This is a genomic window from Pantoea sp. At-9b (genome assembly GCF_000175935.2).
In the GTDB taxonomy this organism is placed as follows: Bacteria; Pseudomonadota; Gammaproteobacteria; order Enterobacterales; family Enterobacteriaceae; genus Pantoea.
This window is the reverse complement of record NC_014837.1, coordinates 3,391,987-3,449,657: the sequence shown is the minus strand read 5'-3', so window position 1 is coordinate 3,449,657 and position 57,671 is coordinate 3,391,987. Positions and strand designations below refer to the sequence as shown.

The 57,671-nt window shown below is 55.5% G+C and carries 46 protein-coding genes and 2 tRNA genes (2 of these 48 only partly in view); 34 read left to right on the top strand and 14 right to left on the bottom strand.

The annotated features are described in order from the left end of the window. On the top strand, window positions 1-1,568 hold the 3' portion of the coding sequence (gene aas, locus PAT9B_RS15865; RefSeq protein WP_013510290.1) for a bifunctional acyl-ACP--phospholipid O-acyltransferase/long-chain-fatty-acid--ACP ligase. 583 nt of this gene lie to the left of the window's left edge; the window shows 1,568 of its 2,151 coding nt (coding positions 584-2,151); its start codon lies off the left edge, out of view; it ends in the stop codon at window positions 1,566-1,568. Further along, window positions 1,565-2,755, top strand: a complete 1,191-nt coding sequence (lplT, locus tag PAT9B_RS15860; RefSeq protein WP_013510289.1) for a lysophospholipid transporter LplT — start codon at window positions 1,565-1,567, stop codon at window positions 2,753-2,755. The genes aas and lplT overlap by 4 nt, the downstream gene beginning before the upstream one ends. A gap of 80 nt (window positions 2,756-2,835) precedes the next feature. On the opposite strand, the gene PAT9B_RS15855 is transcribed toward lplT, so the two are convergent. From PAT9B_RS15855 to mutH, 4 genes are all read right to left on the bottom strand, one after another. Continuing rightward, a complete protein-coding gene (locus tag PAT9B_RS15855) occupies window positions 2,836-3,876 on the bottom strand; it encodes an NADP(H)-dependent aldo-keto reductase (RefSeq protein ID WP_013510288.1) in 1,041 nt (346 codons plus the stop codon). Window positions 3,877-4,019: 143 nt separating this feature from the next. Continuing rightward, window positions 4,020-4,238, bottom strand: coding sequence for a YgdI/YgdR family lipoprotein (locus PAT9B_RS15850; protein WP_013510287.1), 219 nt, complete (start codon window positions 4,236-4,238; stop codon window positions 4,020-4,022). A gap of 119 nt (window positions 4,239-4,357) precedes the next feature. Beyond that, window positions 4,358-5,068, bottom strand: coding sequence for a TerC family protein (locus tag PAT9B_RS15845; RefSeq protein WP_013510286.1), 711 nt, complete (start codon window positions 5,066-5,068; stop codon window positions 4,358-4,360). A 120-nt stretch (window positions 5,069-5,188) separates the two neighbouring features. Beyond that, the gene (gene mutH, locus PAT9B_RS15840) at window positions 5,189-5,875 is read right to left on the bottom strand and encodes a DNA mismatch repair endonuclease MutH (RefSeq protein WP_013510285.1); all 687 of its coding nucleotides are present in this window, start codon (window positions 5,873-5,875) and stop codon (window positions 5,189-5,191) included. 684 nt (window positions 5,876-6,559) lie between these two features. Between mutH and rppH the strand changes: the two genes are divergently transcribed. The 12 genes from rppH (at window position 6,560) to recD (ending at window position 24,855) form a co-directional block, all read left to right on the top strand. Beyond that, window positions 6,560-7,087, top strand: a complete 528-nt coding sequence (rppH, locus tag PAT9B_RS15835; RefSeq protein WP_013510283.1) for an RNA pyrophosphohydrolase — start codon at window positions 6,560-6,562, stop codon at window positions 7,085-7,087. A 12-nt stretch (window positions 7,088-7,099) separates the two neighbouring features. Continuing rightward, a complete protein-coding gene (gene ptsP / locus PAT9B_RS15830; RefSeq protein ID WP_013510282.1) occupies window positions 7,100-9,346 on the top strand; it encodes a phosphoenolpyruvate--protein phosphotransferase in 2,247 nt (748 codons plus the stop codon). Between the two features lie 113 nt (window positions 9,347-9,459). Beyond that, window positions 9,460-10,341: a prolipoprotein diacylglyceryl transferase gene (gene lgt / locus PAT9B_RS15825; protein ID WP_013510281.1), complete on the top strand. Its 882-nt coding sequence runs from the start codon at window positions 9,460-9,462 to the stop codon at window positions 10,339-10,341. Continuing rightward, window positions 10,338-11,132, top strand: coding sequence for a thymidylate synthase (gene thyA, locus PAT9B_RS15820; RefSeq protein WP_013510280.1), 795 nt, complete (start codon window positions 10,338-10,340; stop codon window positions 11,130-11,132). Before lgt ends, thyA begins: the two co-directional genes overlap by 4 nt. A gap of 198 nt (window positions 11,133-11,330) precedes the next feature. Continuing rightward, window positions 11,331-11,801, top strand: coding sequence for a prepilin-type N-terminal cleavage/methylation domain-containing protein (locus PAT9B_RS15815; protein WP_013510279.1), 471 nt, complete (start codon window positions 11,331-11,333; stop codon window positions 11,799-11,801). Further along, window positions 11,792-12,331 (top strand): prepilin peptidase-dependent protein, encoded by a 540-nt coding sequence (locus PAT9B_RS15810; RefSeq protein WP_013510278.1) that lies wholly within the window; start codon window positions 11,792-11,794, stop codon window positions 12,329-12,331. Before PAT9B_RS15815 ends, PAT9B_RS15810 begins: the two co-directional genes overlap by 10 nt. Further along, entirely contained in the window at window positions 12,328-12,837 is a 510-nt protein-coding gene (locus PAT9B_RS31140; protein ID WP_071883908.1) for a DUF2509 family protein, read from the top strand. Before PAT9B_RS15810 ends, PAT9B_RS31140 begins: the two co-directional genes overlap by 4 nt. Beyond that, complete coding sequence (locus PAT9B_RS31135) at window positions 12,749-13,027, top strand: prepilin-type N-terminal cleavage/methylation domain-containing protein (protein ID WP_223300485.1); 279 nt, start codon at window positions 12,749-12,751, stop codon at window positions 13,025-13,027. The genes PAT9B_RS31140 and PAT9B_RS31135 overlap by 89 nt, the downstream gene beginning before the upstream one ends. 81 nt (window positions 13,028-13,108) lie before the next feature. Next, entirely contained in the window at window positions 13,109-16,489 is a 3,381-nt protein-coding gene (gene recC, locus PAT9B_RS15795) for an exodeoxyribonuclease V subunit gamma (RefSeq protein WP_013510276.1), read from the top strand. Between the two features lie 106 nt (window positions 16,490-16,595). Then, entirely contained in the window at window positions 16,596-19,493 is a 2,898-nt protein-coding gene (gene ptrA / locus PAT9B_RS15790; RefSeq protein WP_013510275.1) for a pitrilysin, read from the top strand. Then, complete coding sequence (gene recB, locus PAT9B_RS15785; protein ID WP_013510274.1) at window positions 19,490-23,029, top strand: exodeoxyribonuclease V subunit beta; 3,540 nt, start codon at window positions 19,490-19,492, stop codon at window positions 23,027-23,029. The genes ptrA and recB overlap by 4 nt, the downstream gene beginning before the upstream one ends. Next, complete coding sequence (gene recD, locus PAT9B_RS15780) at window positions 23,026-24,855, top strand: exodeoxyribonuclease V subunit alpha (protein ID WP_013510273.1); 1,830 nt, start codon at window positions 23,026-23,028, stop codon at window positions 24,853-24,855. The genes recB and recD overlap by 4 nt, the downstream gene beginning before the upstream one ends. A 38-nt stretch (window positions 24,856-24,893) precedes the next feature. Here recD and argA read toward each other — a convergent pair whose 3' ends face one another. After that, window positions 24,894-26,222, bottom strand: a complete 1,329-nt coding sequence (argA, locus tag PAT9B_RS15775) for an amino-acid N-acetyltransferase (protein ID WP_013510272.1) — start codon at window positions 26,220-26,222, stop codon at window positions 24,894-24,896. Between the two features lie 232 nt (window positions 26,223-26,454). On the opposite strand from argA, the gene amiC reads away from it, so the two are divergent. Continuing rightward, a complete protein-coding gene (gene amiC / locus PAT9B_RS15770) occupies window positions 26,455-27,699 on the top strand; it encodes an N-acetylmuramoyl-L-alanine amidase AmiC (protein ID WP_013510271.1) in 1,245 nt (414 codons plus the stop codon). A gap of 74 nt (window positions 27,700-27,773) precedes the next feature. Here amiC and PAT9B_RS15765 read toward each other — a convergent pair. Together PAT9B_RS15765 and PAT9B_RS15760 are read right to left on the bottom strand one after the other, a co-directional pair. Further along, window positions 27,774-27,850 (bottom strand) — tRNA-Met (locus PAT9B_RS15765). Between the two features lie 53 nt (window positions 27,851-27,903). Further along, a tRNA-Met gene (locus tag PAT9B_RS15760) sits at window positions 27,904-27,980 on the bottom strand. Between the two features lie 204 nt (window positions 27,981-28,184). On the opposite strand from PAT9B_RS15760, the gene mltA reads away from it, so the two are divergent. Further along, a complete protein-coding gene (gene mltA, locus PAT9B_RS15755; RefSeq protein ID WP_013510270.1) occupies window positions 28,185-29,333 on the top strand; it encodes a murein transglycosylase A in 1,149 nt (382 codons plus the stop codon). A 45-nt stretch (window positions 29,334-29,378) separates the two neighbouring features. Further along, window positions 29,379-30,182: a tRNA cyclic N6-threonylcarbamoyladenosine(37) synthase TcdA gene (gene tcdA / locus PAT9B_RS15750; RefSeq protein ID WP_013510269.1), complete on the top strand. Its 804-nt coding sequence runs from the start codon at window positions 29,379-29,381 to the stop codon at window positions 30,180-30,182. Here tcdA and csdE read toward each other — a convergent pair. Together csdE and csdA are read right to left on the bottom strand one after the other, a co-directional pair. After that, a complete protein-coding gene (csdE, locus tag PAT9B_RS15745; RefSeq protein WP_013510268.1) occupies window positions 30,179-30,625 on the bottom strand; it encodes a cysteine desulfurase sulfur acceptor subunit CsdE in 447 nt (148 codons plus the stop codon). The genes tcdA and csdE overlap by 4 nt on opposite strands. 4 nt (window positions 30,626-30,629) lie before the next feature. Then, window positions 30,630-31,835, bottom strand: coding sequence for a cysteine desulfurase CsdA (gene csdA / locus PAT9B_RS15740; RefSeq protein ID WP_013510267.1), 1,206 nt, complete (start codon window positions 31,833-31,835; stop codon window positions 30,630-30,632). A 211-nt stretch (window positions 31,836-32,046) separates the two neighbouring features. On the opposite strand from csdA, the gene PAT9B_RS15735 reads away from it, so the two are divergent. The 4 genes from PAT9B_RS15735 (at window position 32,047) to rlmM (ending at window position 35,063) form a co-directional block, all read left to right on the top strand. Next, entirely contained in the window at window positions 32,047-32,271 is a 225-nt protein-coding gene (locus PAT9B_RS15735) for a YgdI/YgdR family lipoprotein (protein ID WP_013510266.1), read from the top strand. 335 nt (window positions 32,272-32,606) lie between these two features. Then, the gene (locus PAT9B_RS15730; RefSeq protein ID WP_013510265.1) at window positions 32,607-33,524 is read left to right on the top strand and encodes a transcriptional regulator GcvA; all 918 of its coding nucleotides are present in this window, start codon (window positions 32,607-32,609) and stop codon (window positions 33,522-33,524) included. A 50-nt stretch (window positions 33,525-33,574) separates the two neighbouring features. After that, on the top strand, window positions 33,575-33,970 hold the full coding sequence (locus PAT9B_RS15725) for a DUF423 domain-containing protein (protein ID WP_013510264.1): 396 nt from the start codon (window positions 33,575-33,577) through the stop codon (window positions 33,968-33,970). Beyond that, window positions 33,963-35,063 (top strand): 23S rRNA (cytidine(2498)-2'-O)-methyltransferase RlmM, encoded by a 1,101-nt coding sequence (gene rlmM, locus PAT9B_RS15720; protein WP_013510263.1) that lies wholly within the window; start codon window positions 33,963-33,965, stop codon window positions 35,061-35,063. Before PAT9B_RS15725 ends, rlmM begins: the two co-directional genes overlap by 8 nt. Before the next feature lie 138 nt (window positions 35,064-35,201). Here the strand turns inward: rlmM and xni are convergent, their stop codons facing one another. The 3 genes from xni to queF all read right to left on the bottom strand — a co-directional run bounded on the left by xni (window position 35,202) and on the right by queF (window position 38,389). Further along, window positions 35,202-35,957, bottom strand: a complete 756-nt coding sequence (gene xni, locus PAT9B_RS15715) for a flap endonuclease Xni (RefSeq protein ID WP_013510262.1) — start codon at window positions 35,955-35,957, stop codon at window positions 35,202-35,204. Between the two features lie 35 nt (window positions 35,958-35,992). After that, the gene (gene ppnN / locus PAT9B_RS15710; RefSeq protein ID WP_041525840.1) at window positions 35,993-37,357 is read right to left on the bottom strand and encodes a nucleotide 5'-monophosphate nucleosidase PpnN; all 1,365 of its coding nucleotides are present in this window, start codon (window positions 37,355-37,357) and stop codon (window positions 35,993-35,995) included. 186 nt (window positions 37,358-37,543) lie between these two features. Then, the gene (gene queF, locus PAT9B_RS15705) at window positions 37,544-38,389 is read right to left on the bottom strand and encodes an NADPH-dependent 7-cyano-7-deazaguanine reductase QueF (RefSeq protein WP_013510260.1); all 846 of its coding nucleotides are present in this window, start codon (window positions 38,387-38,389) and stop codon (window positions 37,544-37,546) included. Between the two features lie 62 nt (window positions 38,390-38,451). Here queF and syd point away from each other — a divergent pair, with 62 nt between their 5' ends. From syd to PAT9B_RS15685, 4 genes are all read left to right on the top strand, one after another. After that, window positions 38,452-39,000: a SecY-interacting protein gene (gene syd / locus PAT9B_RS15700; protein ID WP_041525839.1), complete on the top strand. Its 549-nt coding sequence runs from the start codon at window positions 38,452-38,454 to the stop codon at window positions 38,998-39,000. Between the two features lie 589 nt (window positions 39,001-39,589). Beyond that, on the top strand, window positions 39,590-39,919 hold the full coding sequence (locus PAT9B_RS15695) for a YqcC family protein (RefSeq protein ID WP_013510258.1): 330 nt from the start codon (window positions 39,590-39,592) through the stop codon (window positions 39,917-39,919). Further along, on the top strand, window positions 39,919-40,698 hold the full coding sequence (gene truC, locus PAT9B_RS15690) for a tRNA pseudouridine(65) synthase TruC (protein ID WP_013510257.1): 780 nt from the start codon (window positions 39,919-39,921) through the stop codon (window positions 40,696-40,698). The genes PAT9B_RS15695 and truC overlap by 1 nt, the downstream gene beginning before the upstream one ends. Before the next feature lie 11 nt (window positions 40,699-40,709). Beyond that, entirely contained in the window at window positions 40,710-41,156 is a 447-nt protein-coding gene (locus tag PAT9B_RS15685) for a flavodoxin (protein ID WP_013510256.1), read from the top strand. A 43-nt stretch (window positions 41,157-41,199) separates the two neighbouring features. Here PAT9B_RS15685 and garD read toward each other — a convergent pair whose 3' ends face one another. Continuing rightward, a complete protein-coding gene (gene garD / locus PAT9B_RS15680) occupies window positions 41,200-42,759 on the bottom strand; it encodes a galactarate dehydratase (RefSeq protein WP_013510255.1) in 1,560 nt (519 codons plus the stop codon). A gap of 510 nt (window positions 42,760-43,269) precedes the next feature. On the opposite strand from garD, the gene PAT9B_RS15675 reads away from it, so the two are divergent. From PAT9B_RS15675 to PAT9B_RS15650, 6 genes are all read left to right on the top strand, one after another. Further along, window positions 43,270-44,616, top strand: coding sequence for an MFS transporter (locus PAT9B_RS15675; protein ID WP_013510254.1), 1,347 nt, complete (start codon window positions 43,270-43,272; stop codon window positions 44,614-44,616). Between the two features lie 9 nt (window positions 44,617-44,625). Then, complete coding sequence (locus PAT9B_RS15670; protein WP_013510253.1) at window positions 44,626-45,972, top strand: enolase C-terminal domain-like protein; 1,347 nt, start codon at window positions 44,626-44,628, stop codon at window positions 45,970-45,972. A 10-nt stretch (window positions 45,973-45,982) separates the two neighbouring features. Next, the gene (gene gudD / locus PAT9B_RS15665) at window positions 45,983-47,314 is read left to right on the top strand and encodes a glucarate dehydratase (RefSeq protein ID WP_013510252.1); all 1,332 of its coding nucleotides are present in this window, start codon (window positions 45,983-45,985) and stop codon (window positions 47,312-47,314) included. A gap of 26 nt (window positions 47,315-47,340) precedes the next feature. Beyond that, entirely contained in the window at window positions 47,341-48,111 is a 771-nt protein-coding gene (gene garL / locus PAT9B_RS15660; RefSeq protein WP_013510251.1) for a 2-dehydro-3-deoxyglucarate aldolase, read from the top strand. Between the two features lie 19 nt (window positions 48,112-48,130). Further along, window positions 48,131-49,015 carry a 2-hydroxy-3-oxopropionate reductase gene (gene garR / locus PAT9B_RS15655; RefSeq protein WP_013510250.1) on the top strand — a complete coding sequence of 295 codons (885 nt, stop codon included), beginning with the start codon at window positions 48,131-48,133 and terminating at the stop codon, window positions 49,013-49,015. 86 nt (window positions 49,016-49,101) lie between these two features. Beyond that, complete coding sequence (locus PAT9B_RS15650; protein WP_013510249.1) at window positions 49,102-50,241, top strand: glycerate kinase; 1,140 nt, start codon at window positions 49,102-49,104, stop codon at window positions 50,239-50,241. A gap of 62 nt (window positions 50,242-50,303) precedes the next feature. On the opposite strand, the gene barA is transcribed toward PAT9B_RS15650, so the two are convergent. Next, window positions 50,304-53,030 carry a two-component sensor histidine kinase BarA gene (gene barA, locus PAT9B_RS15645; RefSeq protein WP_013510248.1) on the bottom strand — a complete coding sequence of 909 codons (2,727 nt, stop codon included), beginning with the start codon at window positions 53,028-53,030 and terminating at the stop codon, window positions 50,304-50,306. A 79-nt stretch (window positions 53,031-53,109) separates the two neighbouring features. Here barA and rlmD point away from each other — a divergent pair, with 79 nt between their 5' ends. The 3 genes from rlmD to mazG all read left to right on the top strand — a co-directional run. Further along, a complete protein-coding gene (rlmD, locus tag PAT9B_RS15640) occupies window positions 53,110-54,426 on the top strand; it encodes a 23S rRNA (uracil(1939)-C(5))-methyltransferase RlmD (RefSeq protein ID WP_013510247.1) in 1,317 nt (438 codons plus the stop codon). A gap of 32 nt (window positions 54,427-54,458) precedes the next feature. After that, window positions 54,459-56,690 (top strand): GTP diphosphokinase, encoded by a 2,232-nt coding sequence (relA, locus tag PAT9B_RS15635; RefSeq protein WP_013510246.1) that lies wholly within the window; start codon window positions 54,459-54,461, stop codon window positions 56,688-56,690. A gap of 275 nt (window positions 56,691-56,965) precedes the next feature. After that, on the top strand, window positions 56,966-57,671 hold the 5' portion of the coding sequence (gene mazG / locus PAT9B_RS15630) for a nucleoside triphosphate pyrophosphohydrolase (RefSeq protein WP_013510245.1). Its footprint extends 86 nt past the window's final position; the window shows 706 of its 792 coding nt (coding positions 1-706); it begins with the start codon at window positions 56,966-56,968; its stop codon lies beyond the right edge, outside the window.

Here is a 57,671-nt window from a genome sequence, read left to right as displayed (position 1 = left end):
AAGCGCGTATGGCCGTGCGGCCACGGGAAACGCTGTTTGAGGCATTCCTCCATGCTCGTACCCGCTATGGCCTGTTTAAGCCGTGCATCGAGGACATCAACTTTAAAACCGACAGCTACACCGGACTGCTGAAAAAAGCACTCGGCGTGGGACGTATCCTCGAACGTTACAGCCACCAGGGCGAATATGTCGGTCTGCTGCTGCCGAATGCCACGGTGACGGCGGCAGCCATTCTGGGGGCGTCATTGCGTGGGCGCATCCCGGCCATGCTCAACTACACCGCCGGGGTTAACGGGATGCGCGCAGCGTTGACCGCCTCACAGGTAAAAACGGTGTTCACCTCGCGCCAGTTCCTTGATAAAGGCAATCTGTGGCATCTGCCTGAAGGTTTGACGGATGTGCAGTGGATCTTCCTTGAAGATCTGCGTTCGACCGTCACCACTAAAGATAAATTGTGGATTCTCAGCCATCTGCTGATGCCGCGCCGTGCGCTGGTGGCGCAGAAGCCAGAAGATGCCGCAATGGTGCTGTTTACCTCCGGCTCGGAAGGCAACCCCAAAGGCGTGGTGCACTCGCATAAAAGCTTGCTGGCGAATGTTGAACAGATTCGTACCGTCGCCGATTTCACCCCGCGTGACCGCTTTATGTCAGCGTTGCCGCTGTTTCATGCCTTTGGTTTGACCGTAGGATTATTCACCCCGCTGTTGACCGGTGCCCAGGTATTCCTCTACCCCAGCCCGCTGCATTATCGCGTGGTGCCAGAATTGGTCTATGACCGCAACTGCACCGTGCTGTTTGGCACCTCCACCTTCCTCGGCAACTATGCTCGCTTTGCCAGTCCGTATGATTTTGCCCGCCTGCGTTACGTGGTGGCAGGTGCGGAAAAATTGCAGGAAGGGACGCGTCAGATCTACATGGAGAAATACGGCATCCGTATTCTCGAAGGTTACGGTGTGACCGAATGTGCACCGGTGGTGGCGATTAACGTGCCGATGGCGGCGAAATCACATACCGTTGGCCGTATCCTGCCGGGGATGGACTCGCGCCTGATTTCGGTGCCAGGCATTGAGCAGGGCGGCCGCCTGCAATTGCGTGGGCCGAACGTGATGAACGGCTATCTGCGCGTGGAAAATCCCGGTGTGCTGGAGCTGCCGGTGGCTGATAACGGTGAAGGCGAAATGGAAGCAGGCTGGTATGACACCGGCGATATTGTCAGCTTTGATGAGGGCGGTTTCTGCCAGATTCAGGGGCGTGCCAAACGCTTCGCGAAAATTGCCGGGGAGATGGTCTCGCTGGAAATCGTCGAACAGATTGCGCTGAAAGCTTCACCGGAAAAACAACATGCCGCGTCATTACGACCTGATGGCAACCGTGGTGAAGCGTTGGTGCTGTTCACGACCGACAGCGATCTGGACCGTGAGATGCTCAGGATGGCGGCACGTGAATTGGGTGCGCCGGAACTGGCGTTGCCGCGCGATATCCGCGTACTGAAACCATTGCCGATACTTGGCAGCGGTAAACCTGACTATGTCAGCCTGAAAAAACTGGCCGAAGAGGAACAGGCATGAGCCAGGCAGTAAACCCGGATGCGCCGCTGTTGTCGCGTGGCATGATGGCGGTGATTGTGGCGCAGTTTCTCTCGGCATTTGGCGACAATGCCTTGCTGTTCGCCACGCTGGCCGTGCTGAAAAACCAGTTCTATCCCGACTGGAGCCAGCCAATTCTGCAAATGCTGTTTGTAGCCACTTACATTCTGCTCGCCCCTTTTGTCGGACAGATGGCAGACAGTTTTGCCAAAGGTCGCGTGATGATGTTCGCCAACAGCCTGAAGCTGCTGGGGGCGTTGATTATCTGTTTTGGTTACAACCCATTCCTGGGTTACACCCTGGTGGGGGTCGGTGCGGCGGCTTACTCCCCGGCTAAATATGGCATCCTCGGCGAAATCACCCGGGGGGATAAGTTAGTTAAGGCGAACGGGCTGATGGAAGGATCGACCATCGCGGCGATCCTGTTAGGTTCCGTGGCGGGCGGCATTCTGGCTGACTGGCACTTGCTGGCAGCCTTGGCGGTGTGTGCACTTACTTACGGTCTGGCTGTTGTCGCAAACCTGTTTATCCCACGCCTGCTGGCGGCGCGTCCTGGTCAGAGCTGGCACTTTGGCATGATGTTGCGCAGTTTTACCCAGGCAACCCTGTTGCTATGGCGCAACGGTGAAACCCGTTTCTCATTGATGGGGACCAGCCTGTTTTGGGGCGCAGGAGTGACGCTGCGTTTTCTGCTGGTGCTGTGGGTGCCGGTGGCGCTGGGTATCAGCGATAACAAAACCCCGACCACGCTGAATGCAATGGTAGCGATCGGTATTGTGATCGGTGCTGCTGCGGCCGCGAAGCTGGTGACGCTGCAAACGGTGCGCCGCTGCATGCCTGCCGGGGTATTGATTGGCGTAATGGTGGTGGTGTTTTCCCTGCAACACAGCTTGCTGCATGCCTACCTGATTCTGATGCTGATTGGGGCGCTGGGGGGCTTCTTTGTGGTACCGCTCAATGCGTTGCTACAGGAACGCGGCAAAGCCACTGTGGGAGCGGGCAATGCCATTGCCGTGCAGAACCTCGGTGAAAACACCGCCATGTTGTTGATGCTGGGGTTGTATACCCTGGCGATTAAGCTGGGCGCACCGGCGGTGGCAACCGGCGTCGGTTTCGGGGCGATATTTGCGCTGGCTATTGCCGTACTGTGGTGGAAAGGGCGGCGCTAGCCGCGCGATAAATCGCGCCGCTACGGATGATGGTTTTCTTTGTAGCGGCGCAATTTATTGCGCGATGTTGAGTTTGCGTCTCAAGGCGCCGGGTAAGTAAACTGGCGGTGAATCGCCTCGATACCTTCCAGCACGTCTGCATTCAGTGTCAGATTAAAACTCTCAACATCCGTCTTCAGCTGTTCCAGCGTGGTCGCACCCAGCAGGGTGCTGGCCACAAACGGTTGCTGACGCACATACGCCAGCGCCATCTGCGACGGATCGAGATTGTGCTGCTTCGCCAGCGCGACATACGCCGCTACCGCCTGCTGCGATTGCTCACCGCTGTAGCGGGTAAAACGGCTGAACAGGGTATTACGCGCGCCAGCAGGTTGGGCACCGTTCAGATACTTGCCACTTAACGTGCCAAACGCCAGGCTGGAGTAGGCCAGCAGCTCCACGCCTTCATGCTGGCTGATTTCCGCCAGACCCACTTCGAAGCTGCGGTTCAGCAGGCTGTAAGGGTTCTGAATGGTGACGATGCGCGGCAGCTCATGTTTTTCCGCCAGTTGCAGATAACGCATCACACCCCATGCGGTTTCGTTCGAGACGCCGATATAGCGAATCTTGCCCGCACGAACCTGCTCGGTCAGGGCTTCCAGCGTTTCCAGCAAGGTGACCGGTACGGTCGATTCCGTATATTGATAACCCAGCTTGCCAAAGAAATTGGTCTGGCGCTGCGGCCAGTGCAGCTGGTAGAGATCGAGATAGTCGGTATTCAGTCGCTTCAGGCTGGCTTCCAGCGCTTCACGGATATTTTTACGATCCAGTGCCTGGTTGGGACGAATCGAGGCATCAGCGCCACGTACCGGGCCTGCCACTTTACTGGCGAGGATGATCTTGTCACGGCTGCCGCGCTTTTTCAGCCAGCTGCCAATATATTGTTCAGTTAATCCCTGAGTTTCCGGGCGCGGCGGCACCGGATACATTTCAGCAGTATCAATCAGGTTGATGCCCTGGCTGACCGCATAATCCAGTTGCGCATGAGCATCGGCTTCGCTGTTCTGCTCACCAAACGTCATGGTTCCCAACCCCAGCTGACTCACTTCCAGCGTGCTATGGGGGATACGGTGATAGTGCATTGCCGGCTTCCTTTTTTCATTATGGAATGGAATGTTGTGTCCTGTGGGACTATAGCGCGTGAAACGGCGCGGAAGGAAGAGGGGAAAGTTCGGGAAATCGCCTGCACAGCTGGAAAAATACCGCAGGCGATCAAATTTGGCACTTAACGCTCAATGATGGTGGAGACCTCGTCACCATTGATTTGCATCTCATGGCCTTTTTCGTCGGTGTACTGCACCAGGCCGGTATCTTTATCAATGGCCGGTTTGCCTTCCGTCATAATCATGCGGCCATCTTTGGTCGCCATCACGTAATCACTGCTGCAACCGCTTAAAACCAACGCCGCCAGCACTAACCCCATTACACTTACCAACCCTTTCATTCGCCACTCTCCCTTACACAGCATCAACAGCAAAAGTGTAGTAATAAATGTTTTAGGCGTTGGAGGTAATCGCATGATTCTTAAAATCAGTGGGCGAGCATCACTCGCCCTTGACTTTGTCAGGCCGCGCCTTTCTTGCCGCGCATCAGGTTGAGGCACTCCACCGCCATGGAGAAGAACATGGCAAAATAAATGTAACCTTTTGGTACATGGATGCCAAAACTCTCCAGAATCAGGGTAAAGCCCACCAGAATCAGAAACGCCAGCGCCAGCATTTTTACTGAAGGATGGCGGTCAACAAATTCGCCAATGGTACGTGCGGCAAACATCATCATCAGCACCGCAATCACCACCGCCATCATCATAATGATCAAATGATCCGACAGGCCAACGGCGGTGATCACCGAATCGAGGCTGAAAATAATGTCCAGCAACATAATCTGCACAATGGCACCGAAGAACGAATGTACGTTGGTTTTATGTTCCTCTTCGCCGCCTTCAATCGTTTCATGGATTTCCATGCTTGATTTCCACAGCAAAAACAGGCCGCCGAACAGCAGGATCAAATCACGCGCCGAGAAGGCGTGATCCATCAGGGTGAACAACGGATTGGTCAGACGGGCGACCCAGGCAATGGAGGCCAGTAAGCCAAGGCGCATTAACATGGCCCCCATCAGACCCAGACGGCGAGCGCGATTTTGTTGATGTTTGGGGAGTTTAGCGACCACCAGCGACAGGAAGATAATGTTATCAATGCCCAGAACCACTTCCAGTATGGTTAACGTTCCCAGCGCCAGCCACGCATTGGGATCTGCAATCCAGTCAAACATGTGTAGATTCAATCCTAAACGAATATTAAACGGCGATTATACACGATATCGTTAATGTGCCCGTAGCGGCGCAATTTATCGCGCTGTTCTTCGGCACAACCCGCGCGATAAATCGCGCCGCTACAGCAAAAAATGACGCGCCAACAGTGGCCCGGTGAAGCTTTTCTTGAGATAAAAGCCGCGCGGGAGTGTCATGATTGGCTCGCCGTGCTCACCAATGGCTTCGGTCAACGCTTTGCTGTTGGCCGCCTTCGGACGGATTTGCAGCCAGGCACCGTGACGGGCGGTGATGCGTTCAACCTGGCCGAGCACGATCATATCCATCAGTTCTTCCCAATCCTCGCGCAGTTGTTGTTCTTCCTCGGCATTGGGCTGCCACAGCAGCGGCGAGCCGACACGACGCTCCGCCAGCGGCAAGGCGCGATCGCCCTCAACCGGAATCCACAGCACCCGCGCCAGCTTATGGCGCACGTGGCTGGTTTCCCAGGTGACGCCGCTGTTGCCGGTGAGCGGGGCTACACAGACGAAGGTGGTTTCCAGCGGTTTCCCCTCGGCATCAACCGGAATGGTTTTCAACTCAATGCCGAGATGGGCGAAATCCTGCTCCGCTTTACTGCCCGCGCTGGCACCGAGATGCAGTTCCAGCAGCATGCCCACCCAGCCCTTATCCCGTTTCAGATTGGCAGGCATTGGCAGACCGAGCTGAGCGGCCAGCGCGGCAAAAGTCTGGCCCGCCAGTTGTTGTGCGCGTTGCAGCAATTCCGCTTCGTTTTGCGGTGTTGTCGGGGGAAAAGTCGGGGAACTCATGATGTTGCTCGTATTGGTTAAAAAACATACTGCGTGGCAATGGAAAGGTTGTCCACATTGCACAACCGCTTATCCCGCAGATAATAGCATGATTCAGCGTGCTTTTTTATTTGCCCCCAATCAGCCTGTGTCGCCATACTGGCGGGTTATCCCGGTTTGTTATCGACAATAAACAGGATCTTAAACCCAGTTATCCACAGAAAGATGGGATAACCCCCGCTTTCCTGCACCCCTGTTTCCATTTACAGCCTTGACTTTAGCGATTTGTTGGCTTTTTTTCCCATTTCTGACCAGGTTTAGGGCATTATCTGTGGATAAAAACGACGAAGGTCGATCTTTGACCAGTTCGCTAAAGACGCGTCTGGCAAAGTGAGGGTTTTTGCGTATAAAACTGAGGTTTGATGTTTTAGTTTGCTGAATTTATTGTGTTTTATTATTGTCTGGCCCTATCGAGATAAGACTTTTCCTAAGTGGTTATTCAATTAATTCCCGTGTTCTGCACAAAGCTATCCACAGAAAAGGTGCATAAGATCGCCCGGAAAAGCCCATCGCTGTTTATAACTTGGCTAAACTCTGTGAGTTATCCTGTCATTGTTCCGTCATCTCCCCTGATATCCAGTGGTTTACCGCCTGTAAGGAGTGTGAAACAATCAGACTATTCAAATTTAGCTTTGAGGTAGTCCAGTGATCGATGATGATGGCTACCGCCCGAATGTTGGTATCGTAATCTGTAACAGGCAGGGACAAGTGTTATGGGCCAGGCGCTTTGGACAGCACTCCTGGCAATTTCCTCAGGGAGGCATCAATCCCGGTGAAACCGCAGAACAGGCGATGTATCGCGAACTGTTTGAAGAAGTGGGTTTGCACCGCAAAGATGTTCGAATACTTGCTTCAACCCGTAACTGGTTACGTTACAAATTGCCAAAACGTTTGGTGCGTTGGGACACAAAGCCGGTATGTATCGGCCAGAAACAAAAGTGGTTTCTTCTGCAGTTGATGTGTAGTGACGCGGATATCAATGTGCAACACAGCAGCACGCCAGAGTTCGACGGTTGGCGCTGGGTCAGCTTCTGGTATCCGGTGCGTCAGGTTGTCTCCTTCAAACGTGATGTGTACCGCCGCGTAATGAAGGAATTCGCTGGCGTGGTGATGTCTATGCAGGAGAGTGCGGGGCAGCGTAATGCCGCAGCCCATCGACGTAAAAGAGGATAGGCCACGCCCTTTATGCTCACTCAGTTGCGCGAAATAGTTGAAAAAGTGGCGAGTGCACCGCGTCTGAATGAAGCACTCGACCTTCTGGTAAACGAGATTTGCCTTGCGATGGAGACCGAGGTTTGCTCGGTCTATCTCGCCGATCACGATCGTCGTTGCTACTACCTGATGGCGACGCGCGGGCTGAAAAAACCGCGTGGCCGCACCGTCACGCTGGCGTTTGACGAGGGTATTGTCGGGCTGGTTGGCCGTTTGGCCGAGCCGATTAACCTCGCCGATGCGCAGAGCCATCCCAGCTTCAAATACATCCCTTCTGTTAAAGAGGAGCGCTATCGCTCCTTCCTTGGTGTGCCGATTATCAGCCGCCGCCAGTTGCTGGGTGTGCTGGTGGTACAGCAGCGCGAACATCGTCAGTTTGATGAAAGCGAAGAATCCTTTCTGGTCACGCTGGCAACGCAAATGGCCGCTTTGCTGTCGCAATCGCAGCTGGGGCAGTTGTTTGGTCAGTTTCGTCAGTCACGCGTAAAAGCGATTGCTGCCGCGCCCGGTGTGGCTGTTGCGCCCGGTTGGGTTGATGAAACCCAGCCGCTGCTCGATCAGGTCTCTGCGGCCAGTACCCTGGATATTCAGCGCGAGCGTGATCGTCTGGCGGTCGCCATGAGCGAAGCCGCCAATGAATTTCGCCGTTTCAGTAAACGTTTCACCGCCAGCGTGCAGAAAGAGAGCGCGGCGATCTTCGATCTCTATTCGCACCTGCTCACGGACGCCCGCCTGAAAAAAGATCTTTTTGCCGAGATCGAACGGGGATCGGTGGCGGAGTGGGCGGTGAAAACGGTGATCGAGAAATTTGCCGCGCAATTTGCCAGCTTGCAGGATCAATATCTGCGCGAGCGTGCCGGAGATCTGCGCGTGTTGGGACAGCGCCTGTTGTTCCATCTCGACGACACCCTGGTCGGCACCAACGCCTGGCCAGAGCGTTTTGTGTTGGTGGCCGATGAATTGACCGCAACCACCCTGGCGGAGCTGCCCCATGAGCGGCTGGCGGGCGTGGTGGTGCGTGACGGCGCAGCGAACTCCCATGCGGCCATCCTGACGCGTGCCATGGGCATCCCGACGGTGATGGGGGCGGATATTTTGCCTGCCCAGCTCAACAAACGCCTGTTGATCGTCGATGGTTATCGCGGTGAGTTGTTGATCGATCCTGAACCGGTGCTGGTGCAGGAGTATCAAAGGCTGATCAGCGAAGAGAACGCGCTGAGTAAAATGGCCGAAGATGTGGTGGAGCAGCCTGGCGAGCTGAAAAGCGGCGAACGCGTGCAGGTGATGCTGAATGCGGGTCTCAGCCCGGAGCATGAACAGGCGCTCGACAGCTGGGTTGACGGTATTGGCCTGTACCGCACCGAAATTCCCTTTATGTTGCAAAACGGCTTCCCGTCTGAGGAGGAGCAGGTGGCGCAATATCAGGGCATGTTGCAGCTGTTCCACAACAAACCGGTGACATTACGCACCCTGGATATTGGCGCGGATAAGCAGCTGCCGTATATGCCAATCAGCGAAGAGAACCCCAGCCTCGGCTGGCGCGGTATTCGTTTAACGCTGGACCAGCCAGAGATCTTTTTGGTGCAGGTTCGCGCCATGCTGCGCGCTAATGCTGCCTCCGGCAATCTCAGCATTCTGCTGCCGATGATCAGCCATATCGACGAGATCGAAGAGGCGCGCCGCCTGATCGACCGTGCTGGCCGGGAAGTGGAAGAGATGCTGGGTTACATCATTCCCAAGCCGCGTATTGGGGTGATGGTCGAAGTGCCGTCGATGCTGTTTCTGATCCCGCATTTGGCGGATCGCATCGATTTTGTCTCTGTCGGTACCAACGATCTTACGCAGTATCTGCTGGCGGTGGATCGTAACAATACCCGTGTCGCCAACCTCTATGATCCATTGCATCCGGCGATGCTGCGCGCGTTGCAATTGATTGCCCAGGAAGCCCACAAGGCCAAGCTTGAGCTGTGCCTGTGTGGTGAAATGGCGGGCGATCCGATGTGTGTTGCGCTGTTGGTGGGGCTGGGCTATCACCACCTCAGCATGAACGGAAAAAACATTCCGCGCGTCAAATATCTGTTGCGACACCTCGACAGAGAAGAAGCGCAGAAGCTCAGCGAGCTGGGCGTGGCGGCACACACCGTTTCAGAAGTCCGTCATCAGGTTTCGGCGTTTATGGAACGGCGTGGCTTGGGCGGATTGATTCGCGGTGGTCGTTAAGGTTTACATTTCTGCGGCATATGTATGAAAACTCGCTGTGCTATGATGCGCAGCTTTGATTGTATTGCCCTTGGCCACACCCGTTTTCAGGGCAGAAAATTTCATGGTGAAAGATGACTAACGGCTATATCGCTTTTCCCCAATTTGACCCGGTGATTTTCTCCGTCGGGCCGATTTCGCTCCACTGGTACGGTTTAATGTATCTGGTGGGCTTTGTGTTCGCTATGTGGCTGGCGGTGCGTCGCGCCAACAAGCCAGGCAGCGGCTGGAAAAAAGAGGAAGTGGAGAACCTGCTGTACGCCGGTTTCCTCGGGGTTTTCCTCGGCGGACGTATTGGTTATGTGCTGTTCTATAACCTGCCGCTGTTCCTTGAGAATCCGCTTTATCTGTTTAAAGTTTGGGATGGCGGCATGTCATTCCACGGTGGCCTGATTGGCGTGATCGTGGTGATGCTGATTTTTGCCCGTCGTACCAAACGCACCTTCTTCCAGGTTTCTGATTTTATTGCACCGCTGATCCCATTTGGTCTGGGTGCGGGGCGGCTTGGTAACTTCATCAATGGTGAATTATGGGGCCGTGTGGCACCCGATTTTAAATTCGCCATGCTGTTCCCCGGTTCGCGTAGCGAAGACGTTGCGCTGGCGGTGAACAACCCGCAGTATCAGTCGCTGCTGAACACCTACGGCGTCCTGCCGCGTCATCCCTCGCAGTTGTATGAACTGATGCTGGAAGGTGTGGTGCTGTTTATCATCCTCAATCTGTTTATTCGCAAGCCCCGCCCGATGGGCAGCGTATCGGGCCTGTTCCTGATTGGTTACGGCGCATTCCGTATTATTGTTGAATTCTTCCGTCAGCCGGACGCACAGCTGGGCCTGTTCGACGGCGGCATCAGCATGGGGCAGATTCTCTCGACGCCTATGATTCTGGCTGGCGTGATTATGATGATCTGGGCATATCGTCGTCACCCACAGCAACAACCCCGCGAGGTAAAATGAAACAGTATCTGGATTTAATGCAGCATGTGCTGAATGAAGGCGCAGAAAAGGCCGACCGTACTGGCACCGGCACGCTTTCCATTTTTGGCCACCAGATGCGTTTCAATTTGCAGGACGGTTTTCCGCTGGTCACCACCAAGAAGTGCCACCTGCGCTCGATCATTCATGAGTTGCTGTGGTTCCTGCAAGGTGACACCAATATCGGTTATCTGAAGGATAACAAGGTCACCATCTGGGATGAGTGGGCGGATGAAAACGGCGATCTGGGTCCGGTATACGGTAAGCAGTGGCGCAGTTGGGGCAATGCTAATGGCGAGCAAATCGACCAGATTAGCCGGGTGATAGAGCAGTTAAAACGTGACCCGGATTCACGCCGTATCATTGTGTCGGCATGGAACGTCGGTGAACTGGACCAGATGGCGCTGGCACCTTGCCACGCCTTCTTCCAGTTCTATGTGGCGAACGGTAAGCTCTCTTGCCAGCTGTACCAGCGTTCATGCGATATCTTCCTGGGTCTGCCATTCAACATTGCCAGCTACGCGTTGCTGGTGCATATGGTGGCGCAGCAGTGCGACCTGGAAGTGGGTGATTTTGTCTGGACCGGTGGTGATACCCATCTGTACAGCAACCACCTGGAGCAGGCTCGCCTGCAACTGACCCGTGAACCGCGCCCACTGCCGAAACTGATCATCAAGCGTAAACCTGCCTCGATCTTTGATTACCAGTTCGAAGATTTCGAGATTGAAGGTTACGATCCCCATCCGGCCATCAAAGCGCCGGTAGCGATCTGATACCACGCACTTTGTATCCTGGCGGCGCGATTTATCGCGCCGCTCGCGTTTGAGGGACCGCCGGAACGCCACTTTTTTTCGATCTCTCGCACAAATTTCTGTATCCCACTGTATTCATTCCTCATTTCCTGCGCGACCTTTTCCAAAGTACATTTTTCCGCCTTGAGCCAAACACGCCAGGCACGCACTCTGACCACCATGAACAGAAACGATGAAAACGGCTTCACTTTGCCGGAACTGTTGGTGGTGATGGTGATTGCGGGGGTGCTAAGCCTTGGCATGATGCAGGGATGGCAACGCTGGCAACAGCAGCAACAATTGCGGGAAAGCGTACTGCAACTCCAGGGCTTTCTGTTGCGGCTGCGTGCCTGGGCCAGTTGGCAAAATACCGAGGCCAACTTGTGGTTATTACCCGGTGCTTCGGGTTGTATCGGCAGTGGCCCACGTCCTCTGGAAGGGTGTCAGGCAAGTTCGCGTTGGGTCTATGTCCCACCCCATGCGGATGTGCGGCTGGTCAGTATCACTGGGGAACCCGGGTTTTATGGCCGTCGTGATGTAGCACGGGCTGGCAGTATTGATCTTGAAAGCAGTGCCGGGCGCTGGCGGGTGATTATTTCAGCACGCGCACGCATTCGGGCCTGCCAGCCGGGAGAGAAGGGATGCGAATAGACCAGGCCGGTTTTAGCCTGCTGGAAATGCTGATGGCAATGGCCGTCGGGGCAGTATTGATGTTAAGCACCGGACGGTTTTTACCGCTGTTGTTGGCCGAAAATCTGCGTTTACAACAGCGGGTGCAGTTGCAGCAGGAGCTACAGCAAATCACACAAACGCTGCAAAAAGCGCTACGGCGGGCGGGTTACTGCAACGGGGAATGCAGTGGCCCGGCACTAACGCTGCGGGAGAGCGGCAGTTGCGTGTTGCTGCGCTGGGATGAAAACAGCAATGGCCGCTGGGAAGGTATCGGCCACAGCGACAGCGAACTCTATGGCTACCGGCTGCGTGGCAGTCAGCTGGAAATGCAGCGCGGGGTGGATGACTGCAATGGCAGCGGCTGGGAACGTTTAACCGACCCCGAATTTATGACGGTGGAGCAATTTAGCGTTGAACGCGAAGAGCGACGTTTGCTGGTACAACTGACGGGAAAAACAGGCGAACAATCAATAACGCTGGAAAGTTGGGTGGTGGGAGAAAATCTGTGAAGCATGCGGGTAATAGCACGTTGGGTATGGTGTTGATGGTGTTGCTGATGGGCGGCCTCACGTTACATGCCACGCGTACCCGGCTGGCGCAGGATGTGGTGCTGGTGGCGGATGAACAGAACTACCATCGGGATTTCTGGCAGGCTGCGGGTGCGTTGCAATGGGGTATGGTGCAAAGTTGGCCGGATACACAAGGCTGGCAATGCCTCGATTGGGCGGCTGAGCACTGGCGTAGCTGCCTGCTGCGACTGGAGGGGGATAATGGGTTACTACAGGGAAGTGGAGCGGGACGGGAACTGGCACTGTGGCATTGGGTGTCCACTCAGGGCAGCCAGGTCAAACCAAAACCACAAGGCTGGATTGACTACTGCCCCTTGTCCGACACCGCATTATGTCAGGCGGCAACAGGGATTCAGCCTGGCGGAAACCCTGGTCGCGATGCTGCTGCTGGCAATGAGCATCAGCGCGTTGTTGCACTATCATCGGGTGCTAACGCTGAGTTTTAGCCAGCAATGGCAACAGCGTCAGGCATGGCAGGTGGCTGGGCAGGCGCTGTTGGGGCGCGAGGTGCCCGGCTGGCAGATTCAGCGGCAGCAGCAACTTCAGCCCGGTGGCTGCATGCTGTATCGGGTGAATGTAAGTGGCCCGCAGCAACGGGAAGCCTCACTGGCGCGGCTGGATTGTGTTTCCCCCTGATTGCGTCCTTGCGATAGGCATCACCGACGATACAGGGTAGAGTGACCAGGCTGCACCGTTTTTTATTTATCAGGAGTCTTCATGTTCCGGGTTTACCACTCCAATCAGCTTGACCTGTTAAAAGATCTGGCGGTCACGTTGATTAAACTAGAACCCCTTGCGGACCCTCTCGCGGCCGAACAAGTACTGGTACAAAGCCCCGGTATGGCGCAATGGTTGCAGATGGAACTGGCGCAGAGCTTTGGCATTGCGGCAAACATCGACTTTCCGCTCCCTGCCACCTTTATCTGGAACATGTTTGTGCAGGTGTTGCCGGATATCCCAAAAGAAAGCGCCTTCACCAAAGCCAGTATGAGCTGGAAGCTGATGCATCGCCTGCCAACTTTGCTGGAGCAAGAGGCGTTTCAGCCGCTGCGCCACTACCTGCATGATGATGATGACAAGCGCAAGCTGTATCAGCTCAGTACGCGCGTTGCAGACCTGTTTGACCAATATCTGGTGTATCGCTCGGATTGGCTGAATTGCTGGGAACGCGGCGAGTTGATTGAAGGCTTAGGTGATTCACAGCAGTGGCAGGCGGCATTATGGCGCGACCTGGTCGACTTTACCGCGAGCCTTGGTCAGCCATTGTGGCACCGCGCCAATTTGTATGCGCGCTTTATCCAGACGCTGGAACAGGCCAAAAGTCCGCCACCGGGCCTGCCACAGCGCGTGTTTATCTGCGGGATATCGGCACTGCCGCCCGTCTATTTGCAGGCGCTGGAGGCGTTGGGACGCCACATCGATATTCATCTCCTGTTTACCAATCCCTGCCGTCATTACTGGGGCGATATCCAGGATTACGCCTTTCTGGCTAAACTCCAGAGCCGTCAGCGTCGCCGACTTCATTCAACAGAGCAGCAGCCGCTGTTCCGCGATCCTGCACTGGCACCGGCGCTGTTTAATGCCGCCGGTGAACAACAGTTAACTAACCCACTACTGGCGTCGTGGGGCAAGTTAGGGCGCGATAATCTGTTCCTGCTGAGTCAGATGGAAGCGGCCGCTAACGATATTGATGCTTTTGTGGAAATGCCCACGGATACTTTGCTGCATGCGTTGCAGGCGGATTTACTCAACCTGGAAGATAATGCGGTGCTGGGTGTCAACGCGGGAGAACTGGCGGACAGCCACGGCAAGCGTTTGCTGGACCCGCAGGATCATTCGTTGACCATTCAGGTGTGCCATAGCGCCCAGCGTGAAGTGGAGATCTTACAGGATCATTTGTTGGCATTGATGGAAGCCGATCCCGACCTGAAGCCGCGCGATATCATCGTGATGGTGGCCGATATCGACAGCTACGCGCCGTTTATTCAGGCAGTGTTCGCCAGCGCGCCGGCTTCGCGCTATTTGCCGTTTGCTATCTCAGATCGCCGTGCCAGCCAGGCGCATCCGGCCATTCTGGCGCTGCTGAGCCTGTTGGCGCTGCCGGACAGCCGTTTCGCCTCGGAAGAGGTGCTGGCACTGCTGGAAGTTCCGGCGTTGGCGCAGCGCTTCTCGGTAGACGAAAGCGGATTGCGCCTGCTACGCCGCTGGGTGATGGAGTCCGGGATTCGTTGGGGGCTGGATGATGCCAGCGTGGAAGCGCTGGCTCTCCCGGTCACCGGACAGCACACCTGGCGCTTCGGCCTGCAACGTATGCTGCTCGGTTATGCGCTGGAAAGCCGCAACGGTGACTGGCAAGGCATTCTGCCTTACGACGAATCCACCGGGCTGATTGCCGAACTGGCGGGGTATCTGGCGGAGCTCCTGGCAAAGCTGGAGGCATGGCGCACGCGGTTAGCCCAGGAGCGCACCCTTAATGACTGGCTACCGTTATGTCGTGAATTAATTGACAGCTTTTTCAACGGTGATAGCGAAAGTGAAGCGGCGTTGATGCTGGTGGAAACCCAGTGGAAGCAGATTATCGAGCAGGGTATGCAGGCTGCATATCAACAGGTGATTCCGGTGACGTTGCTGCGTGATGAGCTCCGCTCGCGGCTCGATCAGCAACGAATCAGTCAGCGATTCCTTGCAGGTCCGGTTAATTTCTGTACGCTGATGCCGATGCGTTCGATTCCGTTTAAAGTGGTGTGTTTGCTGGGCATGAATGATGGCGTCTACCCGCGCACCCTGGCACCCCTTGGTTTTGACCTGATGCAGCAACAGATGCGTAAAGGCGATCGCAGTCGCCGTGATGATGACCGCTATCTGTTCCTTGAAGCGATAATTTCCGCGCAGCAACAGTTGTACATCAGCTTTATTGGTCGAGCGATTCAGGACAATACAGAACGCTATCCTTCGGTGCTGGTCACGGAACTGGTGGATTATCTCGGTCAGAGTTTCTGCCTGCCAGGCGACGAAGATAGTGAACCGGATGTCAGCGAGCAGCGTGTGCGTGAGCATTTACAGATTCTGCACAGCCGTATGCCGTTTGCCACCGAAAACTATCTGCCGGGACGTCACGGGCAAAGTTTTGCCGCCGAGTGGTTACCTGCCGCCGCAGGGCAGGGGGAAGCACAACCTGATTTTGTCCAACCCCTGGATGCGCTGCCTATCACCACGTTATCGCTGGAACAGCTGCTGCGTTTTTGGCGTCACCCGGTGCGGGCCTGGTTCCAGCAGCGACTGGGCGTCGCATTCTGGATGGAAGAGAGTGAATTGCCGGACAGCGAACCTTTCGCTCCAGACAGTCTCGAACGCTACCAGATCAACGCACAGTTGTTGAATACCCTGGTCGCCGGAGAGGACCCATCACAGTTGTATGCCCGTCATCGCGCGGCAGGTAACCTGCCTTATGGTGCTTTTGGGGAACTTTTCTGGCAAAGCCAGACCGAAGAGATGCAGGAAGTGGCCGCTGAGGTCAGTGGACAACGTCAGGCGGCGGAAAGCTGGGAAGTGGATCTGCTGCTTGGCGATGTGCAGTTGACCGGCTGGCTTACCCAGGTGCAAGCTGATGGACTGCTGCGCTGGCGTCCCGGCGTGCTCAATATGAATGATGGTTTGCTGTTGTGGCTGGAGCATCTGGTGTATTGCGCGTTGGGGGGCAGTGGCGAAAGCCGGATGTATGGACGTAAACAGAGCCGCTGGCGTTTTAACGCACTGCCTCGTGAACAGGCACTGAGTGTGTTGCAGGAGTATGTGGCCGGGTATCAGGCGGGGTTAGCGCAGCCACTGATGCTGTTGAATAAATCCGGCGGAGCTTGGCTGGATGCGAGTTTTGATGCCAAAACCGGCCAGTTATTGAATGACGAAGCCACACAAAGCAAAGCGCGCAGTCGGCTGTTACAGGCCTGGCAGGGCGGTTTTCAACTGGAAGGCGAGGGCAGTGATCCTTACCTCCAGCGTCTGAGTCGCGTGCTTGATGACGCGGCATTACAGGCAATCACTGATGCGGCACGACGCTGGTATTTACCGGTGCGTCTGGCACATCAGGATGATGAATAGCAATTGGGTGACGATGTGACAGGATGTCGTCCTCACCACTATAAAAAAGTCTTTTTTTGACCGCCAGGTGCACAGCCAGCGGTAAAGGGTAACGTAAGGGGTTTAAATGCGGATTTACGCACGCTGGATAGCGGCGCTGCTGTTGAGCGTCACAGCACTGTTTGCTGTGGCTGATGAGCAAGGCGGCTGGCAGCCAGTCAATGAAACCATTCGTAAAAGCGATCACGATCCACGCGCCTATCAGGCGATTACGCTGACAAACGGTATGACCGTTTTACTGGTCTCCGATCCCGCCGCACCCAAGTCGCTGGCAGCTCTGACCTTACCGATAGGATCGCTCGACGATCCCAATCAACAACTGGGGCTGGCGCACTACCTTGAACATATGGTGCTGATGGGGTCGAAGCTTTATCCGCAGCCGGATAACCTCGCAGAATTCCTGAAAAAACATGGCGGCAGCCATAATGCCAGCACAGCGTCTTATCGCACGGCGTTTTATCTGGAAGTGGAAAATGATGCACTGCAACCGGCGGTGGATCGTTTGGCTGATGCGATTGCCGAGCCGTTACTTGATCCGGTGAACGCCGATCGTGAGCGGCATGCGGTGAATGCGGAACTGACGATGGCACGCTCGCGTGATGGCTTACGCATGGCACAGGTGGGCGCGGAGACCCTCAACCCGGCACATCCCGGTGCACGTTTTTCTGGCGGTAACCTCGACACGCTGAAAGATAAACCGGATAGCAAGTTGCATCAGGCATTGCTTGATTTCTATCACAGCCACTACTCAGCCAACCTGATGAAAGCGGTGATTTACAGCAATAAACCGTTGCCGGAAATGGCGGATATCGCGGCGAAAACCTTTGGCCGCGTCACCAATCATCAGGCTAAAGTCCCGGATATCAATGTACCGGTGGTGACCGATGCACAGAAAGGCATCATCATTCATTACGTGCCTGCCCAGCCGCGCAAGCAGCTGAAAATTGAGTTCCGCATTGCCAATAACAGTGACCGTTTCCGCAGCAAAACGGATACCTTGATCAGCTACCTGCTGGGGAATCGTAGCAAAAACACCCTGAACGACTGGCTGCAACGGCAGGGACTGGCGGACGGTGTCAACGCCGGAGCCGATCCGATGACGGAACGCACCAGCGGTGTGTTCGCCATTACCGTGTCCCTGACCGATAAAGGTCTGGCACAGCGTGACGAAGTGGTGGCGGCGATCTTCAGTTACCTCGACATGCTGCGCAATAAAGGCATCGATAAAGCCTATTTCGATGAAGTTTCCCATGTACTGGCGCTGGATTTCCGTTATCCCTCCATCACCCGTGATATGGATTACATCGAATGGCTGGTCGATACCATGCTGCGCGTGCCTATCGAGCATGCGCTGGATGCGCCATATCTGGCCGATGATTATGATCCCGCTGCGATCAAAGCACGTCTGGCGGAGATGACACCGCAGAATGCGCGTATCTGGTATATCAGCCCGCAGGAACCGCACAACAAAGAAGCCTACTTTGTTAATGCACCTTATCAGGTGGATAAAATCACTGATGCCCAGTTCAGCGACTGGCAGCAGCGTGCGGCAGCCATCCAGCTGTCGTTGCCGACGCTTAACCCGTATATCCCGTCAGATTTCTCCATCATGCCGTCTGATGGCAAAACCTACACGCATCCAGTGGCGCTGACCACCGGCGACAACATGCGTATTTTCTGGATGCCGAGCCAGTTCTACGCCAGCGAACCTAAAGCCGCCATCACCCTGGCGCTGCGCAACAAAGCGGCGATCAGCGATGCGCAGCAACAAGTGTTGTTTGGCCTGAATGACTATCTCTCCAGCCTGGCGTTGGATCAGCTGAACTCGCAGGCATCGGTCGGCGGAATCAGTTTCTCCACCGGGGAAAATGATGGCCTGGAGTTTAACGCCAGCGGCTTCACTCAGCGTTTGCCGGAACTGTTGAAAAAGCTGGTGGAAGGCTATGCCACCTTCACCCCGACGGAGCAACAACTGGAACAGGCCAAATCCTGGTATCTTGATCAGCTGGAGTCCGCCGACAAAGGTAAAGCCTTTGAGTTGGCGATCCAGCCGATGCAGATGCTGTCGCAGCTGCCTTATACCCAGCGAGAAGTCCGTCGCAAGCTGGTGAAAGATATTACCCTGAAGCAAGTGACCGACTACCGTGATGCGCTGATCCATCATGCCACGCCAGAAATGATCGTGGTGGGTAACCTCCCGGCGGATCGGGTTAAACAGCTGGGTGAGGATCTGAAACAGCAGTTGCAGAGCGATGGTCATAGCTACTGGCACAGCAACTATGTGGCGATAGAGAAACCGGTCAAAGCCAATCTGCAAAAAGCGGGTAGCAGCACCGATTCGGCACTGGCCGCGCTCTATGTCCCGCTGGGTTACAGCGAATACCAAAGCATGGCGAACAGCTCGATGCTGAGCCAAATCGTCCAGCCGTGGTTCTACAACCAATTGCGCACGGTTGAACAGCTGGGCTATGCGGTATTTGCTTTCCAGATGCCGGTAGGACGTCAGTGGGGCATCGGTTTCCTGTTGCAGAGCAATAGCAAACAACCTTCGTACCTGCTGCAACGCTTCCAGGCGTTCTACCCACAGGCCGAGCAGCGCCTGCGTAGCATGAAGCCGGAGGAGTTTGCGCAGTATCAACAGGCGATGATCAACGATTTACAGCAACGTCCGCAAACGCTGGATGAGGAAGCTAATCGCTATAATCGCGATTTCAACCGACAGAATTTTGCCTTTGATACCCGTGAAAAGGTGGTCGCTCAGATTCAGCAGCTGACCCCCGTCGGTTTAGCTGATTTCTTCCATCAGGCGGTGCTGGCACAACAGGGTATGGCAATGATTTCGCAAATCGGCGGCAGCCACGATGGTACGGTGAAAGACGATTACGCCCAGCTACCTGACTGGACGACCTGGCAGGAAGTTTCCCAGTTGCAACAGTCGCTGCCGGTTAAGAGTGACGCCCAATGAGTCTGCGCCCGGAATCGCTCAACCCGCTAACGCTGCCGTTACGTGGCGAGCGATTAATTGAGGCATCCGCAGGCACAGGGAAAACCTTTACCATCGGTCTGCTTTACCTGCGCCTGTTGCTCGGGCTGGGGGGCGAACGGGCTTATCCGCGTCCGCTTTCGGTGGAAGAGATCCTGGTGGTGACGTTCACCGAAGCCGCGACTGCTGAATTACGTGGGCGCATTCGCGCCAACATCCATGAATTGCGGCTGGCCTGTATTCGTGGCCACAGCAACAACCCGATGCTGGCGCAGTTGCTGACGGAGATGCCACAACCGGCGGATGCCGCTTCGCTGCTGCTGGCAGCGGAGCGGCAGATGGATGAAGCGGCAATTTTCACCATCCATGGTTTTTGTCAGCGCATGCTCAACCTCAATGCGTTTGAATCGGGCATGTTGTTTGAGCAGCAATTGATTGAAGATGAGCAGCAGCTGCTGAAACAGGCCACCGCTGATTTTTGGCGACGCCACTGTTATCCACTGTCGCTGGATGTGGCGCGCGCCATCGTGGCGGAATGGAGTGGTCCGGAGCAGTTGCTGGCCACTTTGCGCCCCTGGTTACAGGGGGAAACGCCCACTTTACAATCCCCCCCGGCAGCGGATGAAACGCTGGCAGCACGCCATGCGCAGAACCTGGCACGTATAGCGGATATCAAGGCGCGTTGGGCCGCGCTGAGTGACGACATTGTGAGCCTGATCGGTGATTCCGGTGTCGATAAGCGCAGTTACAGCAGTAAAAACCTGCCCCTGTGGGTGAGTAAAGTCTCTCTCTGGGCGCAAAGCGAGACGCGTGATTATCAGGTACCACCTGAACTGGCGCGCTTTGGTCAGCAGGTGCTGGATGAGAAGACCAAAAAAGGTGAGGCACCGCATCATGCGTTGTTTACCGCGATTGATCACTTTCTGGCACAGCCGATAACGTTGCGTGACCTGGTCATCGCCCGGGCGCTGACTGAAGTTCGGGCAGCGGTTCGTAAAGAGAAGCGCCTGCATGCGCTGCTCGGTTTTGATGACTTGCTGAGCCGTCTGGATGAAGCGCTGCAACAACCTGGCGGCGCGCAGCTGGCCGAGGCCATTCGGCAGCGTTTTCCGGTTGCGCTGATTGATGAGTTTCAGGATACCGACCCGTTGCAATACCGCATTTTCAGCACGCTGTACGTTAATCAGCCTGAGCATGCGTTACTGTTGATCGGCGATCCCAAGCAGGCCATTTATGCTTTTCGCGGGGCGGATATTTTTACCTATATTCGCGCCCGTAATGATGTAAGCGCCCACTATACGCTCGACACCAACTGGCGCTCATCGCCACCCATGGTGACCAGCGTCAACCAGCTGTTTTCTCGGCTCGACGCGCCGTTTCTGTTTGCCGATATTCCTTTTCTGGCGGTCAACTTTGCCACCGCCAATCAGGCGCTGACGCTCAATCTTGATCAACAACCGCAGGCGGCTCTGCGTTTCTGGCTACAACCTGGTGACGGGTGTAGCGTGGGAGATTATCAGCAGTTGCTGGCGCAGCAGTGCGCGGCAGATATCAGTCGTTGGCTACAGGCGGGCCAGGAACAGCGCGCGATGCTGGGAAAAGCCCCGGCATTGCGACCGGTTCAGGCCTCCGATATCACCGTGCTGGTACGTAGCCGCAATGAAGCCAATCTGATTCGTGAGGCGTTGAATCAGCTGGCAATTCCGTCAGTGTATCTATCGAACCGCGACAGCGTCTATACCACGCCAGAAGCGCGTGAGCTGCTGTGGTTGCTTCAGGCGATACTGGCACCTGAGCAGGAACGGATGTTGCGTACCGCGCTGGCAACATCATTGTTTGCCTTTGATGCGGCGCAACTGGACATGCTCGACCAGGATGCACGCGGATGGGATCAACTGGTAGACACCTTCGCCCGCTGGCAGCTGCTGTGGCAGCAGCGCGGCGTGCTGCCTATGTTACGTCAGATGATGCTGGAGCGTCAGTTGGCGGAAAATCTGCTGGCATCGGAAAACGGTGAACGTCGCCTGACTGACTTACTGCATCTTGGCGAGCTGTTGCAGGAAGCGGCCAGCCAGCTCGACAGCCCTCATGCCCTGGTGCGCCATTTGGCGCAGCAAATTGCTCGCCCGGACAGCCAGGCGGCCAGCCAGCAACTGCGTCTGGAAAGCGATCGTCATCTGGTGCAGATCGTCACCATCCATAAATCGAAAGGGTTGCAATACCCATTGGTGTGGCTGCCGTTTGCTGCCGGTTTCCGTGAAGCGGATACCGCGCTGTATCACGACCGGGAAAACTTCGGTGCGGTGCTCGATTTGCAAAACGATGAAGCCAGCCTGGCACTGGCGGAGCAGGAGCGTCTGGCGGAAGATTTGCGCCTGCTCTATGTGGCGCTGACGCGTTCGGTTTATCACTGTAGCGTCGGCGTGGCCCCGTTGTTTCGTGGCACGCGTAAGAAAGAGGGAGCCAGCGATCTGCATAAAAGCGCGCTTGGTTATCTTCTGCAACGCGGTGAAGCGGCAACCGCCTCGCAGCTGGCGATGCTGCTGGCGGAGATGAACACGGACGGTACTGAAGTGGTGCTCGCTGGGGAATCTGATGCCATGCGCTGGCAGGCACAGGCCGTCAGTGAAGAAGCGTTAAGCGCACGCGAAGTGACGCGTATGTTGGCCGATCCCTGGCGCGTCACCAGCTATTCCGGCCTACAACAACATGGCAGCAGCCGTTTGCTGGAGGTGATGCCGGGGTTTGATGTGGATGCCTCCGGCGATGCAGCGGGTGAGCCACCCCCTTCCGCGTTGACGCCACACCATTTTCCACGCGGTGCCGCCCCCGGCACGTTTTTGCATGAGTTGTTTGAGTCGCTGGATTTCACCCAGCCGCCGACGGCTGAAGCACTGGAGCAGCATTTGCAACAGAATGGCTATCCGTTGCACTGGCAACCGATGTTGAGTGATTGGATTGCCAGGGTGGTGAGTACGCCACTTGATGCGCAGGGTATTCATCTGGCAGGCGTTCAGGCCCAGGATCGTCTGGTGGAGATGGCGTTTTTTCTGCCGATTGACGGTATGTTGCAGGCCGCAACCCTGGATGCACTGGTAAAAAGCCATGACACGCTATCCGAACAAGCCCCGCCGCTTGATTTCCGCCAGGTACAGGGCATGCTGAAAGGCTTTATCGATTTGGTGTTCCGCTGGCAGGGTAAATATTATTTGCTGGACTATAAATCCAACTGGTTGGGCGACAGTCATGGCGCTTACACGCCGCAGGCGATGGCTCAGGCGATGATCGATCACCGTTACGATTTGCAGTATCAGCTGTATAGCCTGGCGCTGCACCGTTATCTGCGTCACCGGCTGGCAGATTACGATTATGAACAGCATTTTGGTGGCGTGTTTTATCTGTTTTTACGTGGCATGGATGGCAGTTCGCCTGCCAATGGGGTGTTCCATACCCGGCCATCTCACGCATTTATTACCCAACTGGATGGCCTGTTTCGCGGCGAAGGAGCGACAGCATGAGTAGCATGACCGCGCTGCTGACTCAGGCGATGGCGTTGCGTTTGTTGCGCCCTCTGGATATTCAGTTTGCCTGCTTGTTGGCGGATGACCTGCAACCAGCACGCTTGTTGGTGGCGGCTTGTCTCAGTGCGGAAGCCGGTGAGGGCCACGTTTGCCTGCCGTTATCACAGCTGACGCCTGAGGGATTATTTAATGGTCGCCATCCGGAGCTGGCTCAGGCCATTTGGCAGGCCGCGGGTGCTCCCCAGGATTGGCAGGCGTTGTTTCATGACTGGCACGCACTGAGTGATGGCACACAGGCCACCCCCATTATCCTGACGCAACAGCGGCTCTATCTGCATCGGTTATGGCAGAACGAAGGCCAGGTCGCGCACTTTTTCCGCACCGATGTGGCCCCGCAGCAATTCGCGCCAGAACGCGTGCGTCAGGTACTGGACTCGCTGTTTGGCACGCAACCGGAGGACTGGCAGAAGATCGCCGCCGCGGTGGCGTTGACGCAGAAAACTGCGGTGATTTCTGGTGGCCCTGGCACGGGCAAAACCACCACCGTGGCAAAACTGCTGGCCGCGCTGATTCGCCTGAGCACCACTCCTTTGCGTATTCAACTGGCTGCACCGACCGGAAAAGCGGCCGCGCGTCTGACCGAGTCTCTGGGTAAAGCGCTACGGCAGCTTGACGTCAGCAACGAAGAACGGCTGTGCTTCCCGGCAGAAGCCACCACGCTGCACCGTCTGTTGGGGGCGCAGCCGGAAACCCAGCGTTTACGTTATCACGCTGGTAATCCCTTGCATCTGGATGTGTTGGTGGTGGATGAGGCTTCAATGGTTGATCTTGGCATGATGGCGAATTTGATCGCCGCGCTGCCACCGCAGGCTCGGGTGATCTTCCTTGGCGATCGCGATCAACTGGCGTCAGTGGAAGCGGGGGCGGTGCTGGGCGATATCTGCCGCTGTGGGGAAGCCGGTTACAGTCCGGCACGGGCGGCGCTACTGAGCCAACTCACCGGCTGTGTGGTGACGGGCAGGGAGGATGCAAACGCACCGTTGGTACGCGATGCGATCTGCCTGCTGCGTACCAGCTATCGCTTTGACGCCCAATCGGGCATAGGACAGCTGGCAGCCGCAGTCAATCAGGGTGATGCGGTTGCGGTTGAGCGCGTGTTTGGTGCCGGGTTCAGCGATATCTCTCGCCAAACGCTGAGCGATGCCGATGCCTATCAGGCGATGCTGACGCAGGTGGCTGAGGGATATCGACCTTACCTGCATCTGGTTGCCGAATGCGCCGAACCGGCGGCGATTATTCATGCCTTTGGCCGTTACCAACTGTTGTGCGCGTTACGTGAAGGGCCTTTTGGTGTGCAGGGACTGAACCAGCGTATTGAACAGAAACTGATTCAGTTGCAGTTAATTCGCCGACCGACCGGTGGCAGCCGCTGGTATCAGGGACGACCGGTGATGGTGACGCGCAACGATAGCGCTCTGGGGCTGTTTAATGGCGACATTGGCATTACCCTGCTGGATGAAGAAGGGCTACTGAAAGTCTTTTTCCCGTTACCGGATGGCACCATCAAAGCTGTGCAACCCAGCCGCTTGCCCGCGCATGACACAGCCTGGGTGATGACGGTGCATAAATCTCAGGGATCGGAGTTTGATCATACCGCGCTGGTCATGCCGGCGCAGTTTTTGCCGGTGCTGACGCGTGAACTGATTTATACCGCCATCACCCGCGCCCGTCGTCAATTGACGTTGTACAGCGATGACGGGGTATTTCGCCGCGCGGTGCAACTGCGCACGCAGCGTAGAAGTGGCTTGCTGGAGAGGCTGTAGCGGCGCGATTTATCGCGCCACTACGGCAGGTGGAAAAGTTAGCGCAAATCCGCCATCAGTACCTTCGAGCGGCGCTGGTAGTTGTACATTTTTTTCTTACTTTCCGGCAGCGACTCGATATCTACCGGGGTAAAGCCGCGTTCCTGGAACCAATGAATACTGCGAGTGGTCAGGACGAACAACTTTTTCAGCCCCATCTGCCGTGCCTGCAATGCCACGCGTTGCAGCAGCGCTTCGCCGCGTGACGAACTGCGATAGTCCGGGTGAACCGCCACACAGGCCATCTCACCAATCTGCTCGTCCGGGAACGGATAGAGCGCCGCACAGGCAATGGTCAGGTTATCGCGTTCAATAATGGTGAACTTGTCGATCTCCATTTCCAGCTGTTCGCGTGAGCGACGAACCAGAATCCCTTGCTGCTCCAGCGGGCGAATCAGCTCAAGGATGCCGCCGATATCGTTGATGGTGGCACGGCGAATCTGCTCGGCGGACTCCATCACAATCTGCGTACCAATACCGTCACGGGAGAACAGCTCCTGCAACAGCGCACCGTCTTCCTGATAGCTGATCAAATGGCTGCGCCGCACGCCGCTGCGACAGGCTTTGACTGCGCCACGCAGAAAACGCACCGTGCCGGAGAGGAAGTCGCCTTCGCTTTCCATTTCTTCAATACGTGCCTGAGCATCGTTCGGGAACAGCTCGGAAATAATGTCGCCCTCGCGGTTGGTCACGCCCTGCTCGGAGCAGAAACCAATCATTTTTTCCGCTTTCAGTTTGATCGCCAGCTGAGTGGCGACTTCTTCTGAGGTCAGGTTAAAACTCTCACCGGTAACGGATACGGCAACCGGGCCGAGCAAGACAATTGCCCCGTTATCAAGCTGACGATGAATGGCTTCTTCATCAATGCGGCGAATACGTCCGCTGTGGCAGTAATCCACGCCATCATCCACACCCAGAGGTTGCGCGATGATGAAGTTACCGCTGACCACATTGATATGCGCACCCTGCAATGGGGTATTGTTCAGACTCATCGACAAACGCGCAGTGATATCGAGTTGTAAGCGACCCGCAGCCTGTTTTACCAGTTCCAGCGACTGCGCATCGGTGACACGCGTATGTTTGTGATACGTCGGTTCCAGCTGCTGTTGCGCCATGCTGGCATCAATCTGCGGACGTGCACCGTAAACCACCACCAGGCGGATGCCGAGACTATGCAGCAGACCAATATCGTTAACGATGCTGGAGAAGTTATCATGCTCGATGGCCTCACCACCCAGCATAATGACAAAGGTCTTGCCACGGTGGGCATTTATATAGGGAACGGTATGGCGAAAACCCTGAACCAGTTCAGTACTACGTTCCTTCACGGCAAACCCTCTGTGAATGATTATTCGAAATTTTTGTATTTTTATGCTTTATTGCGCCGTAATGCAAGCGGCGAACCTGACGTTACTTTACGAATTTTGTGATGCAACCTGTGCTAACAGCCTGCATTATCTGGCTTTTCCGAAGTGAGAAGGCACCAGGGACTGGATAAAGTTTTCATCTTCTTTTACTCAACTGGCGATATTTTAGACATTACACAGTAGCTGGAGAGGCATGTTTGACGTAAATCCTTTTTTTTCACGCCGACGATTGTTACAAGGGGCAGGCGCTTTATGGTTGCTGAGCGTGACGCGCAGCGGGCTGGCGGCCAGCCAGCATATCGTGGCCGTGCGTATCTGGCCCTCGTCGACCTACTCGCGCGTTACCCTGGAATCTAACGTTCCGCTGCAATACAAACAATTCACTCTCAGCAATCCCGATCGCCTGGTTATCGACATCAACAATCTGCATATCAATCCCGTGCTGAAAGGCGTCGATAAACTGGTACGTGTGGATGATCCCTATATCAAAACCGCACGCGTCGGACAGTTCGATCCCAATACGGTGCGTATCGTGCTGGAACTAAAGCGCAGCGTAGCCCCGCGCAGCTTCACCCTCGATCCGGTAGCGGGCATTAAGCACCGTTTGGTGGTCGATCTCTATCCCAGCCAGCGTCAGCCGGAAGAGGATCCGCTACTGGCGTTACTCCAGGATTACAACCAGGGCGATTTGGATCGCGATCAGCCTGCGCAGGCACCGTTACCCGGAAAAGCCGGGCGCGACCGTCCGATCATCATCATGATCGATCCGGGACATGGCGGTGAAGATCCCGGGGCGCATGGCAAATACAAAACGCGTGAAAAAGATATTGTGCTAAAGATGGGGCGCTATCTGAAAGCGTTGATCGACAAACAACCGAATATGAAAGCCTATATGACGCGCAACGAAGATGTGTTTATTCCGCTGCGCGTGCGGGTGGCAAAAGCGCGTAAGCAACGGGCGGATTTGTTTGTATCCATTCACGCCGATGCCTTTACCAGTCGGGCGGCGCGCGGTTCGTCGGTGTTTGCGCTTTCTACCAGCGGTGCAACCTCCGCTGCGGCACGTTTCCTGGCGCAAACCCAGAATGAATCGGACCTGATTGGCGGCGTCAGCAAGAGTGGTGATCGCTATCTCGATCATACCATGTTCGATATGGTGCAGCGTCAGACCATCCACGACAGCCTGAAATTTGGTAAAGAGGTCTTGTCGCGCATGGGGCACATCAACCATCTGCATAAACGGACGGTGGATCAGGCCGGCTTTGCGGTGTTAAAAGCACCGGATATCCCGTCGATTCTGGTGGAGACGGCGTTTATCAGTAATGTGGAAGAAGAAAGGAAGCTGCGCACGCCGCGTTATCAGCATCAGGTGGCAGAAGCCATCCTGCATGGCATCAAAGCCTATTTTGACAAGGGCGCGGTGCTGGCACATCGCTAAGGGTTGCGGCAGGGATGCCGCTATTTTCCGGACGCCAGAAACAAAAAAACACCCGTTAAGGTGCTTATTTGTATTGGTTGCGGGGGCCGGATTTGAACCGACGACCTTCGGGTTATGAGCCCGACGAGCTACCAGGCTGCTCCACCCCGCGTCCGTCTGTCGCTGTGCGACTTTTCACATTGTCTCTCTTCATTTAAGAAGAGTTGGTTGCGGGGGCCGGATTTGAACCGACGACCTTCGGGTTATGAGCCCGACGAGCTACCAGGCTGCTCCACCCCGCGTCCGTGGATGCGCACTATACTCCGCACGCGCCGCGATGCAACCCCTTTTTGACAGAAAGCACAAAATTTACAGCCAGTTGGTGAATAAAACCACCAATAGGTTATTTATTGTACGCATATCAAGGTTGCACTCGGTGGTGGATTTCATTCTGTCTGCCCCTTTGCTATCGTCGCCATGCAAACTATCGATAAAAAGAGAAGGTCATGAAAGCAAATCGTGTGAAGTATGCACTTACTGGCGCATTTCTCGCGCTGCTGGCAGGTTGTAGCTCCAAACCTACGGATCGTGGCCAGCAATATATTGATGGCAAGCTGGATCAGCCGCTGGGTCTGGTCAATCAACCGAATGCCAAAGGGCGTCCGGTGAATGGCCGGGATTTTGGTGATCAGATTCGCCAGATTCAGTCTGCGTCTTCTGGATTGTATGGCCGCAACACCGGTACCTACAGCGCGATTGAAAGCTGGCTAATGTCGGGCGGTGATACCCGTCAGTTGCGCCAGTTCGGCCTGAATGCTTATCAGATGGAAGGGACTGATAACTACGGCAACGTACAGTTCACCGGTTACTACACGCCGGTGGTTGAAGCACGCTATACCCGCCAGGGTGAGTTCCAGTACCCGATTTACCGTATGCCACCGCGCCGAAGTGGGCAGAAGTTACCGAGCCGCGCTTCTATCTATAGTGGTGGTCTCGACGACCGTTACGTCATTGCTTACAGCAACTCGCTGATCGACAACTTTATGATGGACGTGCAGGGTAGCGGCTATGTGGACTTTGGTGATGGACGTCCATTGCGCTTCTTTGGTTACGGCGGCAAAAACGGCTGGGCCTATCACAGCATTGGTAAAGAGCTGATCGATCGCGGTGAAGTGAAACGCGAAGATATGTCGATGCAGGCGATTCGTCAGTGGGCGCAGGAGCATTCACCGGAAGAAGTGCGTGCGCTGCTGGAAACGAACCAATCTTTCGTGTTCTTCAAACCGGAAGAGTATGTACCGGTGCGAGGGGCCAGCGCAGTGCCGCTGATTGCCAAAGCCTCGGTGGCGTCTGACCGTTCGCTGATCCCTGCCGGGACTGCGCTGCTGGCGGAAGTGCCGCAGCTTAATGAAAAGGGCAAATTTAACGGTAAATACGAAATGCGCCTGATGGTGGCGCTGGATGTTGGCGGGGCGATTAAAGGCCAGCATTTTGACATCTATCAGGGCGTTGGTCCGGATGCTGCTCATCTGGCCGGTTTCTACAATCATTATGGTCGTGTCTGGGTGCTGAAAGCCGCACCGGGAGCCGGGCAACAGTTGTTCAGCAACCCCCAAAGTGGTGATAATGGTTCGTTGTTATTAGGTTCCAATTAATTTTTCTCTGCGGGCTGAGCGGCCCGCACGATCAAAAGGGTTGTTATGATAGTGGTTAGCGACGCCTGGCGGCAACGTTTTGGCGGCACGGCGCGTTTGTATGGGCAGGACGCATTACAGCGTTTTGCCGATGCGCATTTTTGCGTAATTGGTATTGGCGGGGTGGGGTCCTGGGCGGCTGAGGCGCTGGCGCGTACCGGTATCGGCAAAATCACCCTGATCGATATGGACGATGTCTGCATCACCAATACTAACCGGCAGATTCATGCGTTGCAGGGAAAGGTCGGTCAGGCAAAAACTGAGGTGATGGCGGAGCGTATCCGCGCGATTAACCCGGAATGTGAGGTGATCTGCATCGATGATTTCATCACGCCGGAAAACACCGCAGAGTTGCTGCCGGTTGGCTTCGATTATGTGATCGATGCGATCGATAGCGTTCGACCTAAAGCGGCGCTGATTGCCTGGTGTCGACGCAACAAAATTCCCTTGATCACCACCGGTGGTGCGGGTGGGCAGATCGATCCAACGCAGATTCAGGTGAGCGATCTGGCGAAAACCATCCAGGATCCGCTGGCGGCGAAATTACGTGAACGCCTGAAGAACGATTTTGGTGTGAAGAAAAACAGCAAAGGCAAGCTGGGCATCGATTGCGTCTTTTCCACTGAAGCGCTGGTCTATCCGCAGCCCGACGGCAGCGTGTGTGCGTCACGCAGCACCGCCGAAGGCCCGAAGCGTATGGACTGTGCGGCAGGTTTTGGTGCCGCGACCATGGTGACCGCCACCTTTGGTTTTATCGCGGTTGCGCACGCACTGAAGAAATTTCTCGCGCGCGCCGCACGCCAGCATTAAGCGTGTTGGCGCGCCGCACGCTGTACTGCGTCGGCCAGCGCCTGTAAACCGCTGCTGCGCGAGGCACTCAGTTGGGCGCGCAGGCCAAGCGTATCAAACAACGCCAGCGGATCCTGTTGCAGCAGGGTAGCTGGCGTTTTTCCTTCCACCGCAGTTAACAGCACTGCCAGCAAGCCACGCACGATACGTCCTTCACTGTCGCCATAGAAATGCAGCGTGCCGTTGTTTTGCAACTGACTGCTCAGCCAGACGCGATTCTCACACCCGCTCAGTTCGATGTCAGTGGTTTTCATCGCTTCCGGTAACGCAGGTAACTGACGGCTCAGTTGGATCAACTGACGATAACGATCTTCCCACTGATGAAAATGGCTGAATTTCTCTGTCAGGCTGGCCTCGGTGATCAGGTCACCGAACGGGTGTGGGGCGAGAAGGGCTGTGCTCATGGTGTTACTCACTCAGTAAATCGACGGCGCTTTGCATGGCGCGCACCAGCGCGTCCACGTCCTGCAAATTATTATAGGGGGCGAACGAGACACGCAAGGTGCCGCTCACACCCAACGCGGCCATCAGGGGCTGCGCGCAATGTTGGCCAGCGCGTAATGCAATGCCATGCTCTGCCAGCAGCGTCACGATATCGCTATGATGGATACCCGTGATTTCGAATGCCAGCAGACTGCTGCTGCCGCAGCGAAAACTGCGAAAGCCTGGCAGGGCGCTCAGCTGTTCTTCGGCAAGGCTGGCCAGTTGCTGGCTCCACATCTCCATCTTTTCCGCGTTATGTTGGCTGAGCCAGCGCAGGGCGGCGCTTAAGCCAATCACCCCCGCCACATTTGGTGTGCCCGCTTCAAAACGCCACGGCACCGGCTGCGGCGTGAAGCCGTTGAAATCCACCTGCGTCAGCATTTTGCCGCCGCCTTGCCATGGTGACATCTCTTCAAGCAATTCCGCTTTGCCATACAACACACCGATGCCCATCGGTCCGTACAACTTATGGCCGGAGAAGGCATAAAAATCAATGTCTTCAGCCTGTACATCCGGTGCGCAATGCACCACGCCCTGCGCGCCATCGACCATTACTTTGGCACCGACGGCATGTGCCAGCCGAATCGCCTGTGCCAAATCCGGGCAGCCTCCGGTGACATTCGACATCTGACCAATAGCCAGCAGACGTGTGCGTGAATTCAGTAACTGAGGCAATTGCTGGATATCAGGCAGGCGATCCGCACCCAGTGGCCATTTCACCACTTTTGCCCCTTTGGCCTGCGCCAGCATCAGCCAGGGCACCAGATTGGCGTGGTGCTCCGCCTCGCTCACCACGATTTCATCACCGGGTTGCAGGCGCGGCGCCAGCCAGCTGTTGGCTACCAGATTGATGGCTTCGGTGGTGCCGCGCGTCCAGATAATTTGTCGGTCATCAGCGGCATTCAACCAGCGGGCCACCAGGCCGCGCGCCTGTTCATATTGTTCTGTCAGGGCACGTGCGGCGGCGAACTGGCTGCGATGCACCGTCCCGGCACTCAGGGAATAGAACTGTTGTGTGGCCTCAATCACCGCCAGTGGTTTCAGGGCGGTAGCTGCGCTGTCGAGATAGACACCGGCATCAGCCAGCGCAGGAAATTGCTGGCGAAAAGCGGTGGGGGTAAAAATGGTCATATCCGGCCTGTTGTGATGAGTTTTTAGGACCAGACTGAAAGTCGGTCTGTAACCTGGCAAAGCTGGGAAAGCGCGTTATGCTAATTATTGCAAGGTTTAAACCAAAACCCGCATTAGAAATCGACCTTTCCAGTCGATTTCACTTTTTCAGCTGCCTCTGGTCAGCGTCTAGCGGGTGGTTTGATGCAATCAATCTGCAAGGAGATAGAAAATGAAAAAACTCGCCGCAGTGCTGGCCGTGTGTACCATGGCCTTTACCCTGGCTGCCTGTTCCAGCAATTACGTGATGCATACCAATGACGGCCGCACCATTGTTGCTTCTGGCAAACCTAAAGTAGACGATGATACCGGTATGATCAGCTATAAAGATGCCAATGGCAACCAGCAGCAGATTAACCGCTCAGATGTCAAAGAGATGGTTGAGATGGGCCAGTAAACGACAGATAAAAAAAAGCACCGCAATTTGCGGTGCTATGTAAATCACTTTGGACAGACAGGGTAAATCTACAGGAATTAAAAGCTTGATCCGCAATCGTCAGATCAAAATGCAAACACAACATCACGACCACAAGCCAAAAGCTCTCCAAAAGTCTGCGAACTAACGCACATTTCCAGAAATCTTTTCGTTCCGGCTTAGGAAGTGCGGCAACTATAGGTATTTGCTGGAGCTTCCTCAACGGACAATTTATAATGTCTCGGATTAAAAAAACTAATACCGTATGACTTGTTATAAGTTGCAGTATTACTCTGTTGATCCGGATACGGAAAACCATGTCTAAACGCCTTCCCCCGCTGAATGCTTTACGCGTCTTTGATGCTGCGGCACGCCATTTGAGCTTTACCAAAGCCGCCGAGGAGCTGTTTGTTACCCAGGCAGCTGTCAGCCATCAGATTAAATCTCTGGAAGATTTTCTCGGTCTTAAGCTATTTCGCCGGAGGAATCGTTCGCTTTTGCTGACGGAAGAAGGTCAAAGCTACTATCTGGATATCAAGGAAATTTTCTCCGCATTGAATGATGCGACGCGTAAACTACAGGCGCGCAGCGCCAAAGGTGCATTGACGGTCAGCCTGCTGCCGAGCTTCGCCATTCAGTGGTTGGTGCCACGTCTCTCCAGCTTTAATACAGCTTATCCGGGTATCGATGTCCGTATCCAGGCGGTTGACCGCGATGAAGAGAAACTGGCAGATGACGTGGATGTGGCGATTTTCTATGGCCGTGGCAACTGGCCAGGACTGCGGGTGGAAAAACTCTACGCGGAGTATCTGTTGCCAGTCTGCTCGCCGTTGCTGCTGACCGGGGACCATCCGCTGAAGTCACCGGCTGATCTGGCGCACTTCACGCTGCTGCATGATGCCTCGCGTCGTGACTGGCAATCCTATATTCGTCAACTAGGCTTGCAGCACATTAATGTGCAGCAGGGGCCAATTTTCAGCCACAGTGCGATGGTATTGCAGGCGGCGATTCACGGTCAGGGCGTGGCGCTGGCCAATAATGTGATGGCGCAGAGCGAAATCGAAGCCGGTCGTCTGGTCTGTCCTTTTAATGACGTATTGGTCAGTAAAAATGCTTTTTATCTGGTTTGTCATGACAGCCAGGCAGAACTGGGTAAAATAGCCGCCTTTCGACAGTGGATCCTGGCCAAAGCCGCAACCGAACAAGAGAAATTTCGTTTTCGTTACGATCACTAACGCGTTGATTGTTGCACAGTGACGTGCGTATTCACTCTGAGGATTGTTAGATGTCCAGTCGTGCCATGTTTATTTTTGCCGCCATCAGCGGTTTCACGCTGGTGGCTTTTGGTGCTTTTGGTGCCCATGTGCTGAGCAAATCCCTCGGCCCGGCCGAGATGGCGTGGATACATACCGGCCTGGAGTATCAGGCGTATCATACGCTGGCGATTATTGGCCTCGCATCGGCTATGTTGCGTCGAGCCAATATCTGGTTTTACTGGAGTAGCGCCGCACTGGCGTTGGGAACCGTATTGTTCAGCGGCAGCCTCTATTGTCTGGCGCTGTCGCATCTGAAGTTTTGGGTATTTGTTACGCCAGTCGGTGGCCTTGGCTTCCTGATTGGCTGGTTTTTGATGTTGATTGGCGCAATGCGTCTGAAACGAAAGGCAGAACGCCATGAATAAGGTTTTACTCTATTGCCGTCCTGGCTTTGAGAAAGAGTGTGCGGCAGAGATCAGTGCGAAAGCCGCTGAGCGTGAAATTTATGGTTTCCCGCGTGTGAAAGACGACGCTGGCTATGTGTTGTTTGAATGCTACCAACAGGAAGATGCGGAGAAATTGATCAGCCAACTGCCGTTTGCTGAGCTGATTTTTGCCCGTCAGATGGTGGTGGTAGGGGAATTGCTGCGTGACTTGCCACCTGAAGACCGTATTTCACCGATTGTCGGGATGCTGACCGGGGTCGTCGAGAAAGGCGGTGAATTACGTGTCGAAGTGCCCGACACCAACGAAGCCAAAGAACTGACCAAATTTTGCCGCAAGTTTACAGTGCCGCTGCGCGCCAGCCTGCGTGAAAGCAAAATTCTGCTTAACTACGAAAGCCCGAAACGTCCGGTGGTGCATGTGTTCTTTATTGCCCCCGGTACCTGTTATGTTGGCTACTCGCTGCCGCAGAATAACTCACCGTTTTATATGGGCATTCCGCGCCTGAAATTCCCGTCAGATGCGCCAAGCCGTTCCACCCTGAAACTGGAAGAGGCTTTTCATGTCTTTATCCCGGCTGACGAATGGGATGAACGTCTGGGTAGCGGGATGTGGGCAGTGGATCTGGGCGCGTGTCCTGGTGGCTGGACCTATCAGTTGGTGAAACGCAGCATGATGGTCTACGCGGTCGATAACGGGCCAATGGCGCCGAGTTTGATGGATACCGGACAGGTTACGCACTGCCGTGAAGACGGCTTCCGCTTCCGTCCTCCCCGTAACAACATCAGCTGGCTGGTGTGCGACATGGTGGAAAAACCAGTGCGCGTTGCCAGCCTGATGAGTGAATGGCTGGTCAATGGCTGGTGTCGCGAAGCGATCTTCAACCTTAAATTGCCGATGAAAAAGCGCTATGAAGAGGTGACACAAAACCTGGCGATGATTGATGCCACCCTGAAAGAGCAGGGGATTAATGCGCAGATTCAGGCGCGTCAGCTCTACCACGATCGCGAAGAAGTGACGGTGCATGTGCGCCGTATCTGGGCGTCCGTTGGTGGACGTCGCGACGAACGCTAATCCTCCGTCATACTTTGCGCTGCAGGTGCGTTGGCTGCGTGTGCTCACCCCAGTTACTTACTGATGTAAGCTCCTGGGGATTCGCGTACTTGCCGCCTTCCTGCAGCACAAATTATTTTGGCGGATTGCAGCTCAATGCTACGGGTTATACCGCAGCGTATTCAGATTGCCTTGCAGCACCAGATCACGCTTCAGTGTCGAGACCTGGCGACAAATCTCCGCCATGGCACGTTGTGACTGCAATTTCCCTTGCCACTTTGCGGGCACCTGATCCCACTGTTGGTAAATCGCTTCCAGCGAGCCAAATTGCCCAATCAGTTCCCGTGCGCTTTTCGGACCGATGCCCGCCACCCCCGGAATCTTGCTACTGCTGATGCCACACAATCCCCAATAGTCTGCGAGTTGCGCAGGTGTCACCCCGAACTCCTGTTCAATAAAGGGGACGTCCAGCCAGCGTTTCTGGAAGTAATCGCGAATCCGGATCTGTGGTGCCAGTAGCTGACAGTAGCCTTTATCGGTCGAGACAATCGTTGCCTGATGGCCGGCATCCGCCATTTTGATCGCCAGCGTCGCAGCCAGGTCATCGGCTTCGTCCTGATCGGCGATCCAACAACTGACACCGGCAGCCTGAAATGCCTGTTGGATCGCGGGCATTTCCTGTTGTAAATCATCTGGCATCGGTGGGCGACCGGCTTTGTAGTCCGGCAGCAAGGCATGACGCCAGCCTGGCTGGCGTGTGGCGCTGTCAAACACCGCGACCACGTGTGTTGGCCGGGTATGGCCCAACAACTGATGCAGCGCCGCCACGCAGGCATCACGGCATGGCGATCCCTGAACGGCATGTAAACGGCGGATCAGGTTCAGGGCATCAACAATAAGGAGATGAAAAGACATGATGATAGCGGCAGCCCGCAGGCTGCCTTCCTGAGTTATTTGATGATTTCGTAGCAGGGAATATAGGCAGTGCCCGGCAGTTTCATGCGATGCTGGGCGACAAAGCCCTGTAGCAGTTCATCCATGCGGTGCATGATGTCCGGATCGCCATGCAGTTTGTACGGCCCTTTTTCACGGATTTCGCGGATGCCCACTTCTTTCACGTTGCCCGCGACAATGCCCGAGAAGGCACGACGTAAATCCGCTGCCAGTTTTTCTGCGGGTTGATTGGTGTACAGGTTCAGGTTCGCCATGTTTTCGTGAGTGGGCAGGAACGGCAGTTGCAGGTCCGGCACGATACGAATTGACCAGTTGAAGCTGTAGGCATCACCGGTTTCACGACGATACTCTTTCACCTGCGGCATGGCTTTCTTCATCAGACGCGCCACTTCGGCGGCATCATCAATGATGATTTTGTAATGTTTACGCGCGCTTTCGCCCAGCGTACTGACAATAAAATCGTCCAGAACGCGGAAGTAATCGGCGCTTTCTTGCGGCCCGGTCAGAATCAGCGGCAGTACCTGATCCTTGTTCTGTGGGTTCATCAGAATACCCAGCAGATACAACAACTCTTCTGCCGTACCAACACCACCCGGGAAAATCACGATGCCGTGGGCGATACGCACAAAGGCTTCGAGGCGTTTTTCGATATCCGGCATGATGATCAATTCATTGACCAGCGGATTCGGTGGCTCAGCGGCAATGATCGAGGGTTCGGTCAGGCCGATAAAACGGCTGTCGCGGTAGCGTTGCTGCGCATGACCGACTGCTGCACCTTTCATCGGCGCTTCCATCACCCCCGGGCCACAACCGGTACAGATATTGAGTTCCCGCAGGCCAAGTTGCGTACCCACGTTACGACAATACTGATATTCCACGGCGTTAATCGAGTGACCACCCCAGCACACTACGGTATTGGGGTATTCGCCGACGTGCAGCGCACGGGCGTTACGCAGGATGGAAAAGACCAGATTGGTGATATGTGCTGAGTCCTCAGCATCCAGATTCTGAAAGCGTTCAGCAGCAGATAGCTGGCCGTTAACAAACAGAATGTCGCGCAGTACGGCAAACAGGTTCGCCTGCAATGAGCGGATAATCCGGCCATCGACAAAGGCTTCTTCCGGCGGGTTGATCAGTTCAAGTTTAACGCCACGTTCGCGGCGTAACACGTTGATATCAAAACTTTCAAAGCGGGAAAGCAGTTCATGACTACTGTCGGTCTGACTACCAGAATTGAGCACCGCGAGTGAACAGTTGCGAAACAGTTGGTACAGGTCGCTGCTGGCGGTGCGTTTCAGCATATCGACTTCCAACTGGGAGAGCAGATCCATCGAGCCAAGAGGGCTAATATGAGTAATCAAGAGAACTCCTTTACACGCAAGCGCGTGACTGATGACGCTGTGCTTAACTTCCCGGGCACAGTGACGAATATCCCTGGTCGCGCACGGTTGGCCGCCCGCGCCTTTGACAGAGTAGCCTTGTCTGCGGTGAATGCTCAAGTGGAACCGCGCATCCATGCTGCGGCCTGCGAGGCGTCTCGCAATCTGTTACTGACGTACCAGACGGGAAAATCCCGGCGAGAAGGGCACATTGCTACGCCACGGGTTGATATCGAGGCCGCCACGTCGTGTGTAACGGGCATAGACCGTCAAGGCTTCTGGGTGGCAAAAGCGTTGAATATCATTGAAAATGCGTTCAACACACTGTTCATGAAACTCATTGTGCTGACGGAAAGAGACCAGGTAACGCAACAGCGCTTCACGATCGATACGTGGGCCTTTATAACGGATCATCACTGAACCCCAGTCGGGTTGATGAGTGATGAGGCAGTTAGATTTCAGAACATGGCTGACCAGCGTTTCTTCAATAATGTCGTGACCGGCAGCTTGTGCCAGGTGGTCGGCATTAAACGCATAGTCGTGAATTTCAATATCCTGTTCATCGATCAGCTCGCCAGTGAAATGGCCAATCGGCTGGCCTTCGATTTCACTGAGACGGAACAAGGCCACGCTGACTTCACCTGCAGCACAGGCACTGAGATCGCGTTGCAGCGTCTGCCGCACTTCACCCCAGTCGGCGAAAACCGTCTGATTAAAACTGTTAAGATAGAGCTTGAAGCTCTTTGACTCGATAAGATTGCGGCTCGCGGCATTCAGCACCACTTCGCCCACCGCCACCTGCGGCACGCCTTTGCTGTTCAGCCAGGAGAGTTCGTACAGCGTCCAGATATCAGCCCCGTGAAAGGGCAGGTTGTCGGGAAACAGTCCCAGCGGCTCGCGATTAAGGCTGCGCGGCACGGGCTGTAGCAGCGAGCTGTCGTAATGATCGACATACGCCGTGGGTTTACCCAAGGTCAGGCCACTTAATACCTGATCCTGTTGTTCAGTAGACATAACGGTTACCACTAAAATCCATCAAAGTGGCTAAGTGTAACCTATCAGAAGCGAGAAGATGAATGATGCAGCAAACCGTAGATGCTCTGCGCGATTTTACCGCCCGTTATTGTGATGAATGGCAGCAGCGCACCGGACACTTACCCGCCAGCAGTGATCTGCACGGTGTCCCGTCGCCCTGCATTCAGACGACGCTGGATGATCGCGTGTTGTGGCAACCCCAGCCATTTACGTTACCAGCGACGCTGGCAGCCGTTGAGCGTGCGCTGGATCTCGAACTGCAGCCGGATATTACCGCGTTTTACACCACCCAGTTTGCCGGTGATATGACCGCACGATTTCAGCAGCGGGATATCACGTTGTTACAGGTGTGGAGTGAAGATGATTTCACGCGTTTACAGGAGAATTTGATTGGTCATTTGGTCATGAAGCGTCGCCTGAAGCAAAGCCCGACCTTGTTTATCGCCACGACGGATTCCGAGCAGGATGTCATCTCGCTATGTAATCTTACGGGTGAAGTTATTCTTGAGCATCCTGGTAGCAAAAAGCGCGAGATATTGTCCCCAGAAATTAAGATGTTTCTTAATAACTTACAACCGGTTAGCGAGTAGATTGCAGACATTGGCTCGCTTTGTTGTAAGAGATCTCTCACATGATGTGTGAGAGATCGGCAAATTGTACTGAAGAATTCGCGAAGCCTGGCTTGTAAAAATATTGTGAATCATGAGTTTATGGCAACAGTCCGAAAATCATCCGATAACTGACTGATGTAACGGCTTTTAGTACCTTGTATCCGCGATAGTTTCTGCCAGAATAGTTACCACTGGCAGGAAGCCACGGATTAAGCGATGTTCAGGAGAATATCAGCCAGGTGGCTGGAGCGTAACGGAGTTTACGGCACACGGAAGGCTTCAGGATGAAGCAGGACACTCAGGAGTGAGTCAGGGACACCTCCAGGACGGAGAATGAGAGCCACGCGGGATGTGGCGGGCCAGGATGCTAAGGACCAACGTCAGGATGACAAGCGAAGGATAGCACAGGAAAAGTTGTCACGGATGAGCAGGGAGCACAGCGGTGGCGGGATTGCTGCAAACGAACCGGGAGCACTGTAATTACAGTGCTCCCCTTTTTTTATGCGCTTTTTGAGCATCGCCCGACAAGTGATATGCTTGCCGCCCGATTTTTCTCTGGAGGTGGCGCATGTCGTCGCAACAACTTATTTTGCAGCGGCTACAGCAGGTCGAAGCGGTGATGCGCGAACACGACCACTGGCAGACGCAATCCCCCGATGCCGCCGCATTTGCCAGCACCCAACCCTTTTGCCTTGATACGCTGGCACCGCTTGAGTGGCTACAGTGGGTGTTAATCCCACGGTTGCAGGCGCTGATCGCCGCTGATGCCCCGTTGCCACAAAATTTCGCGGTGGCGCATTATTATGAAATGGCGCTTCCTCCCGGCACGCCGGGCCATCCCATGCTGTTGCTGACGTTACGCCAGCTTGATGCCTTATTTTCGGAACCTGCTGCCTGATGCTGGAGATTATTTATCAGGACGAGTGGCTGGTCGCCGTCAATAAACCTGCGGGTTGGCTGGTGCACCGTAGCTGGCTCGACCGCAAAGAAAAAGTGGTGGTGATGCAAACGGTGCGTGATCAGATTGGTCAGCACGTTTTTACCGCCCACCGCCTGGATCGTCCTACCTCGGGCGTGTTGTTGATGGGATTGTCGAGTGAGGTTGGGCGGCTGCTGGCCCAGCAATTCGAACAACATCAAATCCGCAAAACCTACCATGCGGTGCTGCGTGGCTGGCTGATGGAAAGCGGTACGCTCGATTATCCGTTGGTTGAGGAACTCGATAAGATCGCTGATAAGTTCGCCACCGAACCCCGTGGGCCGCAACCGGCAGTCACCGATTTTCAGATGCTGGCGCACACTGAAATGCCGGTAGCGATTGGTCGTTATGCCACTGCGCGTTACAGCCTGGTGGAGATGCAACCGCGTACTGGCCGCAAGCACCAGTTGCGCCGCCATATGGCACATCTGCGCCACCCCATTATTGGTGATACGACTCACGGTGATCTGCGGCAGAACCGTGGCGCGGCGGCAAATTTTGGGCTGGATCGTCTGATGTTGCATGCCAGCGCGCTGAGCCTGAATCATCCGGTTACTGGGGAACCGCTGGTGATCCGTGCCGGTCTGGATACCGTCTGGCAGCAGATGCTGCACCAGTTTGGCTGGCAGCATCAGATCCCTGATGTTCCCAGGGTTGAGTTTGTCGATGAGGCAGTCCAGGATAAGCCAACAGAATAAGGAGCAGCTTGATGGCAAAGATTGGCATTTTTGTAGGTACAGTTTACGGCAATGCGTTGCTGGTAGCGGAAGAGGCGGAACCGGTATTGCAGGCGCAGGGCCATGAAGTCAAGGTGTTTGAAGACCCGTCGCTGGCACAGTGGCAGGATTATCAGCAGGATGTGGTGTTGATTATCACCTCCACCACCGGTCAGGGCGATTTTCCTGATAGCATCGCCGGGCTGTATCACGCGGTGAAAGATCAGCTGGGCTATCAACCTGACTTGCGCTATGGCGTGATTGCGCTGGGCGACAGCAGCTACGATAACTTCTGCGGCGCGGGCAAGACCTTCGATGCGTTGTTGCAGGAGCAGAGCGCCAAACGTGTCGGTGAGCTGTTAACGGTGGATGCGACGGAAGATCCGGAGCCGGAATCGGTCACCACGCCTTGGGTGGAAAACTGGGGCAAGTTGTTGTAATTACGTAGCGGCGCGATAAATCGCGCCGCTACGGATGAGGGAATCAGGTCACAGGCGCCGGATTAAACACCGCCAGCTGATTGCGGATGCCCCAGCGGTCGGACCATGTCTGCTTACGTGCGCTGGCAATATCCAGAATCAGTTCAAACAACCGCCAGCCGACTTGTTCGATACTCTCTTCACCGGTGGCAATGGTGCCCGCATTAATATCCATCAAATCATGCCAGCGTTCAGCCAGTGCGCTGCGCGTCGCCATCTTGATGACCGGAATTGCCGCCAGGCCATAAGGTGTGCCGCGTCCGGTCGTAAAGACCTGCAACGTAATACCGGATGCCATCTGCTGCGTTCCGCAAACAAAATCACTGGCGGGGGTCGCCGCATAGATTAAACCGCGTTTGGTTGGCCGCTGGCCCGCTGACAGCACCTCAACAATCGGGCTACGACCGGATTTGGCAATCGATCCCAGCGCTTTTTCTACCACATTGGCCAGGCCGCCTTTTTTGTTGCCGGGTGAAGGGTTAGCGCTACGATCGGTTTGTCCGAGGCTGAGGTAGTCGTCATACCACGCCATCTCCTCCAGCAGACGTTTGCCGGTTGCTTCATCAACCACACGTGGCGTCAACAGATGGATTGCATCACGCACTTCGGTCACTTCGGAAAACATCACCGTTGCGCCGCAGCGTACCAGCAGATCAGAAGCAAAGCCCACTGCCGGGTTCGCGGTGACGCCAGAAAACGCATCGCTGCCACCACATTGCATGCCGATGACCAACTCAGAAGCCGGGCAGGTTTCGCGCTTACGTTGATTGAGCCGTTTCAGATGGCGTTCGGCGACCTGCAAAATCTCATCCACCATCGCGCCAAAGCCCACCAGGCGTTCATCCTGCAAACGCACAATGTCATTATCGTCCAGTGAGATGGCCTGCACATCGGGGGTACCGGTCAGCAGGCGCTCAGGCTGCAACTTCTCGCAGCCAAGGCTAACCACCATCACTTCGCCGCCAAAATTGGGGTTCAGCGCCAGGTTATGAATGGTGCGAATCGGCACGACCGCAGCAGGTGCATTAATGGCCACACCGCAGCCATAAAGGTGATTGAGAGCCACCACGCCATCAACATTGGGATAACGCGGTAGCAGATCGCGTTCGATAATTTTCACCACGTAATCCACCACACCCGCAACACAATGCACGCTGGTGGTGATGGCGAGGAGATTGCGCGTTCCTACGCTGCCATCGGCATTGCGATAGCCTTCGAAGGTATAACCCGCCAGCGGCGGTAAATCGGGTGGGACATTATTCGCCAGCGGCAGGCTGGCGAGCGGCGGCGCTTCGGGCAGCGCCACCAGTGACTCCTCAATCCAGCTACCCTGGGCAATGGGACGCAGTGCATAGCCGATCACTTCGCCGTAACGCACAATCGCGCCCTGCTCAGGAATATCAGTCAGTGCGACCTTGTGGCCCTGCGGCACATGCTCAGTCAGCTGCAGCCCATCGTCAAAGCGGGTGCCCGCAGGCAGCCCCTGGTTATTCACCACGATGGCGACGTTATCGCTATCGTGAACTTTAATATAAAGCGGTTTCTCGCTTAGAGGTCGGTTCATTGCTCACCTTCCATTCTGCCGCGCTGTACATGGCAACGCGGTGTCATTGATTGCTTCCGTCACGCCATCTTTTTTTGCCAGCCTTAGTATATGCAGGGGTATTACCCAATACATTGTGCAACTGACTGGCTTTTGGCGGTTTTATTACGTCAGTTTGGTACATTTAACCAAACGCAAGTGAAGGGACTCACAAAGCGTCATAAAGCTGTATGTTAATTGACCATTGCTGAGGTGATTTTGATGGTTCCGTGAGCCATGCCGCAGCGTTATGTGCAAACGCCACAAAATACCTATCCAGGCGATGAAATCATCGGGCTTTCTTCCAGTGTTTCGCTCTCCACCTGTTTCTATACTGGCTCTCGTTATCCAACGTTAGGTTATTCGTCACGACGCATCATCGTATTGCCAATAAAAAAATCGCCGTGTTTAACCGAACATCATTCTGATACCCAACGCGATGTGTATGCAGTCAGAGTGAATGTAGCGACCGCTATATTTCAGGAGTGCATCATGAATAGTTTCAGCCAGACAGCGGAAGCGGTGCAAAAGCGCACCAACGCCCGTTACTGGATTGTGGTGATGTTATTTATCGTCACCTCTTTCAACTACGGTGATCGTGCAACGATTTCGATTGCCGGTTCTGCCATGTCCAAGGATATCGGCCTTGATTCGGTCGGTTTAGGATATATTTTCTCAGCATTCTCATGGGCTTATGTTATCGGCCAAATCCCGGGTGGTTGGCTGCTCGACCGCTTCGGTTCTAAACGCGTTTACTTCTGGAGCATCTTCACCTGGTCACTGTTTACCTTCCTGCAAGGCTTCGTCGACCTGTTCAGCGGCTTCGGCATTGTGGCTTCGTTGTTTATGTTGCGCTTCCTCGTGGGGCTGGCTGAAGCCCCGTCTTTCCCGGGCAACAGCCGTATCGTTGCCGCCTGGTTCCCTGCGCAAGAACGCGGCACGGCGGTGGCTATCTTCAACTCCGCACAATACTTCGCCACGGTAATTTTCGCCCCCATCATGGGCTGGCTGACCTCGGAAGTGGGCTGGGCGCATGTGTTCTGGTTTATGGGCGGACTGGGCATCATCATCAGCTTTATCTGGCTGAAGGTGATCCACGATCCTAACGATCACCCTGGCGTCAACAAGGCTGAGCTGGAGTATATGGAGCAGGGCGGCGCGCTGATCAATATGGACAGCAAGAAGTCTGAGCACAAAGTCAGTTGGGGAGAGAAGTTCTATCAAATCAAACAGCTGCTCTCTTCCCGCATGATGCTGGGCATCTATCTCGGTCAGTACTGCATCAACGCCTTAACCTACTTCTTTATCACCTGGTTCCCGGTATATCTGGTGCAGGCGCGCGGCATGTCGATTCTGAAAGCCGGGTTTATTGCTTCAGTGCCTGCGGTGTGTGGCTTCCTGGGCGGTGTATTAGGTGGGGTGATCTCGGATTACCTGATGCGTAAAACCGGCTCTCTGAACATTGCGCGTAAAACCCCGATTGTGGTCGGCATGCTGATGTCCATCAGCATGGTGATGTGTAACTACACCCAAACGGAGTGGGTGGTGGTGTTCTTTATGGCGCTGGCGTTCTTTGGTAAAGGCATCGGGGCGCTGGGCTGGGCCGTGATGGCGGATACCGCGCCGAAAGAGATCAGCGGCCTGAGTGGCGGTCTGTTCAATATGTTCGGCAATTTCTCGGGCATTGTTACCCCCATCGCCATCGGCTACATCATTGCCACCAGCGGTTCCTTTGAAGGTGCGCTGATTTATGTCGGTATCCACGCCTTCGTCGCCGCGTTTAGCTTCCTGGTGATTGCCGGGGATATCAAACGTATCGAATTGAAACATCGGGCATAAGGACAGAGCATGAATACGCAAAGTACCCCGGTTATCACTGATATGCAGGTGATCCCGGTTGCCGGTTACGACAGCATGCTGCTCAACATCGGCGGCGCGCACAGCGCCTGTTTCACCCGCAACATTGTGGTGCTGACCGATAGCGCCGGGCATACCGGTGTGGGTGAAGCGCCGGGTGGTGAGACCATTTATCAGACGTTGGTGGATGCGATTCCCCAGGTGAAAGGCCAGCAGGTGGCGCGCATGAATCGCCTGGTGCAGCAGGTGCACAAAGGCAACCAGTCGGCGGATTTCGATACCTTCGGCAAAGGGGCCTGGACGTTTGAACTGCGTGTCAACGCCGTGGCTGCGCTGGAAGCGGCACTGCTGGATTTGCTCGGCCAGTGCCTGGGTGTACCGGTGGCGGAGCTGCTTGGTCCGGGCCAGCAGCGTGATGAAGTGACCGTGCTCGGTTATCTGTTCTACATCGGCGATCGGCGTAAAACCGATCTGCCCTATCTGAGCGGCGCAGCGGCCAGCCATGACTGGTATCACCTGCGCCATCAGGAAGCATTAACGCCGGATGCGGTGGTCCGTCTGGCGGAGGCGGCCCAGGATAAATACGGCTTCAAAGATTTCAAACTGAAAGGCGGCGTATTACCGGGTGAGCAGGAAATCGCCTCGGCGGTCGCGTTGAAAAAACGTTTTCCGGATGCGCGTATCACCGTCGATCCCAACGGGGCCTGGTTGCTTGATGAAGCCATCAGCCTGTGTAAAGGCATGGGGGAGGTATTGACCTATGCCGAAGACCCCTGTGGGGCTGAGCAAGGCTACTCCGGCCGCGAGGTGATGGCGGAGTTTCGTCGCGCCACCGGCCTGCCGGTAGCCACCAATATGATCGCCACCAACTGGCGTGAGATGAACCATGCGGTGATGTTGAATGCTGTCGATATCCCGCTGGCTGACCCGCATTTCTGGACACTGAGCGGCGCGGTCCGCGTGGCGCAGTTGTGTGATGACTGGGGGCTGACCTGGGGTTGCCACTCCAACAACCATTTCGACATTTCGCTGGCGATGTTCACGCATGTTGGCGCGGCAGTTCCGGGTAAACCAACGGCGATTGATACCCATTGGATCTGGCAGGAGGGCGACCAGCGCCTGACGAAAGAACCGCTGCAAATCCGCAACGGCAAAATCGCCGTGCCGGACAAACCCGGCCTCGGCATTGAGCTGGACTGGGATCGTCTGCAACAAGCTAATGCGCTGTACAAATCTCTGCCAGCCGGCGCGCGTAATGACGCTACGGCGATGCAATATCTGGTTCCCGGTTGGTCGTTCGACCGTAAGCGTCCGGCCTTTGGTCGCAGCAAAGTTTAAGGAGCAGGAAATGAGTCAGACACCGAAAATTACATCCATGCAGGTCATTCCGGTGGCCGGTTATGACAGCATGTTGCTCAACCTGAGTGGCGCGCATGCCCCTTTCTTCACCCGCAACATCGTTATCATCAAAGACAATGCGGGCCATACCGGGGTGGGGGAGATTCCGGGTGGCGAGAAAATTCGTCAGACGCTGGAAGACGCCGCCGCGCTGGTGGTGCAGAAAACCGTTGGCGAGTACAAAAACATTCTTAACCTGGTGCGTAGCACCTTTGCCGACCGCGATGCTGGCGGGCGTGGCAGCCAGACGTTTGACCTGCGCACCACCATCCATGTGGTGACCGGGATTGAAGCGGCGCTGCTTGACCTGCTTGGTCAGCATTTGGGCGTCAATGTGGCGTCGTTACTGGGCGACGGACAGCAACGCGATCGGGTAGAAATGCTCGGCTATCTGTTCTACGTCGGCGATCGCAAGAAAACCTCGCTGCCGTACCAGAACCAGGAAAATGACAAATGCGACTGGTATCGCCTGCGTCATGAAGAGGCGCTGACGCCGGATACGGTGGTCCGTCTGGCGGAAGCCGCGTATGAAAAATACGGCTTTAATGATTTCAAACTGAAAGGTGGTGTGCTGCGCGGCGGTGAAGAGGCTGAAGCGGTCACTGCGCTGGCGCAGCGTTTCCCGCAGGCGCGCATCACCCTTGATCCCAACGGAGCCTGGTCGCTGAATGAAGCCATTCTGCTGGGCAAACAACTGAAAGGCGTGCTGGCCTATGCGGAAGACCCGTGCGGTGCGGAGCAGGGTTATTCCGGGCGTGAAGTGATGGCGGAATTCCGTCGCGCCACCGGGCTGCCGACGGCCACCAATATGATCGCCACCGACTGGCGTCAGATGGGCCACACCCTGTCACTGCAATCGGTCGACATCCCGCTGGCTGATCCTCATTTTTGGACCATGCAAGGCTCGGTACGTGTGGCGCAGATGTGTCACGACTTTGGCCTGACCTGGGGCTCACACTCTAACAACCATTTCGATGTTTCGCTGGCGATGTTCACTCACGTGGCGGCCGCTGCGCCGGGCGCAATTACCGCCATCGATACCCACTGGATCTGGCAGGAAGGCAATCAGCGCCTGACCAAAGAACCGTTCCAGATTAAAGGTGGCATGGTGCAGGTACCGCAGAAGCCGGGCCTCGGTGTCGAGCTGGATATGGATCAGGTGATGCAGGCTAATGCGCTGTATCAGAAACACGGTCTGGGCGCGCGCGATGACGCTCAGGCGATGCAATTCCTTGTGCCCAACTGGACCTTTGATAACAAACGTCCGTGCCTGGTGCGCTAATTTTTTCCGTTACAGGAGTCAAGATAATGAGCAATACAGCCTGGCCGAATGCCTTTCGTCGCCGTTTGCTGGCAGGAGAAACCCTGATTGGTAGCTGGTGTGCATTGGCCAATCCGATCACCACCGAAGTCCTGGGTCTGGCAGGCTTTGACTGGCTGGTGCTGGATGGCGAACACGCGCCGAATGACATCACCACCTTTATTCCACAACTGATGGCGTTGAAGGGCAGTCACAGCGCGCCGGTGGTCCGCCCGCCTTGCAACGAACCGATCATCATCAAGCGTCTGTTGGATATCGGTTTCTATAACTTCCTGATTCCGTTTGTTGAGACGGCGGAAGAAGCGACACGCGCCGTGGCCTCCACGCGCTATCCGGGAGCCGGGATTCGCGGGGTATCCGTTTCGCACCGTAGCAACATGTACGGCACGCTGCCGGATTACAACGCCACCATCAACGACAACATCACGGTGCTGGTACAGATCGAATCCCAGCTGGCGGTGGACAACATTGATGCCATTGCCGCGGTGGAAGGTGTGGACGGTATCTTCGTTGGGCCGGGCGACCTTTCTGCGGCGCTGGGGTATCTCGGTCAGCCCGCGCACCCGGAAGTGTTGAAAGTCATTAAATACATTTTTGAACGCGCTAAAGCGGCGGGCAAACCGAGCGGTATTTTGGCTCCGGTAGAAGCCGACGCACGCCGTTATCTCGAATGGGGAGCCAGTTTTGTTGCTGTCGGCAGCGATCTGGGTGTTTTCCGCCACGCCACACAGGCGCTGTGCGACAAATTTAAGAAGTAATTGACCAAGGGGCAACGTCATGAAAATTGGATTTATCGGCCTGGGCATCATGGGCAAACCGATGAGTAAAAACCTGCTGAAAGCGGGCTATTCGCTGGTGGTACGTGACAACAACCCGGCCAGTGAAGCCGAGCTGGTTGAGCTGGGGGCTTCAGTCGCGAAAAGCGCGAAAGAAGTCGCGCAGCAGGTAGATGTGGTGATCACCATGGTGCCGAATTCACCGCAGGTGAAAGAGGTGTGTCTGGGTGAGAACGGTATCATTGATGGTGCGAAAGCCGGCCTGATTGTGATCGATATGAGTTCTATCGCACCACTGGCCAGCCGTGAAGTCCACGACGCTCTGGCAGTGAAAGGCATCAAAATGCTGGATGCGCCGGTCAGCGGCGGTGAGCCGAAAGCGATTGAAGGGACGCTGTCGGTGATGGTCGGTGGTGATAAAGCGGTGTTTGACCAGTGCTACGACATCATGAAAGCGATGGCGGGTTCGGTGGTACACACCGGTGATATTGGTGCGGGTAACGTGACCAAACTGGCGAATCAGGTGATTGTGGCGCTGAATATTGCCGCAATGTCCGAAGCGCTGTCGCTGGCGACCAAAGCGGGTGTGAATCCGGAACTGGTCTATCAGGCGATTCGTGGTGGTCTGGCTGGCAGCACCGTGCTGGATGCCAAAGCGCCGATGGTGCTGGATCGTAACTTTAAGCCGGGCTTCCGCATCGATCTGCACATCAAAGATCTGGCTAACGCGCTGGATACCTCACACGGTGTGGGCGCACAGCTGCCGCTGACCGCTGCGGTAATGGAGATGATGCAGGCGCTGAAGGCTGATGGTCTGGGCACTGCCGACCACAGCGCACTGGCCTGCTATTATGAAAAATTAGCGAAAGTTGAGATTACCCGGTAGCTCGCACGTCCGGTATCGCAGGATACCGGACGGCCAGGTTGCCTTAGCAGGACGGATTTCCGTCATCAACCGCGCTCGGATTGCCTATGAAAATCGTTATCGCACCGGATTCATATAAAGAGAGTTTATCCGCCCTGGAAGTGGCTTCAGCGATCGAAGCGGGATTCCGCGACATCTTTCCTGAAGCTGACTACGTAAAAATACCGGTTGCCGACGGTGGTGAAGGCACGGTAGAAGCGATGGTGGCGGCAACGCAAGGAAGCATTGTCAGGCTAACGGTCACTGGACCGTTGGGGGAGCCTGTTGATGCGTTTTACGGTTTGTCGGGTGACGCCCGCACCGCGTTTATTGAGATGGCGGCGGCCAGTGGTCTGGAACTGGTGCCAACATCGCGCCGCGATCCACTGATTACCACCTCCTTTGGTACCGGCGAGCTGATCAAGAACGCACTGGATCGTGGGGTGGGACATATCATCATTGGCATTGGCGGCAGCGCGACCAATGATGGTGGCTCGGGCATGATGCAGGCGCTTGGCGCGCGCTTGCTGGACCAACAGGGCAATGAAATCGCCTATGGCGGCGGTGCCTTGCCGCAGTTGGCTCGTATTGAAATTGATGGCCTGGATGCGCGCATTCGCCAGTGTCGTTTCGAAGTGGCGTGCGATGTGACCAATCCGCTCACCGGTAAGCAAGGTGCCTCGGCGGTGTTTGGTCCGCAGAAAGGGGCCACGCCGGAGCTGGTGCAGCAGTTGGATCAGGCACTGGCGCACTATGCCGATATTATTCATCGTGACCTGGATATTGATGTGTTGCATATCGCGGGTGGCGGTGCGGCAGGCGGGATGGGGGCAGCGCTGCATGCGTTTTGCCAGGCAGAATTGCGCCGTGGTATCGAGATTGTTACCGAAGCGCTGGGCCTTGCGGAACAGGTGCGGGATGCTGACCTGGTGATTACCGGTGAAGGACGCATCGACAGCCAGACCATCAACGGCAAAGTGCCGATTGGGGTGGCGCAGGTGGCAAAACAGTTTAACAAGCCGGTGATTGGCATTGCGGGCAGTCTGACGGCCGATGTGGGCGTGGTGCATGAGCACGGGCTGGATGCGGTGTTCAGCGTGTTATTTGGCATCTGCTCGCTGGAAGAAGCGTTGGCGAATGCCGCGCAGAATGTGCGTCTGACGGCACGTAACGTGGCGGCAACGATTAAGGTTGGCAACAGCCTGTAGCGGCGCGATTTATCGCGCCGGTTTTTCCCGTATCGCGTATGGAATTGCGTGATACGGGGGAATTATTGCTGCAACAACGTCCGGGCTTCGCGCGCCACATTTTCCATCTCGTCACTCAGCTCCAGCAACTCAGGCTCCAGCGCGGCAATATCACTCTCCTGGTGCAAACTCTTTTCCAGTTGGCGACATAACTCTTTCAAACGTGGCACACCGCTGTAGCTGGCGCTGCCATGCAGCTTGTGAATAATTTCGCGCAGGCCGGTCACATCGTGATTTGCCATACAACATTCCATGTGCTGCGCCACTTCTGGCAGGAAGTCCAGCAGCATCTGCAACAGGTCGCGGGCGAGATCTTCCTTATGCGCCGCCTGGCGTAATGCCAGCGCCCAATCCAGTGATGGGGCAACAGGCGGTGCCGTCAGGCTGCGGGCGACGTTGCGTGGGGTATACCGCTGCAACAGTTGGCTGAGTTTATCCTCATCAATCGGCTTCGCCAGATAATCGTTCATACCGGCATTGATCAACTGCTCGCGCTCGCCATCTAACGCATGGGCGGTGACCGCCACAATCGGCGTGGCCGCATGCAGCGGCAGGCTGCGAATAATTTCGCTGGCGCGGATACCGTCGATCTCTGGCATCTGAATGTCCATCAGAATCACATCCAGCGGGCGCAGACGTGCCTGGCGAATGGCTTGTTCAGCGTTGTCACACAAAATGATGTGCTCGACCTGTTCTTCCAGCAGCGCGCCGATCAACTTCAGGTTGGCCGGATTGTCATCCACGGCCATCACCGTCAGGGGCTGGCGTGTGCCGCGCGGTAGGGCTTCGCGTTGTCGACTGTGAAAATCGAGCAACATCGGGAGCAGGCGCGTCAGGGAAACCGGTTTGGTCAGACAACCGGCAATGCCACGTGCGCGCAATTCATCGGCATGCAACATCATTTCGCTGGGCAGCGCCAGCAACACGGAATCGGCGCGCGTTAACAGATGCGTGATCATGTCATCGGGTAAGGCCGGGATGATTTTGCCCGCCACTGGCAATCCCATCAGCAGGAGCGGGAAGTGGCTATCGCCCAACTCTTCCAGCGTGGCGGCATGATGCACCTGCAATGGGGTGCCGCTCAGCATCTCCAGCACGGCCTTTGCCACCGCCGGGTGGGGTTCGACATAGGCCAGTTGCGATGAGCGTAAATCCTCCAGTGCGCGCGGCAGCGGCGGTGCATTCGGGTTGAGATCCAACTGGATATGTACCCAAAAGGTCGATCCTTCGCCCTGACGGCTGTGAAAGGCGATTTCACCGCCCATCTCATGGACCAGCTTTTGGGTGATCACCAGACCCAGTCCGGTGCCACCGTGGCGGCGCGAAATGCTGGCATCAGCCTGACGAAATGCCTGGAACAACTGCGTCTGCTGCTGATCGGAGATACCAATGCCGGTGTCGTGCACCTGAATCTCCAGGGCGACGCGAGTGGCGTTGGTGTTACGCAGTTCGACGCGCAGGTCGATATGCCCTTGCTCGGTGAATTTGATGGCATTGCCAATCAGGTTAATCAAAATCTGTTGCAGACGCAGGGGGTCGCCAATCACGTTATCCGGCACCTGTTTTTCCAGGCAGACGGTCATCTCCAGCCCTTTTTCGTGCGCAGAGGGGGCCAGCAACACCAGGGTTTCATCCAGCGTGGCACGCAGCGGGAAGGGGATCGACTCCAGTACCAGTTTGCCGGCTTCCAGTTTGGAGAAATCGAGTACGTCATTGATGATGCTTAACAGGTTGGCGGCGGAGCGCTCAATGGTGCTCATATAATCGCGTTGGTTGGTGCTGAGCCCGGTTTTCAGCATTTGCCGGGTGAAGCCAATTACGCCGTTTAACGGCGTGCGCAGCTCATGTGACATATTGGCCAGAAACTCGGATTTGATGCGCGCGGCTTCCTGGGCGCGTTTTTTCGCCAGATCCAGCTCGACGTTCTGGATCTCCAACTGCTCCAGCGTTTCGCGCAGGTCGTAAGTCGCCTGGTCGATATTCTGTTGCATCTCTTCATGGTAGGCGGTCAGCGACATCGCCATCGCGTTGATACCGTTCTTCAGAATGCTGAGTTCGCCCAGCATGTAGCCCTCAACGCGGCTGTCGAGCTGACCACGGCGAATGCGGTCGACGGTGGTGACCATATTGCGGATCGGACCGGTAACGTCGCGCATCAGGCGATAGGCGAACAGCATAGCGATACACAAACAAAACAGCAGCAGCAGAGTGGCAACAAACACCTCTTTGTACTGTTCAAGACGTACTGATTGCAGATCCAGCTCAATCGCGACATATCCCAGCGGGTTGCCGTTAGGTTTCGCATCTTCCTGCGGCAGTTCATCGACCGAATAGCGTTCCGACACAATCGGGGTGCGCAGCACCATCAGGTTGCCACGACGTTCAACCGAGACACCCTCTTCCAGCGTGGAGATGTCTTCTTTCTGCACCAGACTGAGGTTCTGGTTATTATTTGAGGTGACGTAGATGTGATTATTGTTGTCGAAAACGGTAATCGCACGGACAATATCGGAATGTCGGCGATGCAGCAGACTGACCAGTTCACGTATCGCGTCGCGGTTGTGCCATGTCATGCCATATTCGGCGGAAACCGCCAGCGGCTCGATAATGTTCGCACCCGCATCCTGGACCTGATGTTGCAATTCGTTATAGCGGTGAACCACGAAAAAAGTGCTGAGCAACAGGCCAATCATGAGTGTTGGCGCCAGTATCAGAATCATCATTCGCGCCCGCAGGCTGTATTTGGTCATAGTAAGGCCTGGCGACTCCTGGCAAGTTTATCCCTGTGCAAACGGCACAACCCAATCAGAATAGAGAATTTACAACACTATGGCGCAATTTTACTCCGCAAAACAGCGGGTGACGACCAGACAGCGTATTACCGTCACCATCGAAGACCTTGATCCCTTTGGACAAGGTGTGGCGCGCCATAATGGCAAAGCCATGTTTGTGAGTGGCGCATTACCCGGTGAGCAGGCGGAAGTGTCGGTGTTGGAAGATAAACGCCAGTACACGCGCGCGAAAGCCACGCGCATCACCAACCCCAGCGCAGAACGGGTGACGCCCCGTTGCCCGCACTATGGTGTCTGCGGCGGTTGCCAGCAGCAGCATGTATCGGTGGCGTTACAGGAACACAGCAAAGCACAAGCGCTGGCGCGGATGCTCAGCCGTGACGCCCCTCTGCCGGTGCGTGTCGATGAAATCATCAGCGGCCATGCCTGGGGCTACCGTCGCCGCGCGCGTTTGGGCTTGCAGTGGCAACCAAAGCAGCAGCGTTTGCAGATGGGCTTCCGCAAAGCCGCCAGTAACGATCTGGTGGAGTTAACGCAATGCCCTATTCTGGCGCCCGAACTTGAAGCGTTGCTGTTGCCGTTGCACCGCTGCCTCAGTGACTTAAATACGGTGAAGCGTCTGGGCCATGTTGAGCTGGTGCTGGCGGATAATGGTCCGCTAATGGTCTTGCGCCATCTTGATGCATTGTCCGCTGACGATCGTGCAAAACTGGAACGCTTTTCGCATGAACATGATGTGATGCTGTATCTGGCTGACGGCAGCGACGATCTGACCGCCTTGCAGTCCGATACGCCGTTCTATCGCTCATTCGACCTGCAACTGACCTTCAGCCCCCAGGATTTCATTCAGGTGAATGATGGGGTGAATCAGCAGATGGTGGCAAAAGCCATTGACTGGCTTGACTTACAGCCAGAGGACCGGGTGCTGGATCTGTTTTGCGGTATGGGCAACTTCACGTTACCGATCGGAAAGTTCGTAGAAAATGCCGTTGGTGTGGAGGGCGTTGCAGCATTAGTACGGCAGGCAGCGTATAATGCAGACCTGAATAATCTGAAAAATGTCCGTTTTTTCCAGCATAACCTGGAAGAAGACGTAGCGCGCCAGCCATGGGCTGCGCAGGGATTTAATAAGGTGTTACTGGACCCGGCGCGCGCCGGGGCGGCGGGGGTGATGTCGCACATAGTTAAACTTGCGCCACAACGCGTGGTCTATGTTTCTTGTAACCCAACAACACTTGCCCGTGACAGTCAGACATTACTGTCAGCGGGCTACCATTTGGAAAGGGTCGCGATGCTGGATATGTTCCCTCATACCAGCCATCTCGAATCCATGGTGCTGTTCAGCAAAACATAAGCGACATCTAAGTCGCTGTGGCAGGAGAGGATATGGTTGCGGTTAGAAGTGCGCATTTAAATACGGCGGGGGAGTTTGCCCTCGACCAGTGGATTGCCAGTTTAGGCATTGCCAACCCGCAATCCTGTCAGCGTCTGGCTGACACCTGGCGCTACTGTGAAGCCGAAACGCACGACCATCCTGATCAGGCTCTGCTGCTGTGGCGCGGTATCGAGATGGTGGAAATCCTCTCGATGCTGAGTATGGATATCGACAGTCTGCGTGCCGCGCTGATTTTCCCGTTGGCGAATGCGGATGTGGTCAGCGAAGAGGAGCTGGAGCAAACCGTCGGCAAAGGCATTGTCTCGCTGGTGCACGGCGTGCGTGATATGGATGCCATTCGTCAGCTGAAGGCGATCCATAACGACTCGATGGCCTCCGAGCAGGTCGATAACGTGCGCCGCATGCTGCTGGCGATGGTGGAAGATTTCCGCTGCGTGGTAATCAAGCTGGCGGAGCGTATCGCTCACCTGCGTGAAATGAAAGATGCGCCGGAAGATGAGCGCGTCCTCGCCGCGAAAGAAAGCACCAATATCTATGCACCGCTGGCTAACCGCCTCGGTATCGGCCAGCTCAAATGGGAGCTGGAAGATTACTGTTTCCGCTATCTCCACCCCGATGAATACAAACGTATCGCCAAACTGCTGCATGAGCGGCGTATCGATCGTGAACAGTACATCGAAAACTTCGTCGATAACCTGCGTAAAGAGATGCAGAAAGAGGGCGTGCGTGCCGAGGTGTATGGCCGTCCGAAACATATCTACAGCATCTGGCGCAAGATGCAGAAAAAATCGCTGGCGTTTGACGAGTTGTTCGACGTGCGTGCGGTGCGTATCGTCGCGGAACGTTTGCAGGATTGTTATGGCGCGCTGGGAACGGTGCATACCCTGTATCGTCACCTGCCCAGCGAGTTTGACGACTACGTTGCTAACCCGAAACCCAACGGTTACCAGTCCATCCATACCGTGGTACTGGGGCCACAGGGCAAAACAGTCGAGATCCAGATTCGTACCCGCCAGATGCATGAAGATGCCGAGCTGGGCGTCGCGGCACACTGGAAATACAAAGAAGGGCCGACCAGCAGCAATACGCGCGGTGCAGCGGGACATGAAGAACGTATCGCCTGGCTGCGTAAGTTGATCACCTGGCAGGAAGAGATGGCGGATTCCGGCGAGATGCTGGAAGAAGTGCGCAGCCAGGTGTTTGACGATCGTGTCTATGTCTTTACCCCGAAAGGGGATGTGGTGGACTTGCCAGCCGGTTCAACGCCGCTCGATTTCGCCTACCACATTCACAGTGATATTGGCCATCGCTGCATTGGGGCGAAAATTGGCGGACGCATTGTGCCGTTCACCTATCAGTTGCAGATGGGCGACCAGGTAGAGGTCATCACCCAGAAGCAGCCGAACCCGAGCCGCGACTGGCTGAACCCGAACCTCGGCTATATCACCACCAGCCGTGGTCGTTCCAAAATTCACAACTGGTTCCGTAAACAGGATCGCGACAAGAATATTATTGCCGGTCGCCAGATTCTCGACACGGAGTTGACCCAGCTGGATATCAGCCTGCGCGAGGCGGAGAAATTACTGCTGCCGCGCTATAACGTTACCTCGCTGGAGGAGCTGCTGGCGGCGATTGGTGGCGGTGACATTCGCCTCAACCAGATGGTTAACTTCCTGCAAGGTAAGCTGAATAAGCCGAGCGCGGAAGAGGAAGATCGCGAAGCGTTACGCCAACTGACCCAGAAGTCCTATACGCCATCGCCGCGTAAAGAGAGCGGTCGCGTGGTGGTGGAAGGGGTTGGCAACCTGCTGCACCACATCGCCCGTTGCTGCCAGCCAATTCCGGGTGACGATATCGTCGGCTTTATTACTCAGGGACGCGGTATTTCAATTCACCGTGCCGATTGTGACCAGTTGGCAGAGCTGATCTCTCATGCGCCGGAGCGCATTGTGGATGCGGTATGGGGCGAGAGTTATTCCAGCGGTTATTCGTTGGTGGTGCGCGTCACGGCCAACGACCGCAGCGGTCTGCTGCGCGACATCACCACCATTCTGGCGAATGAGAAGGTGAACGTGCTGGGCGTCTCCAGCCGCAGCGATACGCGTAAGCAACTGGCCACCATTGATATGGATATCGAGATTTATAATCAGCAGGTGCTGGGCCGTGTGCTGGCCCGACTGAACCAGGTGCCGGATATTATCGACGCGCGCCGTTTACACTGATGTTTTCCCTTCTCCCTCACCCTAACCCTCTCCCATAAGGGAGAGGGAACTGTATTGTGCGTCTCCCTCTCCCTTATGGGAGAGGGAACTGTTTACTGTATTGCGTATCTCCCTCTCCCTTATGGGAGAGGGAACTGTTTACTGTAATGCGCATCTCCCTCTCTCTTATGGGAGAGGGAACTGTTTACTGTATTGCGCATCTCCCTCTCCCTTATGGGAGAGGGCCGGGGTGAGGGTAACCAGCCGCACCCAACTTATTCCCAAAGGATCTGCCCATGAATGCCCTGCAACGCCTGCTCACCATCATGCAAACCCTGCGCGATCCGGAGCACGGCTGCCCGTGGGATCGTCAACAAACCTTTGCTTCCATTGCGCCTTATACGCTGGAAGAAACCTATGAAGTGCTCGATGCCATCCAGCGTGAAGATTTCGATGATCTGCGCGGAGAATTGGGCGATCTGCTGTTCCAGGTGGTGTTTTATGCCCAAATGGCCAGCGAGCAGCAGCGCTTCGATTTTGACGATATCTGTAACGCCATCAGCGATAAACTCGAACGCCGCCATCCGCATATCTTCGGTGATGTCAAAGCCGATAACGCGCAGGAGGTGCTGAGAAACTGGGAAGCCATCAAACACACGGAGCGCGCTGAAAAAGCGCAGCATTCGGCGCTGGATGACATCCCTAAAGCGCTGCCCGCCCTGATGCGTGCCCACAAAATCCAGAAACGTTGCAGCAACGTCGGTTTCGACTGGAATAGTCTGGGGCCAGTGCTGGATAAAGTGCATGAAGAGATCGACGAAGTGATGCACGAAGCGCAGCAGGCGGTGGTTGATAGCGACAAACTTGAGGAAGAAATCGGGGATTTATTATTCGCCACGGTAAATCTTTCTCGCCATCTGGGCAGCAAAGCAGAAGTGGCACTCCAGAAGGCCAACGATAAATTTGAACGCCGTTTTCGTCAGGTGGAAGCGTTAATTAATG

Coding starts and splice junctions, on each gene's coding strand:
- lplT (WP_013510289.1), top strand. CDS start 1,565: ATGAGCCAGGCAGTAAACCCGGATGCGCCGCTGTTGTCGCGTGGCATG.
- PAT9B_RS15855 (WP_013510288.1), bottom strand. CDS start 3,876: ATGCACTATCACCGTATCCCCCATAGCACGCTGGAAGTGAGTCAGCTG.
- PAT9B_RS15850 (WP_013510287.1), bottom strand. CDS start 4,238: ATGAAAGGGTTGGTAAGTGTAATGGGGTTAGTGCTGGCGGCGTTGGTT.
- PAT9B_RS15845 (WP_013510286.1), bottom strand. CDS start 5,068: ATGTTTGACTGGATTGCAGATCCCAATGCGTGGCTGGCGCTGGGAACG.
- mutH (WP_013510285.1), bottom strand. CDS start 5,875: ATGAGTTCCCCGACTTTTCCCCCGACAACACCGCAAAACGAAGCGGAA.
- ptsP (WP_013510282.1), top strand. CDS start 7,100: ATGCTCACTCAGTTGCGCGAAATAGTTGAAAAAGTGGCGAGTGCACCG.
- lgt (WP_013510281.1), top strand. CDS start 9,460: ATGACTAACGGCTATATCGCTTTTCCCCAATTTGACCCGGTGATTTTC.
- thyA (WP_013510280.1), top strand. CDS start 10,338: ATGAAACAGTATCTGGATTTAATGCAGCATGTGCTGAATGAAGGCGCA.
- PAT9B_RS15815 (WP_013510279.1), top strand. CDS start 11,331: ATGAACAGAAACGATGAAAACGGCTTCACTTTGCCGGAACTGTTGGTG.
- PAT9B_RS15810 (WP_013510278.1), top strand. CDS start 11,792: ATGCGAATAGACCAGGCCGGTTTTAGCCTGCTGGAAATGCTGATGGCA.
- recC (WP_013510276.1), top strand. CDS start 13,109: ATGTTCCGGGTTTACCACTCCAATCAGCTTGACCTGTTAAAAGATCTG.
- ptrA (WP_013510275.1), top strand. CDS start 16,596: ATGCGGATTTACGCACGCTGGATAGCGGCGCTGCTGTTGAGCGTCACA.
- recB (WP_013510274.1), top strand. CDS start 19,490: ATGAGTCTGCGCCCGGAATCGCTCAACCCGCTAACGCTGCCGTTACGT.
- recD (WP_013510273.1), top strand. CDS start 23,026: ATGAGTAGCATGACCGCGCTGCTGACTCAGGCGATGGCGTTGCGTTTG.
- amiC (WP_013510271.1), top strand. CDS start 26,455: ATGTTTGACGTAAATCCTTTTTTTTCACGCCGACGATTGTTACAAGGG.
- mltA (WP_013510270.1), top strand. CDS start 28,185: ATGAAAGCAAATCGTGTGAAGTATGCACTTACTGGCGCATTTCTCGCG.
- tcdA (WP_013510269.1), top strand. CDS start 29,379: ATGATAGTGGTTAGCGACGCCTGGCGGCAACGTTTTGGCGGCACGGCG.
- csdE (WP_013510268.1), bottom strand. CDS start 30,625: ATGAGCACAGCCCTTCTCGCCCCACACCCGTTCGGTGACCTGATCACC.
- csdA (WP_013510267.1), bottom strand. CDS start 31,835: ATGACCATTTTTACCCCCACCGCTTTTCGCCAGCAATTTCCTGCGCTG.
- PAT9B_RS15735 (WP_013510266.1), top strand. CDS start 32,047: ATGAAAAAACTCGCCGCAGTGCTGGCCGTGTGTACCATGGCCTTTACC.
- PAT9B_RS15730 (WP_013510265.1), top strand. CDS start 32,607: ATGTCTAAACGCCTTCCCCCGCTGAATGCTTTACGCGTCTTTGATGCT.
- PAT9B_RS15725 (WP_013510264.1), top strand. CDS start 33,575: ATGTCCAGTCGTGCCATGTTTATTTTTGCCGCCATCAGCGGTTTCACG.
- rlmM (WP_013510263.1), top strand. CDS start 33,963: ATGAATAAGGTTTTACTCTATTGCCGTCCTGGCTTTGAGAAAGAGTGT.
- xni (WP_013510262.1), bottom strand. CDS start 35,957: ATGTCTTTTCATCTCCTTATTGTTGATGCCCTGAACCTGATCCGCCGT.
- queF (WP_013510260.1), bottom strand. CDS start 38,389: ATGTCTACTGAACAACAGGATCAGGTATTAAGTGGCCTGACCTTGGGT.
- syd (WP_041525839.1), top strand. CDS start 38,452: ATGATGCAGCAAACCGTAGATGCTCTGCGCGATTTTACCGCCCGTTAT.
- PAT9B_RS15695 (WP_013510258.1), top strand. CDS start 39,590: ATGTCGTCGCAACAACTTATTTTGCAGCGGCTACAGCAGGTCGAAGCG.
- truC (WP_013510257.1), top strand. CDS start 39,919: ATGCTGGAGATTATTTATCAGGACGAGTGGCTGGTCGCCGTCAATAAA.
- PAT9B_RS15685 (WP_013510256.1), top strand. CDS start 40,710: ATGGCAAAGATTGGCATTTTTGTAGGTACAGTTTACGGCAATGCGTTG.
- garD (WP_013510255.1), bottom strand. CDS start 42,759: ATGAACCGACCTCTAAGCGAGAAACCGCTTTATATTAAAGTTCACGAT.
- PAT9B_RS15675 (WP_013510254.1), top strand. CDS start 43,270: ATGAATAGTTTCAGCCAGACAGCGGAAGCGGTGCAAAAGCGCACCAAC.
- PAT9B_RS15670 (WP_013510253.1), top strand. CDS start 44,626: ATGAATACGCAAAGTACCCCGGTTATCACTGATATGCAGGTGATCCCG.
- gudD (WP_013510252.1), top strand. CDS start 45,983: ATGAGTCAGACACCGAAAATTACATCCATGCAGGTCATTCCGGTGGCC.
- garL (WP_013510251.1), top strand. CDS start 47,341: ATGAGCAATACAGCCTGGCCGAATGCCTTTCGTCGCCGTTTGCTGGCA.
- garR (WP_013510250.1), top strand. CDS start 48,131: ATGAAAATTGGATTTATCGGCCTGGGCATCATGGGCAAACCGATGAGT.
- PAT9B_RS15650 (WP_013510249.1), top strand. CDS start 49,102: ATGAAAATCGTTATCGCACCGGATTCATATAAAGAGAGTTTATCCGCC.
- barA (WP_013510248.1), bottom strand. CDS start 53,030: ATGACCAAATACAGCCTGCGGGCGCGAATGATGATTCTGATACTGGCG.
- rlmD (WP_013510247.1), top strand. CDS start 53,110: ATGGCGCAATTTTACTCCGCAAAACAGCGGGTGACGACCAGACAGCGT.
- relA (WP_013510246.1), top strand. CDS start 54,459: ATGGTTGCGGTTAGAAGTGCGCATTTAAATACGGCGGGGGAGTTTGCC.